The organism is Thalassovita litoralis (assembly GCF_900182725.1).
GTDB lineage: Bacteria > Pseudomonadota > Alphaproteobacteria > Rhodobacterales > Rhodobacteraceae > Thalassobius > Thalassobius litoralis.
The window spans coordinates 55,180-98,310 of record NZ_FXTO01000011.1; the positions used below are offsets into that span (position 1 = coordinate 55,180).

General features: G+C 59.7%; 44 protein-coding genes, 1 tRNA gene and 1 other RNA gene. 19 read left to right on the top strand and 27 right to left on the bottom strand.

Annotation, left to right across the window (positions count from 1 at the left end; genetic code table 11):
- Positions 1 to 107: 107 nt before the first annotated feature.
- From betA to betI, 4 genes are all read right to left on the bottom strand, one after another.
- The gene (betA, locus tag FN828_RS10400) at positions 108 to 1,754 is read right to left on the bottom strand and encodes a choline dehydrogenase (protein ID WP_142493341.1); all 1,647 of its coding nucleotides are present in this window, start codon (positions 1,752 to 1,754) and stop codon (positions 108 to 110) included.
- Positions 1,755 to 1,851: 97 nt separating this feature from the next.
- Entirely contained in the window at positions 1,852 to 3,312 is a 1,461-nt protein-coding gene (gene betB / locus FN828_RS10405; protein WP_142493342.1) for a betaine-aldehyde dehydrogenase, read from the bottom strand.
- A gap of 30 nt (positions 3,313 to 3,342) precedes the next feature.
- A complete protein-coding gene (gene betC, locus FN828_RS10410; RefSeq protein ID WP_142493343.1) occupies positions 3,343 to 4,857 on the bottom strand; it encodes a choline-sulfatase in 1,515 nt (504 codons plus the stop codon).
- On the bottom strand, positions 4,850 to 5,431 hold the full coding sequence (gene betI / locus FN828_RS10415) for a choline-binding transcriptional repressor BetI (protein ID WP_142493344.1): 582 nt from the start codon (positions 5,429 to 5,431) through the stop codon (positions 4,850 to 4,852). The genes betC and betI overlap by 8 nt, the downstream gene beginning before the upstream one ends.
- A gap of 74 nt (positions 5,432 to 5,505) precedes the next feature.
- Between betI and choX the strand changes: the two genes are divergently transcribed.
- From choX to choV, 3 genes are all read left to right on the top strand, one after another.
- Positions 5,506 to 6,420, top strand: a complete 915-nt coding sequence (gene choX, locus FN828_RS10420; protein ID WP_142493345.1) for a choline ABC transporter substrate-binding protein — start codon at positions 5,506 to 5,508, stop codon at positions 6,418 to 6,420.
- Positions 6,421 to 6,692: 272 nt separating this feature from the next.
- A complete protein-coding gene (gene choW / locus FN828_RS10425) occupies positions 6,693 to 7,529 on the top strand; it encodes a choline ABC transporter permease subunit (RefSeq protein WP_142493346.1) in 837 nt (278 codons plus the stop codon).
- Positions 7,526 to 8,563, top strand: coding sequence for a choline ABC transporter ATP-binding protein (gene choV / locus FN828_RS10430; RefSeq protein ID WP_142493347.1), 1,038 nt, complete (start codon positions 7,526 to 7,528; stop codon positions 8,561 to 8,563). Before choW ends, choV begins: the two co-directional genes overlap by 4 nt.
- A gap of 29 nt (positions 8,564 to 8,592) precedes the next feature.
- On the opposite strand, the gene FN828_RS10435 is transcribed toward choV, so the two are convergent.
- The 3 genes from FN828_RS10435 to FN828_RS10445 form a co-directional block, all read right to left on the bottom strand.
- Positions 8,593 to 9,498 (bottom strand): DMT family transporter, encoded by a 906-nt coding sequence (locus tag FN828_RS10435; protein ID WP_142493348.1) that lies wholly within the window; start codon positions 9,496 to 9,498, stop codon positions 8,593 to 8,595.
- A 39-nt stretch (positions 9,499 to 9,537) separates the two neighbouring features.
- Positions 9,538 to 10,131 (bottom strand): LysE/ArgO family amino acid transporter, encoded by a 594-nt coding sequence (locus FN828_RS10440; RefSeq protein ID WP_142493349.1) that lies wholly within the window; start codon positions 10,129 to 10,131, stop codon positions 9,538 to 9,540.
- Between the two features lie 336 nt (positions 10,132 to 10,467).
- Positions 10,468 to 11,208, bottom strand: coding sequence for a YebC/PmpR family DNA-binding transcriptional regulator (locus FN828_RS10445; protein WP_142493350.1), 741 nt, complete (start codon positions 11,206 to 11,208; stop codon positions 10,468 to 10,470).
- 120 nt (positions 11,209 to 11,328) lie between these two features.
- Here FN828_RS10445 and FN828_RS10450 point away from each other — a divergent pair, with 120 nt between their 5' ends.
- A complete protein-coding gene (locus tag FN828_RS10450) occupies positions 11,329 to 13,101 on the top strand; it encodes an SLC13 family permease (protein ID WP_142493351.1) in 1,773 nt (590 codons plus the stop codon).
- On the opposite strand, the gene FN828_RS10455 is transcribed toward FN828_RS10450, so the two are convergent.
- The 5 genes from FN828_RS10455 to mgtE form a co-directional block, all read right to left on the bottom strand.
- On the bottom strand, positions 13,098 to 14,876 hold the full coding sequence (locus tag FN828_RS10455) for an SLC13 family permease (RefSeq protein WP_142493352.1): 1,779 nt from the start codon (positions 14,874 to 14,876) through the stop codon (positions 13,098 to 13,100). The genes FN828_RS10450 and FN828_RS10455 overlap by 4 nt on opposite strands.
- A 92-nt stretch (positions 14,877 to 14,968) precedes the next feature.
- Entirely contained in the window at positions 14,969 to 15,781 is an 813-nt protein-coding gene (locus FN828_RS10460; RefSeq protein ID WP_142493353.1) for a TIGR00282 family metallophosphoesterase, read from the bottom strand.
- Between the two features lie 108 nt (positions 15,782 to 15,889).
- Complete coding sequence (locus FN828_RS10465; protein WP_142493354.1) at positions 15,890 to 16,366, bottom strand: OsmC family protein; 477 nt, start codon at positions 16,364 to 16,366, stop codon at positions 15,890 to 15,892.
- A gap of 35 nt (positions 16,367 to 16,401) precedes the next feature.
- The gene (locus FN828_RS10470) at positions 16,402 to 16,959 is read right to left on the bottom strand and encodes a 5-formyltetrahydrofolate cyclo-ligase (RefSeq protein ID WP_142493355.1); all 558 of its coding nucleotides are present in this window, start codon (positions 16,957 to 16,959) and stop codon (positions 16,402 to 16,404) included.
- On the bottom strand, positions 16,956 to 18,353 hold the full coding sequence (mgtE, locus tag FN828_RS10475) for a magnesium transporter (RefSeq protein WP_142493356.1): 1,398 nt from the start codon (positions 18,351 to 18,353) through the stop codon (positions 16,956 to 16,958). The genes FN828_RS10470 and mgtE overlap by 4 nt, the downstream gene beginning before the upstream one ends.
- A 128-nt stretch (positions 18,354 to 18,481) precedes the next feature.
- On the opposite strand from mgtE, the gene guaD reads away from it, so the two are divergent.
- The gene (gene guaD / locus FN828_RS10480) at positions 18,482 to 19,774 is read left to right on the top strand and encodes a guanine deaminase (protein WP_142493357.1); all 1,293 of its coding nucleotides are present in this window, start codon (positions 18,482 to 18,484) and stop codon (positions 19,772 to 19,774) included.
- A 27-nt stretch (positions 19,775 to 19,801) separates the two neighbouring features.
- Here the strand turns inward: guaD and FN828_RS10485 are convergent, their stop codons facing one another.
- The 3 genes from FN828_RS10485 to FN828_RS10495 all read right to left on the bottom strand — a co-directional run bounded on the left by FN828_RS10485 (position 19,802) and on the right by FN828_RS10495 (position 22,462).
- Positions 19,802 to 21,148 carry an 8-oxoguanine deaminase gene (locus FN828_RS10485; protein WP_142493358.1) on the bottom strand — a complete coding sequence of 449 codons (1,347 nt, stop codon included), beginning with the start codon at positions 21,146 to 21,148 and terminating at the stop codon, positions 19,802 to 19,804.
- Positions 21,149 to 21,250: 102 nt separating this feature from the next.
- Positions 21,251 to 22,048, bottom strand: a complete 798-nt coding sequence (locus FN828_RS10490) for an inositol monophosphatase family protein (RefSeq protein WP_142493359.1) — start codon at positions 22,046 to 22,048, stop codon at positions 21,251 to 21,253.
- 51 nt (positions 22,049 to 22,099) lie between these two features.
- The gene (locus FN828_RS10495) at positions 22,100 to 22,462 is read right to left on the bottom strand and encodes a helix-turn-helix domain-containing protein (protein WP_142493360.1); all 363 of its coding nucleotides are present in this window, start codon (positions 22,460 to 22,462) and stop codon (positions 22,100 to 22,102) included.
- 277 nt (positions 22,463 to 22,739) lie between these two features.
- Here FN828_RS10495 and FN828_RS10500 point away from each other — a divergent pair, with 277 nt between their 5' ends.
- Entirely contained in the window at positions 22,740 to 23,699 is a 960-nt protein-coding gene (locus FN828_RS10500) for an NADPH:quinone oxidoreductase family protein (RefSeq protein WP_142493361.1), read from the top strand.
- A gap of 3 nt (positions 23,700 to 23,702) precedes the next feature.
- Here FN828_RS10500 and FN828_RS10505 read toward each other — a convergent pair whose 3' ends face one another.
- On the bottom strand, positions 23,703 to 24,554 hold the full coding sequence (locus FN828_RS10505) for a LysR family transcriptional regulator (protein WP_142493362.1): 852 nt from the start codon (positions 24,552 to 24,554) through the stop codon (positions 23,703 to 23,705).
- Positions 24,555 to 24,677: 123 nt separating this feature from the next.
- On the opposite strand from FN828_RS10505, the gene FN828_RS10510 reads away from it, so the two are divergent.
- On the top strand, positions 24,678 to 24,899 hold the full coding sequence (locus FN828_RS10510; RefSeq protein ID WP_142493363.1) for a DUF1127 domain-containing protein: 222 nt from the start codon (positions 24,678 to 24,680) through the stop codon (positions 24,897 to 24,899).
- Positions 24,900 to 25,015: 116 nt separating this feature from the next.
- On the top strand, positions 25,016 to 25,753 hold the full coding sequence (locus tag FN828_RS10515) for a Bax inhibitor-1/YccA family protein (RefSeq protein WP_142493364.1): 738 nt from the start codon (positions 25,016 to 25,018) through the stop codon (positions 25,751 to 25,753).
- 165 nt (positions 25,754 to 25,918) lie between these two features.
- On the opposite strand, the gene rpmG is transcribed toward FN828_RS10515, so the two are convergent.
- The 7 genes from rpmG to gatC all read right to left on the bottom strand — a co-directional run bounded on the left by rpmG (position 25,919) and on the right by gatC (position 30,767).
- Entirely contained in the window at positions 25,919 to 26,086 is a 168-nt protein-coding gene (gene rpmG, locus FN828_RS10520) for a 50S ribosomal protein L33 (protein WP_007799108.1), read from the bottom strand.
- A 157-nt stretch (positions 26,087 to 26,243) separates the two neighbouring features.
- Positions 26,244 to 26,954: a DUF533 domain-containing protein gene (locus tag FN828_RS10525; protein ID WP_142493365.1), complete on the bottom strand. Its 711-nt coding sequence runs from the start codon at positions 26,952 to 26,954 to the stop codon at positions 26,244 to 26,246.
- Between the two features lie 93 nt (positions 26,955 to 27,047).
- Positions 27,048 to 27,450: RNase P RNA component class A (rnpB, locus tag FN828_RS10530), an RNA gene on the bottom strand.
- Positions 27,451 to 27,461: 11 nt separating this feature from the next.
- Positions 27,462 to 28,175: an N-acetylmuramoyl-L-alanine amidase gene (locus FN828_RS10535; RefSeq protein WP_235891457.1), complete on the bottom strand. Its 714-nt coding sequence runs from the start codon at positions 28,173 to 28,175 to the stop codon at positions 27,462 to 27,464.
- A gap of 26 nt (positions 28,176 to 28,201) precedes the next feature.
- On the bottom strand, positions 28,202 to 28,957 hold the full coding sequence (locus tag FN828_RS10540) for a hypothetical protein (protein ID WP_142493366.1): 756 nt from the start codon (positions 28,955 to 28,957) through the stop codon (positions 28,202 to 28,204).
- Between the two features lie 35 nt (positions 28,958 to 28,992).
- A complete protein-coding gene (gene gatA, locus FN828_RS10545; protein ID WP_142493367.1) occupies positions 28,993 to 30,480 on the bottom strand; it encodes an Asp-tRNA(Asn)/Glu-tRNA(Gln) amidotransferase subunit GatA in 1,488 nt (495 codons plus the stop codon).
- A complete protein-coding gene (gene gatC / locus FN828_RS10550; protein WP_142493368.1) occupies positions 30,480 to 30,767 on the bottom strand; it encodes an Asp-tRNA(Asn)/Glu-tRNA(Gln) amidotransferase subunit GatC in 288 nt (95 codons plus the stop codon). The genes gatA and gatC overlap by 1 nt, the downstream gene beginning before the upstream one ends.
- Before the next feature lie 216 nt (positions 30,768 to 30,983).
- On the opposite strand from gatC, the gene FN828_RS10555 reads away from it, so the two are divergent.
- On the top strand, positions 30,984 to 31,676 hold the full coding sequence (locus tag FN828_RS10555) for a metal-dependent hydrolase (protein ID WP_142493369.1): 693 nt from the start codon (positions 30,984 to 30,986) through the stop codon (positions 31,674 to 31,676).
- A gap of 56 nt (positions 31,677 to 31,732) precedes the next feature.
- Here FN828_RS10555 and FN828_RS10560 read toward each other — a convergent pair whose 3' ends face one another.
- Both FN828_RS10560 and FN828_RS10565 read right to left on the bottom strand, forming a co-directional pair.
- Entirely contained in the window at positions 31,733 to 32,182 is a 450-nt protein-coding gene (locus FN828_RS10560; protein ID WP_142493370.1) for a DsrE family protein, read from the bottom strand.
- 79 nt (positions 32,183 to 32,261) lie between these two features.
- Positions 32,262 to 32,711: a nucleoside deaminase gene (locus tag FN828_RS10565; protein ID WP_142493371.1), complete on the bottom strand. Its 450-nt coding sequence runs from the start codon at positions 32,709 to 32,711 to the stop codon at positions 32,262 to 32,264.
- An 87-nt stretch (positions 32,712 to 32,798) separates the two neighbouring features.
- Between FN828_RS10565 and FN828_RS10570 the strand changes: the two genes are divergently transcribed.
- The 9 genes from FN828_RS10570 (at position 32,799) to dtd (ending at position 40,887) form a co-directional block, all read left to right on the top strand.
- Positions 32,799 to 33,851 carry a pseudouridine synthase gene (locus FN828_RS10570; RefSeq protein WP_142493372.1) on the top strand — a complete coding sequence of 351 codons (1,053 nt, stop codon included), beginning with the start codon at positions 32,799 to 32,801 and terminating at the stop codon, positions 33,849 to 33,851.
- A 166-nt stretch (positions 33,852 to 34,017) separates the two neighbouring features.
- On the top strand, positions 34,018 to 34,911 hold the full coding sequence (locus FN828_RS10575; protein ID WP_142493373.1) for a 5-bromo-4-chloroindolyl phosphate hydrolysis family protein: 894 nt from the start codon (positions 34,018 to 34,020) through the stop codon (positions 34,909 to 34,911).
- Positions 34,912 to 34,945: 34 nt separating this feature from the next.
- Positions 34,946 to 36,145 (top strand): toxic anion resistance protein, encoded by a 1,200-nt coding sequence (locus tag FN828_RS10580; RefSeq protein ID WP_142493374.1) that lies wholly within the window; start codon positions 34,946 to 34,948, stop codon positions 36,143 to 36,145.
- Between the two features lie 6 nt (positions 36,146 to 36,151).
- The gene (locus FN828_RS10585; RefSeq protein ID WP_408033801.1) at positions 36,152 to 37,087 is read left to right on the top strand and encodes a DUF2927 domain-containing protein; all 936 of its coding nucleotides are present in this window, start codon (positions 36,152 to 36,154) and stop codon (positions 37,085 to 37,087) included.
- A 16-nt stretch (positions 37,088 to 37,103) separates the two neighbouring features.
- Positions 37,104 to 38,225, top strand: coding sequence for an SPFH domain-containing protein (locus tag FN828_RS10590; protein ID WP_142493375.1), 1,122 nt, complete (start codon positions 37,104 to 37,106; stop codon positions 38,223 to 38,225).
- Positions 38,226 to 38,227: 2 nt separating this feature from the next.
- A complete protein-coding gene (locus FN828_RS10595; protein ID WP_142493376.1) occupies positions 38,228 to 38,620 on the top strand; it encodes a hypothetical protein in 393 nt (130 codons plus the stop codon).
- Positions 38,610 to 39,704, top strand: a complete 1,095-nt coding sequence (locus tag FN828_RS10600; protein ID WP_142493377.1) for a TFIIB-type zinc finger domain-containing protein — start codon at positions 38,610 to 38,612, stop codon at positions 39,702 to 39,704. The genes FN828_RS10595 and FN828_RS10600 overlap by 11 nt, the downstream gene beginning before the upstream one ends.
- 21 nt (positions 39,705 to 39,725) lie before the next feature.
- Positions 39,726 to 40,400, top strand: a complete 675-nt coding sequence (locus FN828_RS10605) for a nitroreductase family protein (RefSeq protein ID WP_142493378.1) — start codon at positions 39,726 to 39,728, stop codon at positions 40,398 to 40,400.
- 31 nt (positions 40,401 to 40,431) lie between these two features.
- Positions 40,432 to 40,887, top strand: a complete 456-nt coding sequence (gene dtd / locus FN828_RS10610; protein ID WP_142493379.1) for a D-aminoacyl-tRNA deacylase — start codon at positions 40,432 to 40,434, stop codon at positions 40,885 to 40,887.
- Positions 40,888 to 40,898: 11 nt separating this feature from the next.
- On the opposite strand, the gene FN828_RS10615 is transcribed toward dtd, so the two are convergent.
- Together FN828_RS10615 and FN828_RS10620 are read right to left on the bottom strand one after the other, a co-directional pair.
- Positions 40,899 to 42,077: an acyl-CoA dehydrogenase family protein gene (locus FN828_RS10615; protein WP_142493380.1), complete on the bottom strand. Its 1,179-nt coding sequence runs from the start codon at positions 42,075 to 42,077 to the stop codon at positions 40,899 to 40,901.
- 405 nt (positions 42,078 to 42,482) lie between these two features.
- A tRNA-Leu gene (locus tag FN828_RS10620) sits at positions 42,483 to 42,568 on the bottom strand.
- A gap of 94 nt (positions 42,569 to 42,662) precedes the next feature.
- Here FN828_RS10620 and FN828_RS10625 point away from each other — a divergent pair.
- A complete protein-coding gene (locus FN828_RS10625) occupies positions 42,663 to 43,040 on the top strand; it encodes an Arm DNA-binding domain-containing protein (RefSeq protein ID WP_142493381.1) in 378 nt (125 codons plus the stop codon).
- The last annotated feature ends 91 nt before the right edge of the window (positions 43,041 to 43,131 follow it).

Sequence of the window (43,131 nt, forward strand, 5' to 3'; positions counted from 1 at the left end):
AGTCAGTCGTTCTGAACCAATACCCCCGGAGACCAGCCACCGCCCTGCGCCTCTTTCTGGTTCAAATATCCATTGCACCACAGTTGCGCCCCGGTCCCCGGTCACTGTCACCGCTGTGCACGACCCCAGTCTTGCGACAGCACCGGCGCCAATTCCTCGGGGGGCAAGGGATCACGCCCCAGCAATAAATCACTGACCTTTTCACCCACCATGATGGACGGCCCGTTCAGATTGCCGTTGGTGATTCTTGGAAAAATCGAACTGTCCGCGACCCGCAACCGATCCACACCGATCACCCGCGCCTGCGGGTCCACAACGGCCATCGGGTCATCCGCAGCCCCCATCCGGCAGGTACCACAGGGGTGATAGGCGCTTTCGACATGTTCGCGGATAAACCCATCCAGTTCATCATCGCTTTGCAGATCGGCCCCCGGCTGAATTTCGTGACGCACAAAGGGTTTAAACGCCTCTTGCCCGAAAATTTCCCGCGTCAGCCGGATACATTGGCGGAAATCGCGCCAATCGCTGTCTTGTGACATATAGTTGAACCGGATCACCGGCGCGGCCTTTGGGTCGGCGTTGCGCAACGTCACCGCCCCCCGCGATGTGCTGCGCATCGGGCCAACATGGGCCTGAAACCCATGCCCTTCGGCGGCGGCTTTGCCATCGTATCGCACCGCGATAGGCAGGAAATGATATTGAATATCAGGATATTCCACCCCCGCATCCGAACGAATAAAGCCCGCGCTTTCAAACTGGTTCGACGCCCCCAGCCCCTTGCCGGTGAACAGCCATTGCGCCCCGATCAGCGCCTTGCCCCACAGGTTCCAATATTTATACAGGCTGACCGGCTGACTGGCAGCCATTTGCAGATACAGTTCCAGATGGTCCTGCAAATTCGCACCCACGCCGGGACGATCCGCCACCACGGGAATCCCCTGTTCGGCCAAATGCCGCCCTGCCCCGATCCCCGACAACATCAACAGCTTGGGCGAATTGATCGAGGAGGCCGCCAGCACGACCTCGCGCCGGGCGCGGATCACTTCGATCTTGCCGCCGCGTTCAATTTCCACACCCACGGCGCGGCCTTCTTCGATCACCACGCGCCGGGCCAGCGCACGCACCACACCAACCCCAAACCGCTTTTTCGCGGGCTTCAGATAGGCATTCGCTGCCGACCAGCGCCGCCCCTTGTAAACGGTCATTTCCATAGGGCCGAAACCCTCTTGCTGCTGGCCGTTGTAGTCTTGCGTCACCGGATAGCCCGCCTGCTGGCCCGCTTCGACAAACGCATGGAACAGCGGGTTAGAGCGGGGGCCGCGCGTGACATGCAGCGGCCCATCCGTCCCGCGATAGTCCGAACGCCCCCCATGCCATGTTTCCATGCGTTTGAAATAGGGCAGCACGTCCTTATACGCCCACCCGCTGGCCCCTGCGGCGTCCCAGTGATCGAAATCCTTGGCATGGCCGCGCACGAACACCATCCCATTGATACTGGACGATCCACCGATCACCTTACCGCGCGGTGTGGCCAGAACCCGCCCGCCCAGGTGCGGTTCCGGTTCGGTCTGAAAGCCCCAGTCATATAGCCCCATATTCATCGGATAGGACAGCGCGGCAGGCATCTGGATAAACGGCCCCGCATCCGAGCCACCAAATTCCACCACCAGCACCTTCGCCCCGGCTTCACCCAAACGATAAGCCATGGCGCAACCTGCGCTGCCTGCGCCCACGATCACGAAATCCGCTTCCATTTTCTTGCTCCGTATGTCGCCCTATCCAGCGCCGCCTTGGCGGTCGGGGGTGGGCGGGTGGGCCGTCCGCCAAGGCGGCGCAGCCCTGTCTATCCTGTCAAAAGGGGGCTTCGACCCGGTCCATCCGCACGAAAACCGACTTGAGTTGCGAATAATGCTCGATCGCCGCTTTCGAGTTTTCACGCCCCACGCCCGAGGCTTTGACCCCGCCAAACGGGACTTCGACCGGGGCATCGTTATAGGAATTGATAAAACAGGTGCCTGCCTGAAATCCCGCCACCATGCGATGTGCGCGGGTCAGATCACGGGTGAACACCCCAGCCGCCAGCCCATATTCGGTGTCATTGGCGCGGGTCAGAACCTCGGCCTCGGCCTCGAAATCCAGCACACACATGACCGGGCCGAAAATTTCCTCGCGGGCGATAACCATCTCATCGGTGACATCCGCGAAAACGGTGGGTTCGATATAGTACCCCTGCCCGTCCAGCCGCTTACCGCCCGTGACCAGCCGCGCACCTTCTTCGATGCCCTTAGCGATATAGCGTTCCACAATGCCCAACTGTCCTTCGGACACCATCGGGCCAAAGCTGACCTGTTCATCCATCGGATCGCCGATTTTTGCATCGGCCAGCCGTTCCGCCAACCGGGTCAGGAACGCCTGTTTGATCCCCTTTTGCACGAAAACCCGCGTGCCATTGCTGCACACCTGCCCCGAGGAATAGAAATTCCCAAGGATCGCGCCGCCCACGGCGTCGTCCAGATCCGCATCATCAAAGATCACCAGCGGGGATTTGCCGCCCAGTTCCATCGTGACATGTTTCATGCCAGCCGCAGCCGCCGCATAAACCTTGCGCCCCGTCGGCACCGATCCGGTCAGCGAAACCTTGTCCACCCGTGCATCCGTTACCAGGGCGCGGCCCACGTCGCCCGCACCCTGAACCACGTTGAACAGCCCGGCGGGCAGCCCCGCCTCGTGCAGGATTTCAGCCACTTTCAATGCACAAAGCGGTGTGGTTTCCGATGGTTTGAACACCATCGCATTGCCGCAAGCCAGCGCAGGTGCCCCCTTCCAGCAAGCGATCTGCGTGGGATAGTTCCACGCCCCGATGCCAACGCACACGCCCAAGGGTTGCCGCACCGTATAAGCCCAGTTGCCGCCGCCCAGCGGGATATGTTCGCCCGTCAGCGACGCGGCCAGACCACCGAAATATTCCAGCGCGTCCGCCCCGCTGGTCGCATCCGCCACCAGCGTTTCCTGCAAGGGTTTCCCGGTGTCATAGGTTTCCAGAATTGACAGCTCGCGATTGCGGTCGCGCATGATGTCAGCGGCGCGACGCAGGATGCGGCCCCGCTCGGTGCCGGACATCGCGGCCCATTCTGCCTGTGCATCGCGCGCGGCGATCAACGCCGCTTCGATCACGGCGGGGGTGGCCTCGTGCAGGGTGGCAATCACTTGCCCCGTGGCCGGATAAATCACCGGCAATGCTGCCCCGGCGGCGTCTTCCAGATATGCCCCATTCACGAAATGGCTGGAGGTCGGTTGGGTTGGATAGGTCATGTTTTGAGTATTTTCAGCAAGATGAAAGGGTTATTCCCCACGCGGGAAGCGTTGATTTTCCTCGACCACGTTCAGGTCCATGTGGTTGCGCATATAGCGTTCGCTGGCTTTCTGAAGCGGCTGGTAATCCCACGGATAATAGCCGCCCTGCCGCAGCGCCTCGTACACGACCCAACGGCGGGCCTGACTTTCGCGGACCTCGGCATCGAAACGGGCCAAATCCCAACGGGCATCTGCCTGCGCGCGCAGATCGGCCAAAACATCCGCATGGGCCGGATCGTCGGCCAGATTGCGCAATTCCTGTGGGTCTGCTTCAAGATCGAACAATTGATCCGGGTCCAGCGCACAGCGGTTATATTTCCATCGCCCAGTGCGCAGGCTGACCATCGGCGCATAGGATGCCTCGGCCGCGTATTCCATCGCGACGGGGGCGCTGCGTGTGGCGCCCTGCCCCAGCGGCACCAGCGATTCGCCGGTTGTCCACGGCATCACCTCGTCCATGCTGACACCGGCCAGATCGCAAAGCGTGGGACAAATGTCGATATTGCTGACCGGATCGGTGACAAGCCCCGGTTCCATCTGCGGCGCGGAAATCATCACAGGCACCCGCGACGATCCTTCAAAGAAGGTCATCTTGAACCACAATCCGCGTTCGCCCAGCATGTCGCCATGATCCGACACGAACAGGATAATCGTGTTATCCGCCTGACGGGTGGTTTCCAGCACGTCCAGAATTTCACCGATCTTATCGTCCAGATAGCTGATATTGGCGAAATAAGCCCGGCGCGAACGGCGTACATCTTCGTCGGTGATGTCGAAGGACCGCCAGTCATTCGCATCGAAAATCCGTTTGGAATGCTTGTCCTGATCCTCATAGGGGATCGGCCCCACCTGTGGCATCAGATGTTCGCAATCCTCGTACAGATCCCAGTATTTCTTGCGGGCCACATAGGGATCGTGCGGGTGGGTAAAGCTGACCGTCAGACACCACGGGCGTTCGTCATGCCCGCGCGCCAGATCGTACAGTTTGCGGGTGGCGTTATAGGCCACCTCGTCATCATATTCCATCTGGTTGGAAATCTCGGCCACGCCCGCGCCGGTGACAGACCCCATATTATGATACCACCAGTCGATCCGTTCGCCGGGTTTGCGATAATCCGGGGTCCAGCCAAAATCTGCGGGGTAAATATCAGTTGTCAGGCGTTCCTCGAACCCGTGCAACTGATCGGGACCAACGAAATGCATCTTCCCCGACAAGCAGGTCTGATAGCCCGCCCGCCGCAAATGGTGCGCATAGGTGGGCAAGGACGAGGTGAATTCAGCCGCGTTGTCATACACTTTGGTCGCCGAGGGCAACTGCCCCGACATGAACGAGGCCCGACCCGGCGCGCACAGGGGCGATGCCGTATAGGCATTCCGAAACCGGGTGGACCGCGCCGCCAGTGCCTTGAGATTCGGGGCGTGCAACCATTCCGCCGGACCATCGGGAAACAATGTCCCGTTCAATTGGTCCACCATAATGATCAGAATATTCGGCTTAGCCATTCATGCTCTCCTTGATGGGCAGGCACCCCATCACCAGTTTTACCGCCTGCTCGCTGTCTTGAACCCCAAGCCCCAGCGATTGCCGCAAATACGCGCCGTCGATCAGCGCCGCCATGCGTTCGGCCATTTCTTCGGTCTGCGCCCCCCACATGGGCCGCAGCGCATGGCGCAGATTCGACCGCAACCGCCGCTGATAAATCGTCAGCAACCGATGCGCCCCTTCGGAACTTTGCGCCAAGACATAAAAATTCAGCCACGCCGCCACCACTTCGCTGCGGAAATTCGTTTGGCTGAAACTGGATCGCACAATGGCCTCGACCCGGCCCAGCGGGCTGCGGGCCATCAGCAACGCGCCGCGGACTTCGCCGCCATAAACCGTCATCGTATGTCGCATTGCAGCCAGAAAAATCTGTTCCTTGCCGCCAAAGTAATGATGCGCCAGCGCGCTGGACATGCCCGCGCGTTTGGCGATCTGGCTGACCGTCACATCCAATGACCCAGCTTCGCCGATCTCTGCGATTGTCGCTTTAATCAGCGAGGCTCGGCGTATAGGCTCCATTCCCAGCTTGGGCATAACAAACTCCTTGCTATGTAAAGCTAGATGTATTTTTATTGACTCGTCAATCAAGAAAAACCGGGAGGCCTCAAATGACACTCAAATCCACCCTGTCCGTGCTTGCCCTGCTGGCCGCGACCCCCGCCGTGGCCGATTGCGGCAAAGTTACCATGTCCGACGTGGGCTGGACCGACATCACCACCACCACCAGCGCCGCCAAGCAAGTCTTGCAGGCGCTAGGGTACAAGGTGGACGTGAAGGTTCTGTCGGTGCCTGTCACATTCGCTTCGCTGAAAAGCGACGATGTCGACATTTTCCTTGGCAACTGGATGCCCGCGCAAACCGGGGCCATTCAGCCCTATCTGGACAGCGGCGAAATCGAACAGATCAACGTGAACCTTGAAGGCACCAAATACACGCTGGCGGTTCCCACCTATACTTACGACGCCGGGCTGAAAACCTATGCCGACATTGCGAAATTCGGGGATGAGCTGGATCACAAAATCTATGGCATTGAACCCGGGAACGAAGGCAACGCCTATCTGGTCAGCCTGACCGAAAACAACACCCACGGGCTGAAGGATTTCAAAGTCATCGAAAGCTCGGAACAGGGGATGCTGGCACAGGTCGCCCGCGCCTATAAGGCCCAGAAGCCGGTGGTTTTCCTTGGCTGGGAACCGCACCCGATGAACGCCAACTTCTCGTTGAAATACCTGACGGGCGGCGAAGATTTCTTTGGTGGCGAGGGCGTGGTTCATACCATTACCCGCAAAGGATACTCCAACGAATGCCCGAATTTGGGCAAACTGTTCAGCAACATGGACTTCTCGCTGGACATGGAAAACTCGATCATGGGTCAAATTCTGGATGACGGCATGGACCCGGACAAGGCCACGATGGCCTGGATGAAAGCCAACCCCGATGCCCTGAACGGCTGGCTGGCTGGTGTCACCACTGCGGATGGCGGCGATGCGATGGCAGCCGTGAAATCCGCGTTCGGCCTCTGAGGCCGGTACGGCTGGATACCCCGGTTTAGTATCTGGGGCGGCTTCCGCTCTCTCCCTCCCTCCGGACCGGGGGGAGGACAGGAGGGGGGCAGATGTCACCTGACAGGGCGCAGCCCTGACCATTGGATCAGGCCCGCCCCCGGACAGAATTGCCTGATCAGATCGCGGGCCGTTAACGTTGCGCGGGACGGGGGGCATTTGTAACACTTAAAGGGGCAATTCGCATAAATGCCCCAAATTCACCGGCTCCCCGGCCCCGAAAGAGACGGAACATGGACTGGATCACCGACACTAAAATCCCGGTCGGCAAGCTTGCCGCCGATATTTTCGACTGGTTGCAAACGCATGGCGCGCTGTTTTTCGATAGCCTTTCACAGGGTCTTGAAGCCCTGATCGACGGCATCCTGTGGGTTCTGCAAAGCCCAAATCCCCTTGTTATCATTGCAATCTTCACCGCTTTGACATGGGTTCTGCAACGCAATTGGAAATCCGCCGTGCTGGTCGCGCTTGGGTTCCTGTTCATCCTCAATCAGGATTATTGGGAAGAAACCACCGAAAGCCTGACACTGGTTCTATCGGCCTGCGTGGTTTGTATGGGGCTTGGCGTTCCCATCGGCATTGCCACCGCCCACCGCCCCAAACTCTATGCAGTTCTGCGCCCTGTGCTGGACCTGATGCAGACCTTGCCCACCTTCGTTTACCTGATCCCGGCCATCGTGTTCTTTGGCATCGGTATGGTGCCGGGGCTGATTGCCACCGTGATTTTCGTGCTGCCCGCCCCCATCCGGCTGACCCATCTGGGCGTCACATCAACCCCGAAGCCGCTGTTAGAAGCGGCGCAAGCCTTCGGGGCCACGCCGCACCAAACCCTGATCAAGGTCGAACTGCCCTATGCCCTGCCCCAGATCATGACCGGGCTGAATCAAACCATCATGCTGTCGCTATCTATGGTCGTGGTTGCCGCGCTGGTTGGCGCAAACGGGCTGGGGGTTCCAGTTGTGCGGGCGCTCAATCAGGTGAACACGGCATTGGGTTTTGAATCCGGTTTTGTGATCGTGGTTCTGGCGATCCTTCTGGACCGTATGCTGCGGGTGGAGCGCAAGAAATGACCAATCCAACCAAACCCGTAGCGGTAAAATTCGATAATGTTTCCATCGTCTTCGGAGATCATCCCACGAATGCCCTGCCCCTGATGGATCAGGGACAATCCCGCGCCGAGATACAAGATGCCACCGGGCAGGTGCTGGGTGTCCATAACTGTTCGCTAGAGGTGGAAGAAGGCGAAATCCTTGTCCTGATGGGGCTGTCCGGGTCCGGAAAATCCACCCTGCTGCGGGCGGTAAACGGGCTGAACCCGGTGATCCGTGGCGCGACCTATGTCAGCGATGGGCAAGACCTGATTAACGTCACCGCCGCTGATAAAACCACCCTGCGCGGCATTCGGATGCAACGCGTAGCGATGGTGTTCCAGCAATTCGGCCTGCTGCCGTGGCGCACCGTGCGCGAAAACGTGGGGCTGGGGCTGGAACTGGCCGGAATGCCCCGCGCTGAACGAAATCTGCGCGTGGATGATCAACTGGCGCTTGTCGGGTTGTCAGACTGGGCGGAACGGCGCGTGGGGGAATTGTCTGGCGGGATGCAGCAACGTGTGGGGCTGGCCCGCGCCTTTGCGACCGAAGCCCCAATTCTGCTGATGGACGAACCTTTTTCGGCGCTGGACCCGCTGATCCGGGCGCATTTGCAGGATGAATTACTGGAGCTACAAGCCAAGCTGAAACGCACCATCATCTTTGTCAGTCACGATCTGGACGAGGCATTCAAGATCGGCAACCGCATCGCCATCATGGAAGGCGGCAGGATCGTCCAATGCGGCACGCCGCAGGAAATCTTTACCGCACCGGCAACGGATTATGTGGCTGAATTCGTGGCACATATGAACCCGCTGGGGGTGCTGTGCGCCCGTGACATCATGCAACCGACTCAGGGGGATCACGCCCAGCGGGTCACAGTCGACACCCCCGTGAAGGATGTCATGAAAGCAGCCACTAACGGGCCAGTCAGCGTCATGGAAAACGGGCAGGTGATCGGGCAAATCACCCCGGAAACCATTCTGGAAAAGCTACTGGACCCGCGTGGCCAGTAAAAACAACGTGCCGGGGCTTTGGCCCCGGTTCAGACCTTGGTCGCCAGCGCAGGCGGGGTGCGCATCCGGCGTTTCAGCACCGCCTCGCGCCATGTGATGAACGTAACGGACCCAAGGATCACACCGCCCCCCACGACAACCCAAATGTCGATCCCTTCGTCAAAGACGAAATACCCCAGCAGGCAGGCCCACAATAATTGCAAAAAGGTTACTGGCTGCGTGACCGTGATCGGCGCGGCAGCAAAGCCCAATGTCATCGTGTAATGCCCCGCAGTGGCCAGACAGGCCACCAGAAACAGCATCCCGATCACATGCCAGCTTGGCGTGACCCAATTGGCGGCTGCCATCGGCGCCAGCCCGATTGCCACCCAGATCGACATCATTCCCACCACAACAATAGGGCTGGTTTCATCGCTTAACTGCTTCGCCAACAGATAGGACGCCCCGAACACCACCGCAGCAATCAGCATGGCGATGTGGCCCGGCCCGATTTCCCGCACCCCCGGCCGCAAGATAATAAAGGCCCCGATCAGCGCAACGATCACCGCCAAAATCCGCCGCATCGCCAGCTTTTCGCCCAGAAACATTGCAGCGCCCAGCGTCACATAGATCGGGGACAGATAGTTCATCGCCGTCACATCCGCGATCGGGATTTGCGCCATCGCATAAAACCACAGCGCCACCCCGCCCGCATGGGCCAAGCCACGCAGCGCGAACAATCCCATTTGCCGTTTTGTCAGCCGCGCATTCAGAATCGGGCGCACCATCGGGATCACGAAAATCATCCCCAATGCATAGCGAAGAAACGCCGCCTCGGGCGCGGGGACAACCGGGCCAAGTATTTTCACCAAGGCGTTCACGCCAACAAACAGGATTCCCGTCACCAGCATCCACAGGACGCCGACAACAGGGCGCGCGGGGGAAAATTCATTCATATGTGTATCAATTCACGCTTTCCCCGGCGCTGCAAGAGGTCACAGCAACAGCGACCCCGCAACTGTCCACATTATCGCCCCCACAAGCACATCCAACAGCCGCCATGCTGCCGGGCGGGCAAAAAGCGGGGCCAGCAACCGCGCCCCATAGCCCAGCGAAAAGAAGAACGCGAAACTGGCTGTCATCGCCCCAAGCGCGAAGTTCACCTTCGCCGGATATTGCGCAGCAACCGACCCCAGCAAAACCACCGTGTCCAGATAGACATGCGGATTGGCCCATGTCAGCAAAAGGCAGGTCAGCAACACGCCTTTCAGGCTGGCGCGCCCCTGCCCGGCGGCATCCAGATGTCCGCCCCCCTTCCATGCCGCCCAAAAGGCCCGCGCACCGTAGACGATCAAAAACGCCGCCCCGCCCCAGCGCATCACGGGTTCCAGCCACGGCAGTTTCGTCACCAGAATCCCAAAGCCGGACACGCCCGCCGCGATCAGAATGGCATCAGACAAGGCGCAGGTCAGGCAAACCGCGAAAACGTGTTCCTGCCGCAATCCCTGACGCAGCACAAACGCGTTTTGTGCCCCAATCGCAAGGATCAGGGACAGGCCCAATCCAAACCCCGCCAATGCTGTTTCCATAATCTGCCCTTTTTTGCTTTGCGCTGAACGCTACCGCCTAAACACAGGGCTTTACAGCGAATTTTCAGCCACCACCCGAAGCCCGGATTTTATCCCCAATTTCACCAACAGGGATTCAAAACGCTGGGGATAAATCACCCTGATATTCGATTTTCAACAACCGAAGCCCAAAACCTACTATTCGGCCTTCGTTTCGGACTGATTTTCTATAGCCCCCAAAGGGGCTGCGTTTATCACCTATGTGGATAAGTGATGTCCTCATCCGACCGCCCCAGCAAACCCAAACAAAAAAACCGGCCCCGAAAGGCCGGTCATTTTTCAGGACTGCGGGCGGGATCAAAGCTGATCCATCACCTCGTCCGATGCTTCAAAATTGCTGGTGACGCGCTGCACATCGTCGTCATCTTCCAACGCGTCGATCAGCTTCATCAGCTTGCGCATATCATCCAGACCCAGTTCCGTGCTGGTCTGCGGTTTCCAGACCAGTTTGGTCGAATCGGATTCACCCAGTTCGGCCTCCAGCGCGTTGGACACTTCGTTCAGGTCGCTGTCTGCGCACCAGATCAGGTGGCCGTCTTCGCTGCTTTCCACGTCTTCCGCGCCCGCCTCGATCGCGGCCATCATCACGGTATCCGCATCGCCAACCGTGGCGGGATAGGTGATTTCGCCCTTGCGGTCGAACATGAACGCAACAGATCCGGTTTCGCCCAGATTGCCGCCGTTTTTGGTAAAGGTCGACCGCACGTTAGAGGCCGTCCGGTTGCGGTTATCGGTCATCGTTTCAACGATCACCGCCACACCGTTCGGGCCATAACCTTCGTAACGGATTTCTTCGTAAGCGTCGCCATCGCCGCCAATCGCCTTTTTGATCGCGCGCTCGATGTTGTCTTTCGGCATCGAGTTGGACTTGGCCTCTTTCACGGCCAAACGCAAACGGGGGTTTTTATCTGGATCAGGGTCGCCCATTTTCGCGGCAACGGTGATTTCTTTCGAAAACTTCGAAAATAGTTTAGAACGGGCGGCGTCCTGCCGACCCTTGCGGTGCTGGATGTTTGCCCATTTAGAGTGGCCGGCCATCGCTGCCTCCATCATCAAGTGAATTTCGTCGCGCCTCTATATGTCACCTGCCCCCCTGCCCGCAAGGTGGTTGCGTTCCATTCCCCACTACGATTGTCTGAGAACAGGAGGGCGCGCATCATGACCACAGACCAAATCATCCTGTTTACCCTGTTTGGCGGGGTCTTTGTCCTGCTGCTGTGGGGGCGCTACCGCTATGATATCGTGGCGTTTTCCGCATTGCTACTGGGGGTGGTTCTGGGTGTGGTGCCTGTCGATCAGGCATTTTCCGGTTTCGGCCATTCCGCCACGCTGGTTGTGGCGCTGGTTTTGGTCGTATCTGCCGGATTGGTGCGTTCGGGCGCGGTTTTTCTGATCACCCGCACCTTGGTGGACAGTTCCCGCGCCTTGGGTGGGCATATTGCCCTGATGGGGGGCATTGGCGGCCTGCTTTCCGCGTTTATGAACAATGTCGCGGCGCTGGCCTTGTTGATGCCGGTCGACATTCAAACCGCCCGCAAGGCGGGGCGCAGTCCGGGGCTAAGCCTGATGCCGCTTAGTTTTGCCACCATTCTGGGCGGCATGGCCACGCTGATCGGCACACCGCCCAATATCATCATCGCCGCCATCCGCGAAGAATCCCTGGGCGCGCCCTTTCAAATGTTCGATTTCGCCCCGGTCGGTGGCCTGACTGCCATCGTCGGCCTGATTTTCGTGGCGCTGGTCGGCTGGCGGCTAATCCCCCAACGTGCCGATGCCGTGGCGCAAGTGGCCGATTTGGGCGACTACATCGCAGAACTGACCGTTCCCGAAGGTTCGAAACAAATCGGTAAACGGGTCGAAGAACTGTACGAGGACGCGGAAAAGGCGGACGTGGCCGTGATTGGCCTGATCCGGGATGGAAAACGGCGCTATGGCGCGTCGCGCTATACCGTCCTGCAAGCTGGCGATGCGCTGGTGCTAGAGGCCAGACCCGATGCGCTGGATGAATTTCGCACCGCCCTGTCGCTGGCGTTTTCAGATGAAAAACGCGAAACCCTGCTAAAGGCCGATGGCGAAGGGCTGGAAGTCATCGAAGCGGTCGTTCCACAAGAATCCCGCCTGAACGGGCGCACGGCACAGGCGGTTGGTCTGGCATGGCGGCAGCGGTCAATTCTGCTGGGGATTTCCCGCCAAGGCCGCCAAATCCGCGACCAGGTCCGCAAAACCCAAGTACAGGCAGGGGATATTCTGCTGCTTTTGGTGCCGCGCAACACCGGGCCGGATGTGCTGGAATGGCTTGGGCTTTTGCCTTTGGCGGATCGCGGGCTGGCCGTGACCGAAAATTCAAAAACATGGCTGGCGATTGGATTGTTCGGCGCGGCAGTGCTGGCGGCCAGTCTGGGCCTGATCTATTTGCCTGTCGCACTGGGGTTGGTTGTGGTGGCCTATGTGCTGACGAAAACCCTGCCGATACAGGAATTATACACTCATATTGAATGGCCTGTTGTGGTGCTTTTGGGGTCCATGATTCCGCTGGGGGCGGCGCTGGAAACCTCGGGGGGGACACAATTGATTGCGCGGGGGTTGGTCGACCTTACCCAAGGCTGGCCCGCGTGGGCGATCCTGACCGTGCTGATGATCGTCACCATGACCCTGTCTGATGTGCTGAACAACACCGCCACCGCCATTGTCGCCGCCCCTATCGGCATCCGTATGGCACAGGAATTGGGAGTAAAACCCGATCCGTTCCTGATGGCGGTGGCAATCGCGGCGTCTTCGGCGTTTCTGACCCCCATCGGGCACAAAAATAACACGCTGGTTCTTGGTCCCGGCGGCTATCGCTTCGGGGATTACTGGCGCATGGGGTTGCCACTGGAAATTCTTGTGGTGGCCGTGTCGATCCCCCTGATCCTGATCTTCTGGCCGCTTTAAAGCGGAAAGAAAAACGGGATCAGGGCCGAGGCCAGAATACCCATCGTCAGGTTCAGCGGCACACCGACCCGCAGGAAATCGGTGAATTTATACCCGCCCGGCCCGTACACCAACATGTTGGTCTGATACCCGATCGGCGTGGCAAAGCTGCATGACGCCGCCACCATAACCGCCACAACCAAGGGGCGCGGATCAATTCCCATTGCCTGCGCCAGCCCGATAGCAATCGGCGTCACCACCACGGCCACCGCGTTGTTGGATACCATTTCCGTCAGAACCGAGGTCAGCACATAAATCGCCCACACGATCAGGACAGGCGGCAACATCGACAGCCAAGGCTGAATAAAGGACACCACCAATTCCACCGCCCCGGTATGATCCAGCGCCGCCCCAATCGCCAGCATGGCAAAGATCAGCGCCAGCAAACGTCCATCCACATAGGAAAATGCCTCGTCCGAATCGATGCAGCGCGTCACCAGCACCACCGCCACGGCCAGCGTAGCCAACAGCAGGATCGGGGCCACACCCAGCCCGGCCAGCACCACCACCCCAAACAGCGCCGCAATCGCCACAGGGGCCTGTGCGCGCCGGAATGCCTTGGCCGAGGGGTGGGAAACATCCACCATATCCATATCTGCGGCCAATCGCTGAATATCTTCGGGGGCACCTTCCAACAGCAGGGTATCGCCCACACGCACCACAAGCTCCTGTAGCTTGCTGCCGATATTCTGGTTTCGCCGATGCACCGCCAGCGGATACACCCCGTACCGCCGCCGCAAACGCATAGACCCCAGCGACCGCCCCACCATCCGGCAGCCGGGGGTGATCAGCACCTCGACCGTTTGGGTTTCCACGGCAGACACCTGATCCACACGTTTCAGGCTTTTGTTGCGCTGAAGGCTTAACAATTCGGTCATCTGCGTGCGCAGAACCACACGGTCGCCCACCTGTAGCTGAACACTTTCCAGTTCATGACGCAGCGACAAATCCCCCCGAACCACGTCAATCAGCCGAACGCCTTCGCGCTTGAACAATTGCACGCCCAGCACATCCCGCCCAATCAGGTTAGAGTCTGGGGGAATGATCGCTTCGGTAAAGAATTTCATCCGGCGCTTATCCGACAACAGACTGGCCATGCTGGTTCGGTCCGGCAACAGAAAGCGGCCAAAAATCGTCAGATAGATCATGCCCCAGATCACCAGCACAATCGCCAGCGGTGTCACCTCAAAGATGGAAAAGGGTTTCAACCCCTGCGCCCGCGCCACACCATCCACCAACAGGTTCGTCGATGTGCCGACCAGCGTCAGCGTGCCGCCAATAATCGCGGCATAGCTTAGCGGGATCAGCAGCTTGCTGGATGCGATCCCCATCGTCCGTGACAGTTGCACGAAAACCGGGAGCATCACCACAACCACCGGCGTGTTGTTCATCACCGCAGATGCCAGCACGACAAAAACCAGCAACAGCACAATGGCCGCCTTGGGGTTGGACCGCGCCTGTTTATCCGCCAATACGGTGAAGGCATCCAGCGCCCCGGTCCGCACCAACGCCCCCATGACGATAAACATCATCGCAATCGTCCACGGCGCAGGGTTCGACAACACATCCAGCGCCGCCTGATAGGGCAAAAGCCCCAACAGCAACAGAATGCCCGTCCCCAGAATCGCCACAACCTCGGTCGGGAAAATTTCCTTTATGAACAAAAGGAACATGCCCAGAACCACCAGCAAAGTCAGCACAGCCTGCGTGGACTGCGACAACTGAAACAGATCCATATATTTCCCCTATTCAGACGACTGACACAGTTTGTCCGAAGCCATGTGCCGGGGCAAGGGGCGGCAACACGCCGCCCGCTTTGCAGCGTATATTACAGCCCGGATTGCTGCAAACGTCCGCCTTGGCGGATCATGCGCACGTCTTTGGCTAGCCCGGTGCGGTCATCGGTTTCCACAAAAACCCCGGACAGGGTTGCTTCGCCATTGGCGGGGGTAAAGCGGGATTTCACCATGCCCGTCACAAAACGGCGGATCGGTTCGGCCTTTTCCATGCCGATCACGCTGTCATAATCGCCACACATCCCGGCATCAGACTGGAAGCCGCTGCCTTTGGGCAAAATTTGCGCGTCCCCGGTTGGGACATGGGTATGGGTTCCCACGATCAGGCTGGCCCGCCCATCGCAGAAATGCCCCATGCCCATCTTTTCGCTGGTCGCTTCGCAATGCACATCCACCAGCGCCGCCTGTACCGCCCCACCCAGCGGGTGCTTGCGCAGCACATCGTCAATCGCGGAAAACGGATCGTCAAAGGCGCGTTTCATGAACACGTTACCCAACACCTGCGTCACCAGAATCTTGCGTCCGCGCCGATCCTGAAACACCCGATGCCCACGCCCCGGTGCGCCCTTGGCAAAGTTCAGGGGGCGGATCACCCGGCTTTCGCCTTCGATGAATTGCAACATGTCCTTTTGGTCAAAGGCATGATCGCCCAGCGTCACACAATCCGCGCCCGCATCCAGCAACAGCTTTGCATGTTCGCCACTTAGCCCCGCGCCATTGCTGGCATTTTCGCCGTTCACCACGACAAAATCCAGCTTCCACTCCTCGCGCAGACGCGGCAGGTTTTCACTTACGGCACGCCGTCCGGCCCGCCCCATTACATCGCCAAGAAAAAGTATCCTCATGCGTCCTGCCTAGGCTCCTGCCCCGCCACAGGCAAGAGCGAAGATCGCCATATAAACGAAACCGGCTGTTCTTTCTTGGCCCAAATATCCAAATCCTGCCCGTCCCACCTATGCAACGCCGATCTGGTAGCGCGCCGCGTAGCTGACGGGAAAAGCCACCGACCGGGCGATAAAGCAAACCTCGTGAATGCGGGCATGAATTGCATCCGCCACGGCCACATCACAGCCTTCGGCCAGCGTGATCCGGGGCCGCAGGGTGGCCCGCAAAAACCGCCCCGCGCCTGTGGGCAACACCTCGCCCACGGCGTCCGGCGCGTCTTCATAGGCCAGCACCCGGATACCCGCATCACTGGCGTAATGCAGATACCACAGCATATGACAGGCCGACAGCGCCGAGATCAGCAAATCTTCGGGGTTGGGTCTGGTGGGATCGCCCCCAAGCAGCGGGTCGTTGGAACATTCGATCACCGGCTTGCCCGGCGTTTCAATATTCCACGTCCGGTCATAGGCCCGGTAATGCGCGGTCCCTTCGCCCCGGTTGCCGGTCCAGACAATCCGCGATGTATAGCTATGTTCTTTGGCCATGCGGCAGCTCCTTGGGGTTGGCGCCGCTGGGGCGCTCAGAACGTCAATATGCCCTGTTCGGTCACGATCATGTCCAGCGGCTGATCCGTGGCTTCCAGCGGCAAATCATCAGCCTCTTGTGCGGCATAGGCAAACCCGATCGCCAAGGTGGCCCGCGTCGCCCGCAGCTTTTCCAGCGTCCGGTCGTAAAAGCCGCCACCATAGCCCAGCCGCCCGCCCCGCCGGTCAAACGCCACCAACGGCACGATCAGGATTTCCGGCTCGAAAAAGTCATCCACCTCGGGGATCATCGCCCCGAACGGTCCCTCTTTCAGCGCGCATCCGGGTTCCCAGCGGGAAAACACCAGCGGGCGCCCCGACCCAAGGATCACCGGCACCCCAACCGGGCCGTGGGCTACCGCCTCCTCCATCGCGGGAAGCGGGCTGATTTCGGTGCGGATCGGCATATACCCCGACACCGGAACGCCGCGATAGCCCGCCAGCACCTCGGACAGATGCCCAGCACGACCCACGCCGCCCGCGTCATGCGCAGCCTTGCGCCGGGCGAATGCCGCTTTGCGGGCGGCGGCTTTCTGTTCTTCCAAACCCGTCATAGCAACACCGACGCCGCAAGCCCAAGAAAGGCAAAGAACCCAACCACATCCGTCACCGTCGTCACGAACGGCCCCGAGGCCAGCGCCGGATCAATCCCGAACCTATCCAGGGCCATCGGAATGGCAATCCCGCCCACAGCCGCAGAAATTTGCGTCAGCAGCATCGCCACGCCGATCACCACCGCCAACATCGGCACCCCGAACCAAAGCCCTGTCACCATCGCCATGATCAACCCGAACAATGCGCCATTCAGCGCCCCGACCGAGATTTCACGCCAAACCACCCGCATCGCGTTTTGCGCCGTCAGGTCGCGCGTTGCCAGCGCCCGTACCGTCACCGTCATGGTCTGCGTTCCCGCATTGCCACCCATTGACGCCACGATCGGCATCAAAACCGCCAGCGCCACCATCTGATTGATGGTTTCGGCGAACATGTCGATCACAAGGGATGCCAAAATCGCCGTCAGCAGGTTCACGAACAACCATGTCGCCCGGCCCTTGGCGGCCTCCAGAATGGTGTCCGACAGGCTGGCTTCATCGCTTACCCCGGCCAGACGCAGAATATCTTCTTCGTGTTCTTCATCCAGAACGGTCATGGCGTCGTCGATGGTAATCACACCGACCAGCCGGTTATCCTCGTCCACCACAGGGGCGGAAATCAGGTGGTACTGATTGAACGCATAGGCCACGTCACCTTCGTATTGGGTGACGGGAATGACCTGAAACACTTCTTCGACAATATCCACCAGCGGCACCGTCCGGCGCGAGGACATCAGCTTGCCCAGCGTCACGTTACCAATCGGGTGCATCCGGGGGTCGACAAGGGTCACATGGTAAAACTGATCCGGCAATTCTTCGGCATTGCGCAGGAAATCAATCGCATTGCCAACGGTCCAATGTTCCGGCGCGGTCACGACTTCGCGCTGCATCAGACGACCCGCCGAATATTCGGGATAGGTCAGCGCCTGTTCTACCGCGACCCGGTCGGCATCTTCCAGCGCGTCAAGGATGGCTTCCTGTTGTGGTTCGTCCAGATCCTCGACCAGATCCACAACGTCATCCGAATCCATCTCGCGGACAGCTTCGGCCAGAACGTCAGGCTTCAGGACCGAGATAATTTCCTCTCGGATACCTTCATCCAGTTCCGACAGGATTTCCCCATCGAATTCCTGATCGTACAATTCGACCAGCCGCCGCCGGTCATAGGTGTTCAACTGTTCCAGAAGGTCAGCAATGTCAGCCGCGTGTAACGGCTCCATCAACTGCTTCAGCTGTTCGGCGTCCCCCACGTCCACGGAATACAGAATCGCCGCAACGCTTTTACGATCCAGCACATAGCTGTCCTCGTCGTGGACCTCGGGTTGCGTGTCGTCGATGTGCTGGTCTTCGGTCATGACGCCTCCCGATTTGCCTCGATTAGCCTTGGGGTTCTCATACCGGAAGGTACGGGTCAGAAACAATGGCCGGGGGTGATTTACCTTCGATTTACGGCGCAATAATGTGACACGGAAAGGAAACCGCCATGACCAATGACATTCTGCTGCTGGGTCAGACGCTCAGCTTTGCTGCCGATCCCTTCACCGACGGGCCGGGGGCAGCGCGACATGACGCGAACGGGGCGGTTCTGATCCGCGACGGGCGCATCATCGCCACTGGCACAGCCGATGACCTGCGTGCCGCGAATCCACAGGCCCATGTCACCGATCATGGCGATAAACTGATCATGGCGGGTTTTGTGGACGCCCATGTGCATTACCCGCAAACCGCCATCATCGCCTCATGGGGGAAGCGGCTGATTGACTGGCTGAACAGCTATACCTTCCCCGAAGAAATGCGCTTTGGCGATCCTGAATATGCTGCGGAAATCGCCGGGCGCTATCTGGATTTGGCGCTGGATAACGGCACCACCAGCATGGTCAGCTATTGCACCATTCATCCCGAAAGCGTGGATGCGTTTTTCACCGCCGCGAAAAACCGGGGAATGCGGGTGGTGGCCGGGAAAACCTGCATGGACCGTGACACCGCCCCCGACGGGCTGCGCGACACTGCGCAATTGGCCTATGACGACAGCAAGCGCCTTCTGGAAAAATGGCATGGGGTGGATCGGCTGTCCTATGCGATCACGCCACGGTTTTCGCCCACATCGACCCCGGCGCAACTACAGGCGTTGGGGGATTTGTGGGGTGAACATCCTGACTGCCTGATGCAAACACACCTGTCTGAACAGGTGGATGAAATCGCTTGGGTGAAATCGCTATACCCCAACGCCCGCGATTATCTGGACACATACGAAGCCTTCGGCCTGCTGCGCCCCGGCGGGTTGTACGGCCATGCCATCCATCTGGAATACCGGGAAAAATCCCGCCTGCAAGAGGTGGACGCCGCCCTGATTCATTGCCCGACATCGAACACCTTCATCGGGTCGGGCCTGTTCGATATGGGCGGGCTGATGGCAGCGGGACATCGGGTTGGTCTGGCCACGGATACCGGCGGCGGGTCATCCTTTTCGATGCTGCGCACGATGGCCGCCGCGTATGAGATCGGCCAGCTTCGCCATAACCCGCTTCATCCGGCGCAATTGCTGTGGTTGGCCACCACCGGATCGGCCCGCGCCATGCGGATGGAGGACCGGATCGGCAACCTGTCACCGGGGCTAGAGGCTGATCTGGTGGTGCTGGATCTGGCCTCCACCCCCGCCATTGCGCAACGGGCAGAACGGGCCAACGATATTTGGGAAGCCGTTTTTCCAACGATCATGATGGGCGATGACCGCGCGATTGCGGCCACTTATGTGGCAGGCCGGGCAAGGGGCTAACGCGCCCCTGCCCCGATCCGCACAGGATTACAGGCGTTCCGCCAAACGGCGGGCCAGCCTGTTTTGCCGCTCGATCACCTTGGGCAAATCCAGCGTTGCGATTTGACCGTCGCGCACGATCTGGCGGCCTTCGACGAACAGATGACGGACACGGGTTGGCCCCGCCAGCAACAAGGCCGCCGGGTCCCAGCTTCCGGCGCTTTCGACACCGGACACATCCCATATCGCAATATCTGCGCGTTTTCCGGGGGCGATTTGCCCACAATCCGGGCGGTTCAGCACAGCAGCCCCGCCACGGGTGGTAATTTCCAGGGCTTCGCGGGCGCTCATCGCATCGGCCCCACGGGCGACCCGTTGCAACAACATGGCCTGCCGCGCCTCGAGGATCAGGTTGCCGCTGTCGTTGCTGGCCGATCCGTCCACACCTAACCCCACCTTTACCCCGGCATCCCGCATCGGGCGCACGGGCGCGATCCCGCTGCCAAGGCGGCAATTGGAACAGGGGCAATGGGCCACCCCGGTATGGGTTTTCGCAAACAGATCAATTTCCTGCGCGTCCAGTTTCACACAATGCGCGTGCCAGACATCGCTGCCGGTCCAGCCCAGTTCTTCGGCATATTGGCCGGGGCGGCAGCCGAATTTTTCCAAGGAATAGGCGATATCTTCGTCATTTTCCGCCAGATGGGTATGCAGCATTACCCCCTTGTCCCGCGCCAGCAGCGCAGCGTCCCGCATCAATTCGCGGCTGACGGAAAACGGCGAACACGGGGCCAGCCCCACCCGCACCATCGCCCCTTCGGATGGGTCATGGAAACCATCTACCACGCGGATGCAATCATTCAGAATATCCTGTTCACGTTCCACCAGCGCATCGGGCGGCAATCCGCCATCGCTTTCGCCAATGCTCATGGCGCCACGCGTGGGGTGAAAGCGCAGGCCCAGTTCCGTGGCCGCGTGAATCGTATCCTCTAACCGGCTGCCGTTGGGATACAGGTACAGATGGTCCGACGACAGCGTACACCCTGACAGCGCCAATTCGGCCAAACCGATCTGCGCGGAAACAAACATTTCCTCGGGGCCGAAACGCGACCAGATCGGATATAGCGTTTGCAGCCAGCCAAACAGCAACGCGTCCTGCCCGCCCGGCACGGCGCGGGTCAGGCTTTGGTACAAGTGGTGATGGGTGTTCACCAATCCCGGCGTCACCACACAGCCGCGTGCGTTCACGATTTCCCCGGCGGTCGTCAACCCCTGCCCAATGGCGGCGATCTGGCCGCCCCGGATCAACACATCAGCCCCGGCCAATTCGGTACGGGTGTCGTCCATCGTCAACAGATGGTCAGCATTCCGGATCAGGATTTCACTGTTCGGCATTGTCACACTCCTTACAGCCCCCTTCGGTCAGAGTGTGACACGGCGCGACAGAAAAGGGCAAAGGACTCGGGCCGATGCCCCCTTATCGCGCGGCGCTATCGGTCAATCAAGCGGCACGTGCCGCAAGATTTCCAATGCGGCGGCATGTTGTTCCGCCCCTGCGGCGGCCAAAACCCGCCCGCCCTGATGCGCCGGGCCGCCCTGCCAATCGGTGACAATCCCACCAGCCGCCTGAATCACCGCAATCGGGGCCTGAATGTCATAATTGCTTAGCCCCGCTTCGATCACCACGTCGATATGCCCCGCCGCCAGCAGCGCATAGGCATAACAATCCATACCATACCGCGTCAGGCGGCAGGTCTGGGCCACCTGATGAAAGGCCGCGCCTTCGGCCTTGCTTCCGACCTCGGGGAAGGTCGTGAAAATGATGGCTTCGGACAACGGGCGCGATCCCAGCGTTTTCAATGGACGCGGGCCAAACGGCCCGTCCATTGCGGCCTGCCCCAACCCGCCCCAAAACCGTTCCCCGATATAGGGCTGGTCGATCACCCCGAAAATCGGGCCGGTTTCATCTGCTGCGGCAATCAGCACCCCCCACGTGGGCGTGCCAGACAAAAACCCGCGCGTGCCATCAATCGGGTCCAGCACCCATGAAATGCCGCTTTTGCCATCGGTCTGGCCGAATTCTTCGCCAATTATCGCATCGTCCGGGCGCATATCGCGCAGCACATCCCGCATCGCCAGCTCTGCCGCGCGATCACCGGCTGTCACGGGATCGAACCCCCCTGCCAGTTTATTATCCGCCTCCAGCCCCGGTTGGCGGAAATACGGACGGATGGCCGCGCGCGCAGCATCCGCCAACGCATGAGCGGTTGCAATCAAGCTGTCAGATTGGTCCATGTTCCCCTCCGGTGATGGCTACCTTGCGCCTACACCAGCCAAAGACATGGCTCAAGCCGCCTCGGACAGAACCTTGGCCAATTCAAAAAGCTGGCGACGCTGCTCTGCCGGGATGGCATAAAACGACCACACCAGATCCAGCGCCTCGCGGTTTGTCATCATGTCTTCGGATTTATCCCGACCAGTACTGTTATTTCCCTCGATCCCCTCGAAGAAAAAGCTGACTGGCACCTCTAACACGTCGGCAATATCCCACAGCCGCGATGCGCTGATCCGGTTTGCCCCGGTTTCATATTTCTGAATCTGCTGAAATTTGATCCCGACCCGTTCAGCCAGTTGTTGCTGTGTCATCCCGACAAGCCAGCGCCGCTGGCGCACACGTTTTCCAACATGAATATCGACCGGATGAGTCATTTGACCGCTTCCTCCCACTATTTACACTTCCTGGCCCTGCGTATGCCAAGGCCCAGCCCCAGCACGAACAGACACCGCCACCATTCTCGTGTCTTGAAGCTATCAATATTCTCCTAACGATCAAGATTGCTCCGCAACAAAAAGGGGAAAAACACCCCTAAATCGTCAAACAGAGCGGGAACCGCGATACGACATTGTATTTTTAGCGCATCCGGCAGCGGGGAATTTGACAGGTGCGCGCCCGCTTCGCATAACACCCCAAACCCCGGAGGATTCCATGCGCGCCTATCACATTGCATCTACCGAAACAGGGCCAACCCTGACCGACCTGCCCATTCCAACCCCCGGCACCGGGCAATTGCGGTTGAAAATTGCCGCCTGCGGCCTGAACTTCGCTGATCTGCTGATGATTCAGCGCAAATATCAGGACACGCCCGAACCTCCCTTTACCCTTGGGATGGAGGTTGCCGGGATCGTCGATGCGCTTGGCCCCGATACGGACGGCCCCGCAATCGGCGCCCGCGTGGCGGTGTTCGGCGGACAAGGTGGGCTGGCAGAATACGGCGTGTTCGATGTGAACCGCTGTGTGGAAATCCCCGATTGCATGAGCTTCGAGGACGCCGCCGCGTTTCAAATCGCCTATGGCACCAGCCACGTCGCGCTGGATCACCGCGCCCGGATGCAGCCGGGGGAAACCCTGCTGGTCACGGGAGCCGCGGGGGGCGTGGGCCTGACTGCCGTGGAAATCGGAAAGCTGATGGGGGCCACCGTGATTGCCTGCGCCCGTGGGGCAGACAAGCTGGAGGTCGCCAAGGCCGCCGGGGCCGATCACCTGATTGACGCCAAAACGCAGGACATCCGCGAAATTGTCCGGTCATTGGGCGGGGCGGATGTGGTGTATGATGCAGTCGGCGGCGCACAATGGCAGGCGGCTTTCCGCGCCTGCAAGCCCGAGGCCCGACTGCTCCCCATCGGTTTCGCCAGTGGCGAGGTGCCGCAAGTCCCCGCCAATCATCTGCTGGTCAAAAACCTGTCTGTGTTGGGGGTTTACTGGGGTGGCTACATGAAATTCCGCCCACAGGTCATCACCGACAGCCTGCGCACCCTGCTGGGTTGGTACGAACAGGGCCGCCTGAAACCCCATGTCAGCCACGTCCTGCCGCTGGACCGCGCCGCCGAAGGGTTGGAGCTGCTGCGCAGTCGCAAATCAACCGGCAAGGTGGTGATTACCCCCTAAGGGTTACATCATCTTAAAGGCTTGCCGCAACATATCGGTCAGGTGGCGCATCACCTCTTTGCGGCCCTTGTCTGACGCGTACATGTTGATTTGCTGCACGGTCAGGTCCGGCAGTTGCCCGCCGTGGTCGATCTGTTCCAGATGCCGGGGTTCGGTGCCTTCAATCATGGTGTGAATTGCCAGATCGGCGCTCACGGTTGCCTCGATCGTGCGGTCAGATTCGGTTTCGACCGCCATTTCCCAATCCACTCCGGCTTCGCCCAGCGCCGCAATCGCGCCCGCCCGGAAAATGCAAAACCGACCGAACGCCAGCCGCAAAGGGCGCTGTTTCCACGCCGACCCGCCGGGCGCCCCGATCCATTTCAGCGGCTTGGTCGTCAAGGTTTCGCCACCAATATCCAGCCCTGCCTCGGTCGTCAGAATCACATCGCATTCGCCGCGCCGGAACTGTGCCTTTAGCTCTCGGGTGAACGAAGTCACCAAATTCACCTTCATCCGAGGGAATTGGGTGGCAAACCGCTGCAACACCTGCGGCACCGCCGGATAGACGATGTCATGCGGCACACCCAAAACGATTTCCCCCTCGAACACCTGATCTGTCAGGCGGGCCATTACCTCGTCATTCAGGTCGACGATCCGGCGCGCGTAGCTCAGCAACTGTTCCCCCGCCGCCGTCAACCCAATCGCCCGGTTGGACCGATCCATCAGCGGGACGCCCAGCAATTCCTCTAACCGTTTCAACTGCATCGACACCGCGGATTGCGTCAGGTTCAGCACCCCGGCGGCCCGCGTCACGCCGCCCAGTTCCGCCACCGCCACGAAAGACCGCAGGGTCGTTACGTCCAGATTTCGCATTCCATCACCAAATTTGATTCAAGCAGTCATAAACATTCATTTCCAAAATGGATCACATTTCCCCATATACATCAACAGAAATGATACAAACGACGAGAGTCATCACAAAAAGGAAATACTGATATGATACCCGCGCATAGCTCACACCGCATCACCGTTGCAATGGGGCGTAGCCGCCCCAGCCTGATGTCACGCCTGAAAGCTGCTATTGGCCTTTCCCGTCAACGCGCCCGGTTGGCCCAACTGGACGACGCAACCCTGCGGGACATCGGAATTACCCGCGCCGAAGCTATGCACGAGGCGAAACGCGCCTTTTGGGATGCACCGGACAACTGGCGGGCATAACAGGAAAAAACCGCGCGATATGCCCCCGAAAGCCTTGAAAACAGGCGCTTGCTCACCGATATTTTGAACAATCCCCCGCCCAACGGGGTAACACAGATATGCAACGGAGAGTTTCGATGGCTGACTATAACACGATCCGGACGGCGGCCGGGACCCGCGCCGCCCAGATTGACGAAGGGCTGCGCGCCCACATGAACAAGGTCTACGGCACCATGTCCGTAGGCATGTTGATCACCTTCGCCGTGGCTTGGGCTGTTGGCACCGCCCCTGCCCTGCTGGGGATGCTGCGCGACCCGATGACCCTGCAACCCAACATTCTGGGCTGGGTCGTGATGTTCGCACCGCTGATCATGGTGTTTGCCTTTGGCGCGGCCATCAACCGCCTGTCGGCAGCCGGGGCGCAACTGTTCTTCTTTGCGTTTGCCGCTGTTATGGGCCTGTCGCTGAGCTGGATTTTCGCGGTATTCACCGGGTTTTCCATCGCGCAGGTGTTCCTTGTGACCGCGATTTCCTTCGCGGGTCTGTCGCTGGTCGGCTACACCACCAAGAAAGACCTGTCAGGCATGGGGTCGTTCCTGATCATGGGCGTAATCGGTATTCTGGTCGCCTCGATCATCAACATGTTCCTGGGTTCGCCTGCGATCCATTTTGCGATCACCATTCTGGGTGTGCTGATCTTCGCGGGTCTGACCGCCTATGACACGCAGAACATCAAGAACACCTATCTGGCCCATGCCCATCACGGCGATAGCGAATGGCTGGGCAAAGCCGCCATCATGGGCGCGCTGAACCTGTACATGGACTTCATCAACCTGTTCATGTTCCTGCTGCAACTGCTGGGCAATCGCGAATAAGCACGCCACAGGCAGAACATAAGAAAGGGCCGGTCACAACGACCGGCCCTTTTCTTTTGGCGCATTCCTATCCGCACGGTAGCCCTGTCTGTGGCCCTGCGGGTGTCCCAAACGCAAAAGGCCACGCAATGCGTGGCCCCCAGCGTCAAAGACAAGCAGATCAGATTACTTGATCTTGCCTTCTTTGTATTCGACATGCTTACGCACAACCGGGTCGTATTTGCGTACAGTCATCTTCTCGGTCATGGTGCGGGCATTTTTCTTGGTCACATAGAAGTGGCCCGTGCCTGCGGTCGAGTTCAGACGGATTTTGATCGTCGTCGGCTTCGCCATTTTAAAACTCCAGTCTAGTTCGATACGGGTCAGTCGGGCCGCCCGTGGAATCCTTGAAGCCTGCCTTTTAAGGGTTCCTGTTCCCGAGTCAACAGCATTTCTGCGGAAAGACGACAGAGCCACAAAAACCCATCAAAAGAACCCCGGCGGCCCACTGTCAAAGGGCGGGTTTTCCCATTGCCGCATGGATTTCGGCAACCTTGTCGGCCTCCAGCCCCAATGCTGTAGCCAACGAGGACAGATAGTGCCGCTCCGCGTCGGTGTTCACCGTAATCGCCATCAGCGCCGCCGAATACACCTGTGCCTTGGCGGTGTCGCTGGTGTCTTGTGCCAGCGCCATCGGGTCCACCTCGGCATCCAGCGCGGCCTGAACAAAGGCGATTTCTTCTTCTGACGCATCCCCCAGATGATCCAGAATCGCCTTGCGCTCTGCCGGGTCGATTTCACCGTCCGCCTTGGCCGCCTGTATCATCGCGCGGATCATCAGGCGGGCGTTTTCTTCGGCTGCGGCTCCCATCGGGGTGCCTGCTGTCATCGCCTCGAACATTGACGACATCCCGCCAGCACCAGCCGCTGCCGCGCCTGTCATCGCAGACATCAGGTTGCCGAAACCTGCCTCTGCCGCCTCGGTTCCCTGTGCGGCGTGCTGACCAAAGTTGCCCATTATCTGTTGCAATGTGGCCTTACCGCCCGGCACCCCGAATTTTTCGGCCATTTCGCCCAACTGGCCACCCAAACCGTCGTCTTCGCCCGCTTTGCGCAAAGCATCCTTAACGCCATCAAGGCCACCCATTTTACGGAATTTATCAACCCCGCGTGCCGCCGCGAAGCCAATCGCCAAAGTGGCCAAAGTGCGAACAAAACTCATATTCTATCTCCCTTCATGAAAAGCCGCGCCCAGCCCATGATGGGCGCAAAGCCCCCAACCGCCAACAGGGAAATCCAGAAAACCAACAGGAATATGCGCGGAAGGCCTGTAAGCCGGATTCTGTCCAAGGGGTTGCCCCCTCTGGATGACCATTCATCTGAACGCGCTGTTACCAACGCGCCTATAGCTGCCAACCCGGACCTCTGGGCCAAAGCCTACCCTGCGGCGATATCGGGCGAACCCGATCAACCCCGCGCGAGGTCCCTATTCGGCATTGCTCCGGGTGGGGCTTGCCGTGCCGGTCCTGTTGCCAGTCCCGCGGTAGGCTCTTACCCTACCGTTTCACCCTGACCCCTGCGGACAGGGGCGGTCTGTTTTCTGTGGCGCTTTCCCTGGGGTTGCCCCCGCCGGGCGTTACCCGGCACCCTTGCCTTGTGGAGTCCGGACTTTCCTCCCGCGCCGGTATCCCGGCACAAGCGGCCATCCAGCCTTCCGCGCAGGGGTGACTTAGGCGTTTGGAACGTCCCGGTCAACGGGGAAGCGTGCGGCCAGATCACGGGCCATTGCAATCGCATAACCCCGGTTTTCAGCACCACCACAGCCGAAGCGGTCACAGAACGCGTGATAGACGTGCAAGGGGGCCATATCGTTATCCGGCATGACATACCCAAAGCGGCGCAAGGCCTGCCCCATCTGAAGGATCGTTTCGGCGCTCCAGCCTTCTTCGCCACGAAGGTCGGCGCGGCATACATCCGGCCAGACCGCCAATCCCTGCCGCGCCAGCCTGTGCCAGTCAAATCGCGGGCCGGGGTCGGATTTTCGATCCGGGGCCATATCGGAATGGCCAATCACCCGTTCGGGCCGGATCGCCCACCGCTGCATGATCCCGGCCAGCAACCATTCCAGCGCCGCCATCTGTGGTTCGGCAAACGGATGCGTTCCCAGATTAACCAGTTCAATCCCGATCGAATGCGAATTCACATCGGTGACGCTGCCCCATTTGCCCGCCCCTGCGTGCCAGGCGCGTTTGTCCTCGGGGACCAGTTGCCAGATACGCCCGGTTTCGGAAATCAGATAATGAGCGGAAACCTCGGCCTGCGGATCGCACAAACGTTCCAGCGATGCGGCGCAGGGAATCGCCGTGTAATGCAGCACCACCATATCAGGCTGCACTGCCCCCCGCCGCGCCCCGAAATTTGGCGACGGATGTTGTATCACCATCGGATGCGTGGTGTCATGCACCGCGTTTATCCGCCAGAAGCCTTGCGGAACGGGCGCGGATCCCAATCACAGGCATAGCCATCCCCATCCGGGTCCAACCCCAGACGGTCCCGCTCTGGCCCGCCACGGCCCAGAAATTCCAACTGCGCCATATCCGGCGATGGGTATTTGCCACAGTTCCGTTCAGCCCGCGCGCGTGTACTGAGCGGGGATCGGGTATAAATCTGCGTCCCGATGGGGTTGTTGGTTTTCAGGGCATATTCCACGATATTCGGCCCGGTCCCTGCGGCGCGGGTGGGAACGGCGGTGGGCTGCACCACTTCGTATTGCGCACGATTGCGGGCCAGCCGTTCGGCATCGCTTTCGATGCTACGTTCGGTGGACACCGTTTTGAAATCATTTTCAGATGACAGGCCCGGATGATCCATCGGAACCGGCGCAGGATTGGACGGGCTGGCCTGAACCGGCGTAACCCCTGAATTCAGCGCAGCAGCAGTTTCCGCCGCGATCCTTTCTGCCTCGTCCGCCTGATTTCCGCCAGCAGGGGTGGGGGCCGCCGCAGGCACGCTACCTGACAGGCCCGTGCGGCTGGCATCCAATTGTTCCTCGGACACCGCCAAGGGAGCGGGCAAAGACTGTCCGTTCAATGCGGCATCCCGCTGCGTCTGCGACTTACGATAGTCTGCGTAGCTGCCAAACCCCACGCCCGCCGCACTGTCGGGAACCGTCGGTTCACATGCCACCAGCCCCAAGAAGGCCACACCACAAAGAAGATACCGCATTCAGATCACCCTGCCCGATCTTGTTTTCCGTGGTTTTACCACCAACGCCCCGGCTTGGCCACAAAACCGGCAGCCTGTTCCAGCGCATAAGCGGTATTCAGCAAATCGCCCTCTTCCCACGGGCGACCGATCAATTGCAGCCCCAGCGGCAGCCCTTGGGCGTCAACCCCCGTTGGCACGCTGATCCCCGGCAGACCGGCAAGGTTCACCGTCACGGTAAACACGTCGTTGAGGTACATTTTCACCGGATCTTCGTCATTCATCTCGCCCAGACCAAAGGCCGCCGACGGGGTGGCCGGGGTCAGGATCGCGTCGACACCTGCGGCGAAGACATCGTCGAAGTCTTTCTTGATCAGCGCACGCACCCGGCGGGCGCGGTTGTAATAGGCGTCGTAGAACCCGGCAGACAGCACATAGGTGCCAACCATCACGCGGCGCTGAACCTCGTGCCCAAAGCCTTCGGCACGGGTTTTTTCGTACATTTCGGTGATGCCATCACCAGCGGCCAGCGTGGTGCGGTGGCCATAGCGCACACCGTCATAGCGGGCCAGATTCGAGGATGCCTCGGCCGGGGCAATCACATAATAAGCGGGCAACGCGTATTTGGTGTGCGGCAGGCTGATGTCCACGATTTCAGCCCCGGCGTCTTTCAACATCGCGGTGCCATCGTCCCACAGTTTGACGATTTCATCGGGGGTGCCATCCAGACGGTATTCCTTGGGAATACCAATCTTCTTGCCCTTGATGTCGCCGGTCAGCATTGCCTCGAAATTCGGGACGGCCAAATCGGCGCTGGTGGAATCCTTGGGGTCATGGCCAGCCATCGCTTCCAGCATGATTGCCGCATCGCGCACCGTTTTGGTCATCGGCCCGGCCTGATCCAGCGACGACGCAAAGGCCACGATGCCCCAGCGCGAACACCGGCCATAGGTCGGCTTGATCCCCACCGTGCCGGTAAAGGCACAGGGCTGACGGATCGACCCGCCCGTATCGGTGCCGGTCGCCGCAAGGCACAGATCGGCGGCCACGGCACTGGCCGACCCACCCGAAGACCCGCCCGGCGTCAGCGCGGTATCGTCATTGCCCCGGCGCCACGGGTTCACCGCATTGCCATAAACACTGGTTTCGTTGGAACTGCCCATGGCGAATTCATCCATGTTCAGCTTGCCCAGCATGACCGAACCCGCATCAAACAGTTTCGAGGTCACGGTGGATTCGTATTCCGGCTTGAACCCTTCCAGAATGGCGCTGGCGGCCTGACTGGGAACGCCCTTGGTGCAGAACAAATCCTTGATCCCCACGGGCAGACCACACATGGCAGGCGCATCGCCCGCCGCCAAACGCGCATCGGCGGCACGGGCCTGTTCCAGCGCGATTTCAGGGGTTTTGTGGACAAAGGCGTTCAGCGCCCCTGCCGCATCAATCGCGGACAGGCAGGCTTGGGTCAGTTCAACACTGGTGACGTCCTTGGCCCGCAGCTTATCGCGGGCCTCTGCCAAAGTCAGTTTGTTCAGATCAGACATTATTCCACCACCTTCGGAACCGCAAAGAAGCCTTCCCGTGCGTCGGGGGCATTTTTCAAAATCTTGTCCTGCATGTCGCCATCGGTCACGACATCCTCGCGCCGCTTCAACCGTTGCGGCGTGACCGAGGTCATGGGTTCCACACCCTCGACATTCACCTCGTTGAGCTGTTCGATAAAGCCCAGAATGGTGTTGAACTCGTTCGCCAGCGCGGGCAGTGCGTCGTCTTCCACCTTGATCCGGGCCAGTTTGGCCACTTTGGCGGCGGTCTGCGTGTCGATCGACATCGGCAAGTCTCCGTTTTTCAGTTGGGAAAGCGTTTAACGCCCGCGCCCGCTCTCCGCAAGCATCAGCCCGCGCACAACCGCATAGGGGACATGCCTTCGCCACCCGAATTGCCCGAACGACAGCCACACATCCGGCGGTTGGCGACACTTCCGGTCTGGTCAACCCCGCGTCCCATGCTAGGCTTCCCCCAAAGCTGACACGACAGAGGGTATATCATGAAAATCACATGGCTTGGCCATTCAGGCTTTCGAATCGAAATCGCGGATCAGGTTTTGCTGCTGGACCCGTGGATGACCGGAAACCCGATGTTTCCCCAAGACAGCCGCGAATGCGCCATCAAAGGGGCCACCGCGATTCTGGTGACGCATGGGCATGGGGATCACACAGGCGACACGCTGGCCATCGCCAAAGACCTGAATATTCCGGTGATCGGTATTTACGATCTGATGACCCATCTGGAAGCCACCGAAGGCGTTTCTGTCATTGGCTTTAACAAGGGCGGCACCCTGAAACAGGGCGATGTGGCGATTACGATGGTCAACGCCACACATTCCTCGTCCATGCCCGGCCCGCATGGCCCGGTTTATTGCGGGTCCGAAGCGGGCTATATGATCGCGGGCGAAGGCCATACGATCTATGTTTCCGGCGACACCGATGTGATGGCGGATATGAAGGTGTTCAATGACCTGCACCAGCCGGATATTGGCATCCTGTGTTCCGGCGGGCATTTCACGATGGACATGAAACGCGCGTCCTATGCGGCGAAAACCTTCTTTGATTTCAAGACGGTGATCCCCTGCCATTACCGCACCTTCCCGCTGTTGGAACAGAATGCGGATGTGATGAAGGCAGAATTGACCGGGGTCGACGTGATCGAACCGCAGGTCATGGTTCCGATCGCCCTGTGATCGTCCTGTGATCTGACTGGCCCCGCCACGGTAAACCCGGCGGGGCCAAACGCCCGTTATGGACGCAGATAGGCATAGCCCTGATATTGCAGTTCCATCAGGCGCACAGCACCGGAATCAACCACCTGTGCTTCGCTGACCAGCGGCACGTCTTTCTGGGTTTTCTGCTTCATCGACTGAACCGTATTCAGGCAGGCCGAAAACTGGATATTATCCATCGACAATGCCATTGTGCTGATCCGGTCTTTGACCGGCGAGGTGTCTTCGCGCAGCATATGCAGGCCGGGGCCGTAAGTGACGATTTCAATCACCACCTCTTGCCCTTTGCTCTCGTAGTATTTGGCGATATTCGCTGCGTTGTTCAGCGCCATATTCATGGTTTTCACGTTATCTTCGTCAACATGGATCGCCACCTTCGCGGCGGGTTCGGCCCATGCCAGTTGCGTTGACAACAGCAACGCCGCCCCCAACGCGGCAATGGAACGGGGTAAGCGGTCAAGACGCATCGTTTCCTCCCTCAGATTGGTCCTGTCACAGTCCTGTCAGGCAACAGTCCGACACATTCATATATATATCAAGAAAACTTTACCGCCGTCCGGCAAAGAACTCTTTCAACAGCGTTTCGGACTCGCGCGCTGAAATCCCGTCGTAAACTTCGGGAACGTGGTGGCATTGCGGATGGCTGAAAATGCGCGGCCCTTGGGCCACCCCCCCGCTTTTGGGATCTGCCGCGCCATAATAAACCCGTGCAATCCGCGCCGCTGAAATGGCGGTGGCACACATGGGGCACGGTTCCAGCGTCACATATAAATCATACCCCGGCAAACGTTCGCTGCGCGCCGCCGCGCATCCCGCGCGGATCACCAGAATTTCGGCATGAGCCGTGGGATCGGACAATTCGCGCGTCCGGTTTCCCGCCCGCGCCACGACCCCGCCATCCGGCGACACCAGAACGGCACCCACCGGCACTTCGCCACGGGCGGCGGCGGCCTGCGCTTCTTCCAGCGCCTGATCCATGTAGCTGCGAAATACCATAGCCTGTCTTTGCCTTGCATTGTCTGCTTTCGCAATGGTGCGAAATGGTATACCTCACAGGCTTGCCCCCTTTCAGGACGTACCCCGATGACCAACAGTTCACCCGATGGCGACCGCATTGCAAAAATCATCGCCCGCGCAGGCCGCGCCAGCCGCCGCGAGGCCGAGCGCCTGATCGAAGAAGGGCGCGTGACCGTCAACGGCAAACAGATCACCAGCCCCGCGCTGAATGTGACGGCCCGCGATACGATCACCGTGGATGGTAAACCGCTGGAAGCCGCAGAACCCGCCCGCGTCTGGCTGTATCATAAACCCGCCGGTCTGGTGACAACCAACCGGGACGAACAGGGCCGCGCCACAATTTTCGACAAACTGCCTGACGGTCTGCCGCGCGTGATGTCCGTGGGACGGCTGGACCTGAATTCCGAAGGGTTGCTGCTGCTAACCAACGACGGCGAGGTAAAGCGCAAGCTGGAATTGCCCGCAACCGGATGGCTGCGCAAATACCGGGTTCGGGTCAATGGTCGCGTCAGCGAAGAAAAGCTGGAACCGCTACGCAAAGGCATCACCCACGACGGTGTGAACTATCTGCCGATGATCGTGTCGCTGGATCGTCAGCAAGGCGCGAATGCGTGGCTGACCGTGGGCCTGCGCGAAGGGAAAAACCGTGAAATCCGCCGCGCGATGGAAGCCATCGGGTTTACGGTGAACCGGCTGATCCGCACCTCCTATGGGCCGTTCCAGTTAGGGCAATTGAAACCCGGCGAGGTCGAAGAAGTCCGCCGCCGCGTTGTCCGCGATCAGCTGGGGCTGGATGGCGAAGGGCTGGCCGCGATGGAAGATGACGACGCCAAACCCAAACCCGGCCTCCGCCGCAAACCGCGCAAAAGCCAGTTCGGCGGCCCCGGCCAACCCGGCCGCCCGAATCCCGGCGGCCCCGATGGCAAACCAACAGGCGGGAAACCGGGGGGCCGCACAGGTGGCAAACCCCACCGCAGCGGCAAATCCGATGCGCCGGACCTGTCCACGCGCCCGCAGCGCGATGGCAAGCCCACACACCCCAACCGCCCCGGCAAAGCCGCCAAACCGGGCGCACCACGCCGCCCGCACAGCGAAAAACCCGGACCGGGGCGCAAGTGACACCCTTGGGGCAATCTTCCCCCTAGCAAGCCGCGCCCCGATCCCCTACTTTCGATATCACAATAGCGATTTGGGGAACGGATGTCTAACACCGGTCTGAAAAAGCTGGCTTTTGTCCTGCTTGTCATACTGATCCTTTATGTCTCGGTCGCGGGGGGCGTTTAGGATGGCACAACGGTACGGCGGGAAATACAGCCCGCAGGGTGAAAGCGACACGCCGCAACCCGGCACAAAACCCGAAGGCAGCTTTCGCGCCGCCCGCCGAACCCGCGCCGGGGGGCGGGTGAACCTGCTGTTTCTGGCCCCCCTACCCCTGATCTGGTCCGCCTTCGGCAATGGCCCCACCGCATTGGCACTGAATTTGGCCGCGCTTGGCCTGCTGTTGCTGGCGGCATGGCTGACCCGCGAAGGGTTGATTGCCCAAGAAGCCTATGACGCGCGCAGCGTGGCCCGCCGCCCTGCCTTTCCACGAAAAATCGCGGGCAGCATATTCACAGGGCTGGGGTTGGCGCTGGCGGGTTTTGCCGCAACTGGCGGAATGCTTGCCCCGCTGATCTATCTGGTGATTGGTGCGGCGCTGCATCTTCTGGCCTTTGGTCCCGACCCCCTGAAAGACAAGGGAATGGAAGGCGTGGACATGTTCCAAACCGACCGCGTGGCCCGCGCCGTGGACGAGGCCGAAATGCACCTGACCGCCATGACCGAAGCCATGAAACGCGCAGGCGACCGTCAGATGATGGCACGGCTGGACCAGTTCCAGACCACCGCCCGCGATCTGTTTCGCACCGTCGAAAACGACCCCCGCGACCTGACAGCGGCGCGGAAATATCTGTCAGTTTATTTGATGGGGGCGCGTGATGCGACGATCAAATTCGCCGACATTTACGCCCGCACCGCCGATGCACAGGCCCGCGCCGATTATGCGGCCCTGCTGGATGACCTTGAGCAAAACTTTGCCGCCCGCACCCGAAAGCTATTGCTGGACGACCGCAGCGACCTGACAATTGAAATTGACGTGCTGCGCGATCGCCTGAAACGCGAAGGTGTCACTTCGCATTAACGACCCGTTGGAACATATACGGAAGGGAATTTTCATGTCTGGAACCGTTCAGCAAAAAGCGCAGGATGCGCTGGCACTGGTCGAAGAAGTCAACGCCGTCATTCTGCCGGACCCGACCCAGCCCGAGGAAGTGATCTCGCTGGAACAGGCCGCCCCCGCCGTGTCCGAAGAAATTCGCACCCGCATGGACGAACTGGACATGGGCGATACCGGATCAATCGTGAATTTCGGATCGGCCGCGCAGGCCGAATTGCAGGAAATCTCCCAAGCGATGCTGACCGATGTCCGCAACAAGGACGTCGGCCCCGCCGGGGACAGCCTGCGCCAGATCGTGACGACGATCCGGGGCTTTGCCGTCAGCGAACTGGACGTGCGCCGGGAACGAAGCTGGTGGGAAAAGCTGATCGGACGCGCCGCCCCCTTTGCCCAGTTCACCGCCCGGTTTGAAACGGTTCAGGCCCAGATTGACAAGGTCACGGATGATCTGCTGGGGCATGAACATAAGCTGTTGAAAGACATCAAATCGCTGGACCTGCTGTACCAGAAAACGCTGGCGTTCTATGATGAACTGGCGCTCTATATCGCTGCGGGCGAGGCAAAGCTGAAAGACCTGGACAGCGCCACCATCCCCGCAAAAGAAGCCGAGGTTCAGGCCGCCCCCGAAGCAGATCAGGTGATGAAAGCGCAGGAATTGCGCGACCTGCGCGCGGCGCGCGACGATCTGGAACGCCGGGTGCATGACCTGAAACTGACCCGTCAGGTGACGATGCAATCGCTGCCTTCGATCCGGCTGGTACAGGAAAACGACAAATCGCTGGTGACCAAAATCAATTCCACGCTGGTGAACACCGTGCCGCTGTGGGAAACCCAACTGGCACAGGCCGTCACCATCCAGCGCAGCGCCGAAGCCGCCGCTGCCGTGCGGGATGCCAATGATCTGACCAATGAATTGCTGACCGCGAACGCCAAAAACCTGCGCGAGTCGAATAAGATGATCCGCGAAGAAATGGAACGCGGGGTCTTTGACATCGAAGCGGTTAAACAAGCCAATGCCGACCTGATCGCCACGATCAACGAAAGCCTTCAGATCGCGGACGAAGGCAAGGCCAAGCGCGCCGCCGCCGAAGAGGATTTGAAGAAAATGGAACACGAATTGCGCGACACGCTGGCCGCCGCCAAAGCCCGCAAAACCGGGCTGGGCGATACCGCTGGCACCGCCGTGCCGGGGGCATAATATCCCGTGCGTCTGTCCGCCCTTATCAAAGCCGCAGCCACCGGGGCCGTTCTGGCCCTGCCCGGCTGTATCGACACCACCCCCCGCACCCCGCCGCAATCGCGCCCATCAGATCTGCCGACGAATATCCAGTCGGCCCAAAGTCAGGCCTTGGCGAAATACTATGCCCGGATGCAGGCCGATCTGCTGACACAAGGGTTGTTACGCACCGATGGCGGCGGGCCGGACACGCCCTTTAGCGCAGATATTCTGGCGCGGAACTTTGAAAGGATCGCGTTTTTCGATGAATATGAACGCGGTGCCGGATTGCGGGCCGCGCGCGGTGATGCGGGGGCGTTGCGCCGCTGGAACGGGCCTGTGCGGGTGTCCGTGGAATTTGGCCTGACGGTTTCCAAAGACCAGCAAGCCAAGGATCGCGCCAGCGTCAGCGGCTATGTGGATCGTCTGAACCGGCTGACGGGGCATCCGATTTCAATGCGCGAACAGGGCGCGAATTTCCATGTTCTGATCGTTTCCGAAGACGACCGCCCCGCCGCGCTGTCGCGCGTGCGCCAGATCGTGCCCAATATCAATCCGGCCTCGATGCAGCTTTTGCAGGATATTCCCCGCGCGATACACTGTCTTGTGCTGGCGTTTTCGGATGCCGAAAACGACCATAATTATGCCAAGGCCATTGCCATCATTCGGGCGGAACATCCCGATCTGCTGCGCCAGTCCTGCATCCACGAAGAAATCGCACAAGGGCTGGGTCTGGCCAATGACAGCCCGCAGGCGCGGCCATCCATTTTCAACGATGATGATGAATTCGCCCTGCTGACCACACATGACGAAATGTTGCTGAAGATTCTGTATGACAGGCGGTTACAGGCGGGTATCAGCGCCGAACAGGCCCGCCCCATCGTCCGCCAGATCGCCCGCGAATTGCTGGGCGGGTCCAGCTAACCCAAGGAGGCCCGACATGGGTATTTTCGATTTCCTGACCGGAGAGTTTATTGATGTCATCCATTGGGTCGATGACACGCGCGATACGATGGTCTGGCGGTTTGAACGCGAAGGGCATGAAATCAAATACGGCGCCAAGCTGACCGTCCGCGAAGGGCAATCCGCCGTATTCGTCCACGAGGGACAACTGGCAGACGTGTTCACCCCCGGCCTGTATATGTTGGAAACCAACAACATGCCGATCCTGACTACGCTTCAGCATTGGGATCACGGGTTCAAATCCCCCTTTAAATCCGAGATTTATTTCGTCAGCACCACCCGGTTCAACGATCTGAAATGGGGCACCAAGAACCCGATTATCTGCCGCGACCCGGAATTTGGCCCGGTGCGTCTGCGGGCTTATGGCACCTATTCCGTGCGCGTCACTGATCCGGCAAAATTCCTGACGGAAATCGTGGGGACCGATGGCGAATTCACGATGGATGAAATCAGCTTTCAGATCCGCAACATCATTGTACAGGAATTTTCCCGCGTGATTGCCGGGTCTGGTATTCCGGTGCTGGATATGGCCGCGAATACCGCTGATCTGGGCAAACTGATCGCCACCGAAATTTCCGGCACGATTGCCGAATATGGCCTGTCCATTCCCGAACTGTATATCGAAAACATTTCCCTGCCCCCAGCGGTCGAGGAGGCGCTGGACAAGCGGACCTCGATGGGATTGGCGGGCGATTTGGGGAAATTCACCCAGTATTCCGCCGCCGAAGCCATGACCGCCGCTGCACAAACGCCAAACGGCGGCATGGGCGCAGGTCTGGGGATGGGAATGGGCATGGCGATGGCGCAGCAAATGGCCAATTCTGGCCCGTGGGGGCCACGCCCTGCGGCGGCAGCCCCGACAACCCCAGCCGCACCGCCCCCGCCGCCGGTGGAAAAGGTCTGGCATATCGCCGAAGATGGTCAAACCAAGGGTCCATTTTCCAAGGCGTCATTGGGCCGGATGGCCGCAGATGGCAGCCTGGCGCGCGAAACCTATGTCTGGACCGCCGGGCAAGATGGCTGGAAACATGCCGAGGACGTGCAGGAACTGGCGCAATTGTTCACCATCCTGCCCCCGCCCCCGCCGCCTGCGGGGTAAATATGGTTCAGATCACACGCAGCCCCGACTGCGCCAATTCGCCGAAAAACCAGCGCGTCGAAGATATCGCGCTGGCTTTGCTGGGTGTGGGGGATTTGCCGGACACAGCACTGTCCGAAGGCGCAGTCTGGGATCGGGCGGGCGGGTCCATATCTGGCCGCACCGCCATACAGGCCACCCGCGCCACCCTGCCCGCCTGTCAGGACATCCGCGTGGATCAGGTGGTCAGCCACGGCAAGGCCGGAACGGCCTCGGGGGTGGTGGTACGCGCTGGCGAAGGCACGCGATTGTTCTGCCATATCATTCGTTTTACATCCGCCACAGCCCAACAGGTCGCGCAGATTGTCAGCTTTGAACACGCGGGCGGAAAAACGGGGATAAGGCATGACCGATAAAACCGAACACCGCTTTCCCTGCGAACAATGCGGGGCCGATCTGCGCTATGATCCCAATGCAGGGGCGTTGATGTGCGATCATTGCGGCCACAGTCAACCCGTGACGGACCAAGGGCCGTGGGCCGGAACCGCGATCCGGGAACTGGACTTCCAAAAGGCGGTGAACAACCTGCTGCCCGCCCAAGAGATCGAGGAAACCCGCGTCACCAAATGCCCCAATTGCGGCGCACAGGTCGAGTTTTCGGAAACCACTCATGCGCTGGAATGCCCATTCTGCGCCACGCCCGTTGTCACGGATACCGGCACGCACCGCCATATCAAACCGCGCGGCGTGCTGCCCTTTGTCCTGACCGAAAAACAGGCCCGCGATGCTATGACCCGCTGGTTGGGAAAGCTGTGGTTCGCCCCCAACGGGTTGCAGGAATACGCCCGCAAAGGTCGCAAAATGGACGGCATCTATGTGCCTTACTGGACCTTCGACGCCGACACCAAATCCCGCTATTCCGGAGAACGCGGGACGATTTACTACGAAACCGAAACCGTCATGCGGGATGGGAAACGCGAAACCCGGCAGGTGGCCAAAATCCGCTGGACCCCCGCCGCAGGACGTGTGGCACGGTTCTTTGACGATGTGTTGGTGCTGGCCTCGCGCAGTTTGCCCGCGCGCTACACCGACGCGCTGGAACCGTGGGATTTATCCGCGCTGACCCCATATCAACCGCAATATCTGGCGGGGTTCCGTGCCGAAGGATATGCGGTGGAACTGGACGAAGGTTTTGACATCGCGCGGGGCAAAATGAACCGGGTGATCGAACGGGATGTCCGGTTTGATATTGGCGGCGATCAGCAGCGCATCCACGATATTCAAACCCAGATCAGCGATGTTACGTTCAAGCATATCCTACTGCCGGTCTGGCTGGCGGCCTATAAATACCGTGGTAAAACCTATCGGTTCGTGGTCAATGGTCAAACAGGCCGGGTACAGGGTGAACGCCCGTGGTCTGCGTGGAAAATCGCGCTGGCGGTGGGGGTCGGGCTGATCGTGGCCGGGGTGGCCGGGTATTTCATTGCCCAAAATCAATAACATGTCTTGGGGGAGCGCGACATGACGACAGATTTCGAAACATTCAATGCACTGATGCACAAACGACATTCCTGCCGTGGGTTCCTGCCCGATCAGGTGCCGCAGGACGTGATTGAGAAAATCACCCAAGCCGCCGGACGGGTGCCAACCTGGTGCAATTCGCAACCCTGGCACATGAACGTGACGCGCGGCACTGAAACCGACAGGTTCCGCGATGCCATCTTTGCCGCCGCCAGCACAGGAAGCCCCGCGCCGGATATGGAATGGCCCAAACAATATGTCGGCGTATATCAGGACCGCCGCCGCACCTGCGGGTTGCAACTGTATGATGCGGTTGGTGTGACGCGCGGGGATCGAGCGGCCTCGGGTCAGCAAATGATGGAAAATTTCCGCCTGTTCGGTGCGCCCCATGTGGCAATCGTCACATCCGAGGTAGATTTGGGACCGTATGGTGCAATGGATTGCGGTGGGTTCATCGCCGCCTTCACCGTCGCCGCCGAGGCTGCGGGTGTCGCCAGCATCGCCCAAGCCGCGATTGCCGCCCACGCGCCCACGGTCCGCGACTTCTTTGGCATCCCCGAGAATCGCCTGATCCTGTGCGCCATTTCCTTTGGCTACGAGGATAAATCCCACCCGGCCAACGCCTTCCGCACAGATCGCGCCGATCTGTCCGAAGTGATCGACTGGCGGGGATAACAGTACCGTTCTACCAAAGGCAGGAAACCGTATGAGAGCCTTATTACAACGCGTCACCGAAGCCAGCGTAACAGTCGATGGCCAAGTGATCGGCCAGACCGGACCGGGGCTGTTGATCCTGATTTGCGCCATGTCCGGCGACACCGAAGCACAGGCGGATCATCTGGCGGCGAAAATCGCCAAGTTGCGGATTTTCAAAGATGACGCAGGGAAAATGAACCGATCCCTGCGCGATGTCGGCGGCTCGGCGCTTGTGGTCAGCCAATTCACGCTGGCGGCGGACACATCGCGCGGCAACCGCCCCGGATTTTCCACCGCCGCCCCGCCGGAGCAGGGCAAGCGGCTGTATGAATATTTCGCGCGCCAATTACAGGCACAGGAAATTCCCGTGGAAACCGGCGAATTTGGCGCAGATATGGCCGTGGCCTTGGTGAATGATGGCCCGATCACGATCTGGATGGAAGCAGAAGCCACGCCGCAGGCGTGACCTCGTTTTCATCAGGCGTTGCGCCCGGCCTGTTTCAGCACCTTACGGGCCAGTGACCAGCGATGCACCTCGGACGGGCCGTCATAAATGCGGAATCCCCGGACTTCGCGGAAAATACGCTCGACCGGGGTTTCATCGGTAATCCCGGCCCCACCCAAAATCTGCATGGACCGATCCACCACATTCCAGATGGTTTCCGAACACTGCACCTTGGCCATGGAGCTTTCAGTCGTTCCGCGTTCCCCCTGATCCAGTACCCAAGCCGCCTGCTGTAGCGACAGGCGGGCGCTGCGCATTTCCATTTCATTATCCGCCAGCATGAAACCTACACCTTCGTGTTCCCCCAAGGGTTTGCCAAACGCGTGGCGGCTGGCGGCATAGCGGGCCGCAGTGTCATGCGCGCGCCGTGCTGATCCCAGCCAACGCATACAATGGGTCAACCGCGCCGGGGCCAGACGGACCTGCGCATATTTGAAACCTTCGCCCGGTGCGCCCAGAATATCCTCTTTCTGAAGCACCAGATTATCAAACCGGATCACGGAATGACCGCCCGCAAAAGAGCTGTCCATCGTGTTCATATCGCGCTCGATCACGATTCCTTCGCGGGGCAGCCGGGTCAGGAACATGGTTGCCCCGTCCTGTTCGCCCAAACCCACAGTTTTCGCCATGATGATCATAAAGCTGGCGTTCCGCGCCCCGGTGATCAACCACTTGCGCCCGTTGATGACATAGCCATCCTCGGTCAATTCTGCCGTGGTTTGCATCATCATCGGATCAGCCCCGGCTCCACCCGGTTCTGTCATTGCAAAACAGGATCGTTCCCCCCGGCACAAAGGTTCCAGATAGTCCCGGCGCTGCTGGCTGTTTGCGACGACCTCGAGCAAATGCACATTTCCCTCGTCCGGGGCGCCGCAATGCAGCGCCGAAGGGCCAAGGATGGAATATCCCGCTTCCTCGAACACAAAGGCACGGTCCAGATGCCCCAGCCCCAACCCGCCAAATTCTGTGGGCGCATGGGGGGCAAACACACCCGCCTTGCGGGCCAATGCGTTCATCTCCTGCCGCATGTCCTCGTCCGGGCCATGCGCGCCCCAACGCGGGTCTTTTTCAAAGGGAATGATATCTTGCTCGATAAAGCTGCGTGTACGGGCCGCCAAATCGCGCAGGCGGGTGGGGATGGTAAACTCCAAGCCGATCTCCTTCGTGAGTACCAAAACGCCCCTGTCGGGCAAAACATGCAGAAGGAGGCCCCATAGACGATGGCAGGCGCAAGGAACCCCTGCGTCCTGCCATACGCCCAACGGGCGGCAAATCAACAAGCCGTCAGACCGGCGGAACATCCCACACAAGCCGCAAACCGGATATATCCGGGACAGGTGCGCCCCTCTTGCACACCTTATCAAGCGACGATGCTCCCATGTTCGCCGGGACGGCTTCGCTGCGCGCCCTCCTCCCTCAGCGCGCGTCGATTTGCCGATGATCGTCAGACGATCACATCAGACCGAGTCGATCAACTTCTTTTTTCCACGGCAGCACGACTTTCACGCACAAGCGCGAACAGTCAGGGAAAGTCATACAGTTTATTTAGGGTTTTCTGGTACGGGCGGCCGGATTCGAACCGGCACGGCCTTTCGGCCTAGAGATTTTAAGTCTCCTGTGTCTACCGTTCCACCACGCCCGCACCCTTAAAAACTTGACTGTTCTTATGTCTACCAACTAACAAATCAGTATACATCGTCTACCAAACGTCTATCACTGATCCACCAGAGACTTTCATGCCAACAGCTAAGCCCATCACACAAGCCACCCTTAACAAAATCCAACCGACAGGAAAGGTTCAATTCATTCGGGACGACTCGCTGCGTGGCTTTGGTATCAAGGTGACTGCAAAGGGGGAAGCCTCTTATTTTGTTGAAAAGCGGGTTCGTGGTGGCCGGGTTGTACGGAAACAAATCGGTAGTGTTGACCTACTGAGTCTGAGAGAAGCTAGAACAGAGGCTCAAGAGCTACTGTTACGCCTATCGAAAGGTGAAGATGTAGCAAGGACAGCTAAGATTGAAGCCGCACCACAAGACAGCCTTGCCAAGACGCTTGAACGATACGTTAGCATCAAGACGACAAGTAAAAGGATGAAAGAATCGACTGCGGCGTAAGGTTCCGCCGAGGGCCGTCTTGCCTCAGCAGCTCTTCTCGTCGGCCATGATGCTCTCGACGACTTTGGGATCACACTGTTCGTCGCGCAGG

Bases quoted from the DNA above. Each gene is read 5' to 3' on its own strand.
- betA (WP_142493341.1), bottom strand. From the start codon at position 1,754: ATGGAAGCGGATTTCGTGATCGTGGGCGCAGGCAGCGCAGGTTGCGCC.
- betB (WP_142493342.1), bottom strand. From the start codon at position 3,312: ATGACCTATCCAACCCAACCGACCTCCAGCCATTTCGTGAATGGGGCA.
- betC (WP_142493343.1), bottom strand. From the start codon at position 4,857: ATGGCTAAGCCGAATATTCTGATCATTATGGTGGACCAATTGAACGGG.
- betI (WP_142493344.1), bottom strand. From the start codon at position 5,431: ATGCCCAAGCTGGGAATGGAGCCTATACGCCGAGCCTCGCTGATTAAA.
- choX (WP_142493345.1), top strand. From the start codon at position 5,506: ATGACACTCAAATCCACCCTGTCCGTGCTTGCCCTGCTGGCCGCGACC.
- choW (WP_142493346.1), top strand. From the start codon at position 6,693: ATGGACTGGATCACCGACACTAAAATCCCGGTCGGCAAGCTTGCCGCC.
- choV (WP_142493347.1), top strand. From the start codon at position 7,526: ATGACCAATCCAACCAAACCCGTAGCGGTAAAATTCGATAATGTTTCC.
- FN828_RS10435 (WP_142493348.1), bottom strand. From the start codon at position 9,498: ATGAATGAATTTTCCCCCGCGCGCCCTGTTGTCGGCGTCCTGTGGATG.
- FN828_RS10440 (WP_142493349.1), bottom strand. From the start codon at position 10,131: ATGGAAACAGCATTGGCGGGGTTTGGATTGGGCCTGTCCCTGATCCTT.
- FN828_RS10445 (WP_142493350.1), bottom strand. From the start codon at position 11,208: ATGGCCGGCCACTCTAAATGGGCAAACATCCAGCACCGCAAGGGTCGG.
- FN828_RS10450 (WP_142493351.1), top strand. From the start codon at position 11,329: ATGACCACAGACCAAATCATCCTGTTTACCCTGTTTGGCGGGGTCTTT.
- FN828_RS10455 (WP_142493352.1), bottom strand. From the start codon at position 14,876: ATGGATCTGTTTCAGTTGTCGCAGTCCACGCAGGCTGTGCTGACTTTG.
- FN828_RS10460 (WP_142493353.1), bottom strand. From the start codon at position 15,781: ATGAGGATACTTTTTCTTGGCGATGTAATGGGGCGGGCCGGACGGCGT.
- FN828_RS10465 (WP_142493354.1), bottom strand. From the start codon at position 16,366: ATGGCCAAAGAACATAGCTATACATCGCGGATTGTCTGGACCGGCAAC.
- FN828_RS10470 (WP_142493355.1), bottom strand. From the start codon at position 16,959: ATGACGGGTTTGGAAGAACAGAAAGCCGCCGCCCGCAAAGCGGCATTC.
- mgtE (WP_142493356.1), bottom strand. From the start codon at position 18,353: ATGACCGAAGACCAGCACATCGACGACACGCAACCCGAGGTCCACGAC.
- guaD (WP_142493357.1), top strand. From the start codon at position 18,482: ATGACCAATGACATTCTGCTGCTGGGTCAGACGCTCAGCTTTGCTGCC.
- FN828_RS10485 (WP_142493358.1), bottom strand. From the start codon at position 21,148: ATGCCGAACAGTGAAATCCTGATCCGGAATGCTGACCATCTGTTGACG.
- FN828_RS10490 (WP_142493359.1), bottom strand. From the start codon at position 22,048: ATGGACCAATCTGACAGCTTGATTGCAACCGCTCATGCGTTGGCGGAT.
- FN828_RS10495 (WP_142493360.1), bottom strand. From the start codon at position 22,462: ATGACTCATCCGGTCGATATTCATGTTGGAAAACGTGTGCGCCAGCGG.
- FN828_RS10500 (WP_142493361.1), top strand. From the start codon at position 22,740: ATGCGCGCCTATCACATTGCATCTACCGAAACAGGGCCAACCCTGACC.
- FN828_RS10505 (WP_142493362.1), bottom strand. From the start codon at position 24,554: ATGCGAAATCTGGACGTAACGACCCTGCGGTCTTTCGTGGCGGTGGCG.
- FN828_RS10510 (WP_142493363.1), top strand. From the start codon at position 24,678: ATGATACCCGCGCATAGCTCACACCGCATCACCGTTGCAATGGGGCGT.
- FN828_RS10515 (WP_142493364.1), top strand. From the start codon at position 25,016: ATGGCTGACTATAACACGATCCGGACGGCGGCCGGGACCCGCGCCGCC.
- rpmG (WP_007799108.1), bottom strand. From the start codon at position 26,086: ATGGCGAAGCCGACGACGATCAAAATCCGTCTGAACTCGACCGCAGGC.
- FN828_RS10525 (WP_142493365.1), bottom strand. From the start codon at position 26,954: ATGAGTTTTGTTCGCACTTTGGCCACTTTGGCGATTGGCTTCGCGGCG.
- FN828_RS10535 (WP_235891457.1), bottom strand. From the start codon at position 28,175: ATGGTGATACAACATCCGTCGCCAAATTTCGGGGCGCGGCGGGGGGCA.
- FN828_RS10540 (WP_142493366.1), bottom strand. From the start codon at position 28,957: ATGCGGTATCTTCTTTGTGGTGTGGCCTTCTTGGGGCTGGTGGCATGT.
- gatA (WP_142493367.1), bottom strand. From the start codon at position 30,480: ATGTCTGATCTGAACAAACTGACTTTGGCAGAGGCCCGCGATAAGCTG.
- gatC (WP_142493368.1), bottom strand. From the start codon at position 30,767: ATGTCGATCGACACGCAGACCGCCGCCAAAGTGGCCAAACTGGCCCGG.
- FN828_RS10555 (WP_142493369.1), top strand. From the start codon at position 30,984: ATGAAAATCACATGGCTTGGCCATTCAGGCTTTCGAATCGAAATCGCG.
- FN828_RS10560 (WP_142493370.1), bottom strand. From the start codon at position 32,182: ATGCGTCTTGACCGCTTACCCCGTTCCATTGCCGCGTTGGGGGCGGCG.
- FN828_RS10565 (WP_142493371.1), bottom strand. From the start codon at position 32,711: ATGGTATTTCGCAGCTACATGGATCAGGCGCTGGAAGAAGCGCAGGCC.
- FN828_RS10570 (WP_142493372.1), top strand. From the start codon at position 32,799: ATGACCAACAGTTCACCCGATGGCGACCGCATTGCAAAAATCATCGCC.
- FN828_RS10575 (WP_142493373.1), top strand. From the start codon at position 34,018: ATGGCACAACGGTACGGCGGGAAATACAGCCCGCAGGGTGAAAGCGAC.
- FN828_RS10580 (WP_142493374.1), top strand. From the start codon at position 34,946: ATGTCTGGAACCGTTCAGCAAAAAGCGCAGGATGCGCTGGCACTGGTC.
- FN828_RS10590 (WP_142493375.1), top strand. From the start codon at position 37,104: ATGGGTATTTTCGATTTCCTGACCGGAGAGTTTATTGATGTCATCCAT.
- FN828_RS10595 (WP_142493376.1), top strand. From the start codon at position 38,228: ATGGTTCAGATCACACGCAGCCCCGACTGCGCCAATTCGCCGAAAAAC.
- FN828_RS10600 (WP_142493377.1), top strand. From the start codon at position 38,610: ATGACCGATAAAACCGAACACCGCTTTCCCTGCGAACAATGCGGGGCC.
- FN828_RS10605 (WP_142493378.1), top strand. From the start codon at position 39,726: ATGACGACAGATTTCGAAACATTCAATGCACTGATGCACAAACGACAT.
- dtd (WP_142493379.1), top strand. From the start codon at position 40,432: ATGAGAGCCTTATTACAACGCGTCACCGAAGCCAGCGTAACAGTCGAT.
- FN828_RS10625 (WP_142493381.1), top strand. From the start codon at position 42,663: ATGCCAACAGCTAAGCCCATCACACAAGCCACCCTTAACAAAATCCAA.